This is a genomic window from Curtobacterium sp. UNCCL17 (assembly GCF_000686685.1).
In the GTDB taxonomy this organism is placed as follows: Bacteria; Actinomycetota; Actinomycetes; order Actinomycetales; family Microbacteriaceae; genus Curtobacterium; species Curtobacterium flaccumfaciens.
Map to the genome: position 1 here is coordinate 134597 of NZ_KK366003.1, position 57671 is coordinate 192267.

Genomic DNA, 57671 nt, shown 5'->3' on the forward strand with positions numbered 1-57671 from the left:
CCGCTTCGTCGGTGAAGTTCCGGAACGCATCGATCAGCGCGGGCATGGCTGCGCCCTTTGCCGATGGGTTCGTCAGCGTACGAGCGACTGCCCGATGCATCATCGGCGTCCGCGCCTTCCGCAACCACTCGAGCAGCGTCGGCACCGCGTCCTTGTACCGGATACCCGACTGAGCGAAGGCGGACAGGCTCGAGAAGTCGTACCCCAGCGCACGGAGGTCGGCCAGGATCGCCGACTGCTCGGCGGCTTCTTCTGGAGTGAACGGCATCGGGTCCTCGGGAGGGTGGGGCGGCGAGTTCGCTTGACGACGGTCATCGGATCGACAGATCGATCGCGACGACACCGAGCACGAAGATCAGGACGATGACCACGAGGCCGATCGTGGGTATCAGCACCTGTCGCCGCACCGTGGGAGCGCCGGACGCCCCGATGACCCAGGTCGTGATCGCGACGACGAGTGCGAGGAACGGCACGAGGAACTCCGCGACATCGCCGACCGCGTACGAACACCGCATCGTCTCGTCGGAGCCACACGGCGTGTACAGCAGCTGCGCGGCGAGCATCCCCGGCAGCGAGCCGATCGCCACGAACACCTCGAGGAACACGAGGAAACAGAACGCGAGTCCGAGCAGCCACCAACCACGTGGACGGCGCTGGACTTCGTCGATGGATGACCGCTTCATGTGAGCCCGACCGTACCGCAGGGGTGACACGGAGCACGGACTCGTAGGGTCGAGTCGTACCGACCGCACACCCGGGTGGGTCCGTGCCCCACAGCGGACCTGACGACGGGAACAGATCGTCCCTGTTGCCGGTTGCACCACACGGTGTCGCAGCCAGTGACACGAGAGCCCAGGAGGCCACCATGACCACCACCGAGACCGCCATCCTCGCCGGCGGATGCTTCTGGGGAGCGCAGCAGCTCCTCCGTCGTCGTCCCGGCATCGTCAGCACCCGCGTCGGCTACTCCGGCGGCGACGTGCCCAACGCGACGTACCGCAACCACGGCGACCACGCCGAGTCGGTCGAGATCGTCTTCGACCCGTCCCAGATCTCGTACCGGGACCTGCTGGAGTTCTTCTTCCAGATCCACGACCCGTCGACGAAGGACCGCCAGGGCAACGACATCGGTCGCAGCTACCGTTCGGCGATCTTCTTCACGACCGACGAGCAGAAGCAGGTCGCGCTCGACACCATCGCGGACGTCGACGCGTCGGGCATCTGGCCCGGCAAGGTCGTCACCGAGGTCACCGCGGCCGGCCCGTTCTGGGAGGCCGAGGACGAGCACCAGGACTACCTCGAGAAGAACCCGCACGGCTACACCTGCCACTTCGTGCGTCCGGGCTGGAAGCTCCCGCACCGTGACGAGGCGACCGCGGCCGTCTGACCTGACGACCGCGGCGGATCAGCGCGATCCGCCGAGCAGTTCCAACCAGTCCCCGGGAAGGCGATCCGCCGGCCCGGGGACTGCCTGCGTCACGGGGTGGCTGGTGGGTGCCGCGAGCTCGAGCCCCTCGGAACGGGAGTCGTCGCGGTAGTCCCACGCCCAGGTCTCGCCGGGCTCGTAGCTCTGGATGACCGCGTGCCCGGTCTCCTCCCAGTGCCGCGTCGCGTGCGTGTTGAACGAGTCGTCGCAGCAGCCGACGTGGCCGCACGCCGCGCAGCGGCGCAGGTGCACCCACCACGAGCCGGTCGCGTCGCACTCGACGCACCCGTCTCCGCTCGGTGCGATCTCGGGGTGGATCATCTCGGACTGGTCCGTCATGGCCCCATCATGCCTGTGAAGGGCCACATGCGGTCGGGAGGCACGGGGCGGGCCCGCACCGCGCCTCCAGGCCGTCATCGGGTCGCGTCCAGGGCGAGGCGTGGGGCGGTCGTGCGGGTGGCCGGGCCAGGATGGCCCTGGGGCCGACAGCCGATCGGCTCGCAGAGGGAGGACACCGTGGACACAGCGCCGTACTCGCAGCCGTTGCGGGAGTACATCGAACAGCTGCGGACCGAGGGGTACAGCGTCGCGGACGGTCAGACGGCCGACCCGGAGCTGATCGACCCGCACGGCAACCCGGTGCTCACCTGGCAGGACGACTACCCGTACTCGGAGCGCCTGCCGCGGGACGAGTACGAGTACCAGAAGTACCTGCTGCAGATCGAGCTGCTGAAGTGCCAGTACTGGCTCGAGGACACCGGCCAGAAGGTCGTCGTGCTCTTCGAGGGGCGTGACGCCGCGGGCAAGGGCGGCACGATCAAGCGGTTCACGGAGCACCTCAACCCCCGGACCTCGCGGGTCGTCGCGCTGAGCAAGCCGACCGAGCGCGAGCGTGGTGAGTGGTACTTCCAGCGGTACGTGCAGCACCTGCCTGCCGCCGGTGAGATGGTCCTGTTCGACCGCTCCTGGTACAACCGTGCCGGCGTCGAACGGGTGATGGGGTTCTGCAGCGACGACGAGTACGAGTCGTTCATGACCCAGGTGCCGCAGTTCGAGCGGATGCTGGTCGACTCCGGCATCCACCTGACGAAGTTCTGGTTCTCGGTGACCCGGCGCGAGCAGCGGACCCGGTTCGCGATGCGCCAGCTCGACCCGGTGCGGCGGTGGAAGCTGTCCGACATCGACCTGCTGTCGCTCGACCGGTGGGAGGACTACACCGAGGCGAAGACGGCGATGTTCACCCGGACGAGCAAGCGCTACGCGCCGTGGACGATCGTGCGGTCGAACGACAAGAAGCGCGCGCGGCTCAACGCCATGCGGTACTTCCTGACGCAGTTCGACTACCCGGACAAGGCCGCCGACGTCATCGGCAAGCCGGACCCGCTCATCGTCCGCCGCGGCAAGCGGGACGTGGACGTCGAGTGATCCCCCACTGGTGATCCCCCACCGGTGATCCCCCGCCGCTGATCTGCCCGCCGACTCGGAACGTTTACACGCCGGGGCCTGCCGTCACGCACTCGAAACAGACGGGCAACGGCGCCGACACAGGGCCGCAAGACACTTGTCGCACTACCTGTCACCCGACAGGTACTCCGCGAAAGGTCTGCAGTCATGCGTTCTCCGCAAGCACCGCTCCACGCACCGCGCGCCACGTCCGACGTCGACACCCAGGGGCTCGCCCGCCTCGGCTACGAGCAGGAACTCCACCGCGGGGTCGGCTCGTTCTCCTCCTTCGCGGCGGGCTTCTCCTTCGTCTCGATCCTCACCACGGTCTTCCAGCTGTTCGGACTCGGCTTCGGGCTGGGCGGTGCTGCGTTCTTCTGGGCGTGGCCGCTCGTCTTCGGCGGCCAGCTGCTCGTCGCGCTGAACTTCGCGCAGCTCGCGGCCCGCTGGCCCATCTCCGGCGCGATCTTCCAGTGGTCGAGTCGCCTGGCCGGAGCCCGGTTCGGGTGGTTCACCGGCTGGACGATGATCATCGGCCAGATCCTCACCGTCGCGGTGGCGGCCATCGCCGTGCAGGCCGTGCTCCCCGCGATCTGGGACGGGTTCCAGGTCGTCGGCGGTCCGGGTGCCGACCCGTCCGTCGCGTCGCCGACCGGTGCCGCGAACGCGGTGGTCCTCGGGCTGGTGATGCTCGCCGTGACGACGATCGTGAACATCACGAGCGTCCGGCTGATGGCCCGCGTGACGAGCTTCGGCGTGCTCATCGAGATCATCGGCGTCGTCGTGCTCATCGGCGCCCTGTTCCTGCTGCCGCACCGCAGCGCCTCCGTGGTGTTCACGACCACCGGGTCGACGAGCACCGAGCCGTACGTGTGGGCGTTCCTGGCGTCCTCGCTGATGGCCGCGTACGTGATGGTCGGCTTCGACTCGGCCGGTGAGCTCGCGGAAGAGACCCACAACCCGCGCCGGACCACCCCGAAGACGATCGTCCGGGCGCTCACGGTCTCCGGCCTCGGCGGCGGGCTGCTCATCATCGGCGCCCTCGTCGCCGCCCCGAGCCTGACCGACGGCAAGCTCGCCACGCAGGGTCTCGCCTGGGTGATCACCTCGACCCTCGGCGACGTCTTCGGCCGGCTCCTGCTCTGCACCGTCGCCGTCGCGGTCTTCGCGTGCACCCTCGCCGTGCAGACCGCCGGAGCCCGGATGGTCTACTCGATGGCCCGCGAGAAGGCGCTGCCCTTCCACCGCACCCTCGCCCGGGTCTCGCCCCGCACCGGCACCCCGATCGCGGCGTCGATCGTCGTCGGGGTCGGCGCCGGGCTGGCCCTCGCCGTCAACATCGGGCAGTCCGCGATCTTCACCGCCCTGTCGAGCCTGTGCATCGCGATGCTCTACCTGGCCTACCTCGGGGTCACCGGGCCGCTGCTGGTCCAGCGGATCAAGCTCCGTCGTACCGGGCTGCCGACCGGGGTGGACGAGGACGGCAAGCCGCTGTTCACCCTCGGTCGCTGGGGCATCCCGCTGAACGCCCTGGCCGTCGCGTTCCAGATCGGCATGGCGATCAACCTCATCTGGCCCCGGCCGGAGATCTACGACCTGACCGGCACCTCGTGGTGGCTGCAGTACAGCGCCCTGCTGTTCATCGGCGGCGTGCTGCTCGTCGGCTGGGCGTGGTCGAGCTGGCGGCACCGTACGCACGGGCCGATCACCCTGGCCGAGGTGCCCACCACCGCGGCGGTGCCCGTCCCCGCAGCCGCGACTGCGGCGAGCCCGACCGCCGCCCCCGTCGAAGCCTGATCCGGAAGGAACCCCATGCGCGACCTCCACCAGACCGACAGCGTGCTCGCCTCCCGATCCGACGCACGCGCCCAGGCCGGCTCGCAGTCCGAGTACATGCCGTACCTGCCGGCGTCGTCGTCGCCGTTCGCCCCCGAGGGCGTCGACCCCGCACAGCTCGTCTGGGCCGAGACGGTGGCGCCGGGCGGGTACACGCACAAGGTGCTGGCCCGCGGGTCACGGCTGCGGTTCGACGACCCGACTGGTCAGGCCTGCGCCAACGTCCTGGTGTCCAACGCGCTCGAACCGTGGGAGCGGCTCAACGTCGCCGACACCCAGAAGATCCCGTGGCAGGCGTACCTGGGCCAGGGTTCCCCCCTGCTGAGCGGGGACGGCCGAGCGCTCGCGACCGTGCTCGAGGACACCTCGGGGCGCCACGACGCGTTCTGCGGCACCTCGACCGACGCCTGGAACGAGCGGAAGTACGGCGACGCGGCACCCGAGGGGCGCACCCCGAGCGGTCGGTCGCTGTTCGCGAAGGCCGCCGCCAAGCACGGGCTCACCAAACGGGACCTGCCGCCGAGCATCTCGTTCTTCCAGGGCGTGCGGATCGACGCCGAGGGGGCGATGACCTTCACCGGTTCGGCCGGCGCGGGCACCCACGTCACGCTCGTCGCCGAGCTGCCGCTGCTCGTGCTGGTCGCGAACGTCGCGCACCCGATCGACCCGCGCCCGGACTACCTGGTCGGACCACTGCGGGTGCACGCCTGGCGCGGGGCCCCGACGACCGCGGCCGACGAGCGGTTCACCGCGACGCCGGAGCTCACCCGCGCCTACCTGAACTCGATCGACCACGCGGAAGCCCGAGGCCTGTGATGACCGACACGACGACCCACACCCACACACCCACCCCCACCCCCACCTCGACCGTCCCGGTCGGAGCCGTCCACGACCCGGACGTCGCCCTCGACTGGAGCGAGTCCCTGGTGCCGGGCACCGTGGTGCGCGACGACCGGGTCGCCCCGCTGGCGCCGTGGTCCGCCGTGGTCCGCGCCGGTCAGGTGCTCACCATCGTCGACGTCGGCGGCAACCAGAGCGCCGACTGCCTGCTCTACGACGCCCACGACCCCGACGAGCGGTACAGCGTGCCGGACACCCTCGCCGCGCAGGGCAACGCGTACGTCCGGACCGGCACCGTCCTGATGTCGAACGAGGGCCGCCCGCTGATGACCGTCGTCGCGAACGAGATCGACCGGCAGGACACCATCGGCGGCGCGTGCTCGAAGGAGTCGAACACCCTGCGGTACGGGCACCACACCCGGTACCAGCACGGCTGCCGCGAGAACTTCCTGGCCGAGGCCGGCCGCCACGGACTCGGTGCCCGCGACATCGTGTCGAACCTCAACTGGTTCATGAACGTGCCGGTCGAGGCCGACGGCGCCCTCGGGATCGTCGACGGCATGAGTGCCCCCGGCAAGCGGGTCGCGATCCGGGCCGAGCGGGACGTGCTCGTCGTCGTCTCGAACTGCCCGCAGATGAACAACCCCTGCAACGACTTCTCCTGCACACCGCTGCGCATGATCGTGGTCCAGCCGTGACCGCCGCGCCCGACCCCACCGGGACCGCCACCGTGAACCAGACACCCCTCAGCACCGACACCGTCCTCGTCGCGAACCGCGGTGAGATCGCCCGCCGCATCATCCGGTCCGCCAAAGCGCTCGGCATGCGCACCGTCGCCGTCTACTCGGACGCCGACCGCGCGGCACCCCACGTCCGCGAGGCCGACACCGCGGTCCGGCTCGGACCCGCCCCCGCCCGCGACTCGTACCTGCGCATCGACGCGGTGGTGCAGGCCGCGAAGGACACCGGCGCCGGACTCGTGCACCCCGGCTACGGGTTCCTGTCCGAGAACACCGACTTCGCCCGGGCCTGCGAGGACGCCGGCATCCGGTTCGTCGGGCCGACCGCCGACCAGATCGTCCGGTTCGGCGCGAAGCACACCGCCCGCGAGCTGGCCGCCGCCGCCGGGGTCCCGATGCTCGCCGGCACCGGGCTGCTCGCCAGTGTCGACGACGCCGTGGCCGAGGCCGAGCGCATCGGGCTGCCCGTCATGCTCAAGGCCACCGGGGGCGGCGGCGGGATCGGCATGCAGGCCTGCTCGACCCTCGACGAGGTCCGCGAGGCGTACACGAGCGTCGTCCGCCTGGCGACCGCGAACTTCGGGTCGGCCGGCATCTTCCTCGAGCGGCTCGTGCGGCCCGCCCGGCACGTCGAGGTCCAGCTCTTCGGCGACGGCGAGGGCCGCGTCGCGGTGATCGGCGACCGCGACTGCTCCCTGCAGCGCCGCAACCAGAAGGTCATCGAGGAGGCCCCGGCACCGGCGCTCCCCGAGCACGTCCGCGCCGAGCTGCACGCGTCCGCCCGCCGCCTGGCCGAGAGCGTCGGGTACCGCAGCGCCGGCACCGTCGAGTTCGCCTACGACCCGGTGCGCGAAGAGGCGTCGTTCCTCGAGGTGAACACCCGCCTGCAGGTCGAGCACCCGGTCACCGAGGAAGTCTTCGGCGTCGACCTCGTCGAGCTCATGCTCCGCCTGGCCCGCGACGGTGCCGCCGGCATCGACCCCGACGTGTTCGACCGCACCTGGGCCCCGAACGGCCACGCCGTCGAGGCCCGCGTCTACGCCGAGGACCCGGCGAAGGGCTCGCTGCCCTCCAGCGGCCTCGTCACCCAGGCCGTGTTCCCGAGCGCGACCACGGCATCCGGCGAGCGCACCGGCATCCGCGTCGACGGCTGGGTCGAGACCGGCTCCGAGGTGTCCGCGTTCTACGACCCGATGCTCGCCAAGGTGATCGCCACCGGGGAGACCCGCGACGACGCGCTCGACCTGCTGCGCGACGGGCTCGCGGCCACCCGCATCGACGGCATCGTCACGAACGCCGGGCTCCTCCGTGCGCTGACCGACGACCTCGAGCTCCGCACCGCCACGCACTCCACCTCGACGCTCGACGCGACCGAGGACCCGGACCCGCGCATCGACGTCGTCGCCCCGGGCACCATGACGATGATCCAGGACCTGCCCGGCCGGGTCGGGTACTGGCAGGTGGGCGTCCCGCCGAGCGGCCCGTTCGACGCGGCGTCCTTCGCCGAGGCGAACCGCGCCGTGGGCAACCCGGACGGTGCTCCCGCGCTCGAGGTCACCGCCACCGGCCCGACACTCCGGTTCTCGGCCGCCGCGGTGGTCGCGCTCACGGGTGCGCCGGCACCGGTCACCCTCGACGGCGAGCCCGTGGCGCTGTGGGAGCCGGTCGAGGTCGGCGCCGGCCAGACCCTGGCGATCGGCACGGCACCCGGTCCGGGCCTCCGCACCTACCTGGCGGTCCGGGGCGGCTTCGACGTGCCGACCTACCTCGGCTCGACCGCGACCTTCACGCTCGGTGGCTTCGGCGGTCACGCCGGTCGGGCCCTGCTCGCCGGCGACGTCCTGCGCCCGGGCTCCCCGGACTCGGACGCCCCGCACCCGGCGTTCCCGTCCGGAACCCGTCTGGGCCTGGTGGGCGGCCCGACCCCGGCCGACCGCCGCACCGCGCTGACCGACGCGTGGGAGATCGCCGTCACCGAGGGGCCGCACGCGGCGCCGGACTTCTTCACCCGTGCCGACCTCGACGTCTTCTACGCCACCGACTACGCCGTGCACCACAACTCGGCGCGCACGGGCATCCGGCTCATCGGCCCGCGACCGGAGTGGGCACGGACGGACGGTGGCGAGGCCGGTCTGCACCCGTCGAACATCCACGACACCCCGTACGCGGTCGGTGCGATCGACTTCACCGGGGACACCCCGATCATCCTCGGACCGGACGGGCCGTCGCTCGGCGGCTTCGTCTGCCCCGCCGTGGTCGCCAGCGGCGACCTGTGGAAGCTGGGCCAGCTCCGACCGGGTGACACGGTCCGGTTCTTCCCCGTCCGCGAAGCCGACGCCGCCGCGCTCGACGCACGCCGGGCCTCCAGGACGGTGCCGCGCACCGGGGGTGACGGCGACGACGGCGTGATCGCCCGCCTGGACGCGACCGACGCGCGGCCGAGTGTCGCGTACCGACGCGACGGCGACGACAACGTGCTCGTCGAGTACGGCGACATGACCCTCGACATCGCGCTGCGGATGCGCGTGCACGTGCTCATGACGAAGCTGCAGGAGCACACGCCGAAGGGGATCCTCGACATCACGCCGGGCATCCGCTCGCTGCAGGTGCACACCGACGCGTCCGTGCTCAAGGCGCGCGACGTGGCGGGGCTGCTCCGCGAGCTCGAGGACGAGATCCCGCCGACCGACCAGCTCGTCGTGCCGTCGCGCACCGTGAAGCTGCCGCTGTCGTGGGACGACCCGGCCACCCGGCTGGCGATCGAGCGGTACATGAACGGCGTGCGGAACGACGCCCCGTGGACGCCGTGGAACATCGAGTTCATCCGTCGCATCAACGGGCTCGACAGCGTCGACGACGTCTTCCGCACCGTGTTCGACGCGAGCTACCTGGTGCTCGGACTCGGCGATGTGTACCTCGGCGCCCCGGTCGCGACCCCGCTCGACCCCCGGCACCGCCTGGTCACGACGAAGTACAACCCGGCCCGCACCTGGACCGCCGAGAACTCCGTCGGCATCGGCGGCGCGTACCTGTGCATCTACGGCATGGAGGGTCCGGGCGGCTACCAGTTCGTCGGCCGCACCGTGCAGATCTGGAACCGGTTCCGCCGGGGCGGGCTGTTCCAGGAGAACCCGTGGGCGCTGCGGTTCTTCGACCGGATCGAGTGGTACCCGGTCGGTGCCGACGAGCTGCTCGAGCTGCGCGCCGAGACGGACGCCGGACGGGGCTCGTTCGAGACCGTCGAGGGCGAGTTCTCGATCGCGTCGTACAACCGGTTCCTGGCCGACAACGCCGGGTCCATCGCGGACTTCCGGGCGCAGCAGGCGCAGGCGTTCGGCGAGGAGAAGGAGCGGTGGCGGGCATCGGGCGAGTTCGACGTCCGTGACGAACCGGCCGCCGTGGTGGCCGACGCCGTGACCGTGCCCGAGGGGTCGACCGCCGTGTACGCCCCCTTCACCTCGACCGTGTGGCAGGTGGACGTCCGCCCGGGTGACCGCGTGGACGAGGGGCAGAAGCTGCTGGCCGTGGAGGCGATGAAGATGGAGTCGATGGTGCACGCACCGGTGCCGGGCCACGTGCTCGAGGTGTACATCAAGCCGGGCGACCAGGTCGCGCCGGGCCAGGTCCTCGCCGCGATCGGAGCGGCAGCGTGAGCGGCAGCGTGAGCGTGAGCGGCAGCGTGAGCGGGACGAGCGCCCCCGCTGGCGGGACCGCCGCCACCGCGGCGAGCGCCCGCGTCCGTGACGCCTTCGCCCGCATCGACGCCGTCGACCGGCCCGAGGTCTGGATCACGCTGCGCGACCGCGCCGACGTGCTGGCCGAGGCCGAAGCGGTCGACCCGTCGCTGCCCCTGGCCGGCCTGCTGTTCGCCGTCAAGGACAACATCGACGTCGCCGGCCTGCCCACCACCGCAGCCGCCCGCTCCTACGCCCACGACCCCGCAGCCGACGCCACCGCCGTCGCCCGGCTCCGCGCCGCCGGCGCCGTCGTCGTCGGCAAGACGAACCTCGACCAGTTCGCCACCGGCCTGGTCGGCACCCGCTCGCCCTTCGGTGCGGTCCGGAACGCCTGGGACCCGACGCGGATCTCCGGCGGCTCGTCGAGCGGTTCCGCCACGGCGGTCGCCCTGGGCATCGTCGACTTCGCGCTCGGCACCGACACCGCCGGGTCCGGCCGGGTGCCCGCCGCGCTCGGCAACCTGGTCGGGGTGAAGCCGACGAAGGGGCTCGTGCCGAACACCGGGGTCGTCCCCGCCTGCCGCTCGCAGGACTGCGTCACGGTGTTCGCCCGGTCGCTCGACCTGGCGCGCACGGCGGCCGAGCTGATGGCCGGTCCGGACGGCGTCGACCCGCTCGCGCGGCCCGACCTCGCCCTCGCCGACCTGCCCGCCGTCCCGCGCATCGCGGTGCCACTGCCGTCGCAGCTCGAGGGACTCGCACCCGGCTGGGCCGAGGCGTTCGCCGCGGCCGTCGACCGGTTCCGTGCGCTCGGACACCAGGTAGTCGAGGTCGACATCGCACCCCTGCTCGACGCCGCGTCGCTGCTCTACGACGGCGCGTTCGTCGCGGAGCGGTACGCGGCCGTCGGCGCCCACATCGAGGCCCACCGCGACGAGGTCGGTGCCGACCTCGACCCGTCGGTCACCGCGATCGTGCTCGGTGGCGCACGACCGACCGCCGCGGAGCTCTTCGCCGACCAGGAACGGCTCGACGCGTTCGGGGCAGCGGGTCGCGCCGCACTCGAGGGCACCACGGCACTGCTCACCCCGACGACGACGTGGCACCCGACGCTCGAGCAGGTCGCGGCCGACCCGATCGGCGCGAACAGCCGGATGGGTCGGTACACGAACTTCGCGAACCTGCTCGACATGGCCTCGCTCGCCGTGCCAGCGGGCTTCGTCGACGGCCTGCCGTTCGGCGTCATGCTCACCGGCCCGGCGTTCAGCGATCGACGCCTGGCGGCGTTGGCCGCCGCGTTCGCCGCCCCGACCGTCGACCTGCTGGTCGTCGGGGCGCACCTGCGCGGTCAGCCGCTGAACGGACAGCTGGTCGCGTCCGGTGGATCGTTCGTCCGGGAGGCCCGCACCGCGTCCGACTACCGGCTGTACGCCCTCGACACGGTGCCACCCAAGCCCGGGCTGGTCCGCGTGGGTCCGGTCGCGTCCGGCGCTGGTTCGCCGGGCTCGGGCATCGTGGGGGAGGTCTGGCGCCTGCCCGCCGCCGGCTTCGGCACCTTCGTCGCAGCCCTGCCGGCACCGATGGCGATCGGCACCGTGGCGCTCGACGACCGCACCGAGGTCACCGGGTTCCTGGTCGAGCCGTTCGCGGTCCAGGGGGCCGAGGACATCACCCACCACGGCGGCTGGCGCGCGTACCGGGAGCAGTCGTGACGGACACCGGCTGTCAGGATGGGGGCATGTCCCCCGACGACCGGCCCGTGCGCCCCGGGCGACCGCGGGTCGTGCCGAACGCCGACTCCGCGCTGAGCCCGCGCGACCAGATCCTCGACGCCGCCGCCGCGCTGTTCGTCGAGAACGGCATCAGCGCGACCTCGACCCGGGCGATCGCCGAACGGGTCGGGATCCGGCAGGCCTCGCTGTACTACCACTTCGCCGGCAAGGACGACATGCTCGTCGAGCTGCTCACGACCTCGGTGCGCCCGAGCCTCGAGCTGGTCCGCGGCCTCGAGCAGCTCGTGCCGGAGTCGGCCTCGGCCGCCGGTGCCCTCGCCGCGCTGGTCGTCGCCGACGTGGACACCCTCGCCCGCACGCCGCACAACATCGGCACGCTGTACCTGCTGCCCGAGGTGCAGGGCGAGCGCTACGACGGGTTCCGGGCCGAGCGGGTCGAACTGCAGGAGGCCTACGGGCGCCTCGGCTCGCGCGCTGCGACCCCGGACGTCGCCGCCGGTGTCTCGCCGTCACGTCTCGGTGCCGTGCTCATCCAGATCACCGAGACCGTCATCCAACTCCGCCGGTCCGGCCCCGTGCAGGACGCCGACCGCGACGCCCTCGTCGCGACCTGCCTGCGCGCCTGCGGCCTCGACACCGCCGCCGTGGAGGGGGCCCGGCGCGACGCCGAGTCCCTGCTGGCCGCCGTCGCGGTCTGACCCCTTCTCCCGCAGCTCCTTCTCCCCCAGCTCCGTCTCCCCAGCTCCTTCTCCCCAGCGAGGAACCCCATGACCACGATCACCCCCTACGCACACCGTCCGCTCGCCGACGCCCTGCTCCCCCGCACCGCCGTCGTCAGCACCGCCCTGGTCCTCGGCGGCGCGCTGCTGACCGCCGGTGCCGCGCAGGTGTCCGTGCCGATCTGGCCCGTCCCGATCACCGGGCAGACCCTGGCCGTGCTGCTCGTCGGCAGTGCCCTCGGCGCCCGTCGCGGTGCCCTGTCGATGCTCGTCTACGCACTGCTCGGTGTCGTCGGGCTGCCGGTCTTCGCGGACGGTTCGGCCGGGGTCGGCGTGCTCGTCGGCCCCTCGGGCGGGTACATCGTCGGCTTCGTCGCTGCCGCGGCCCTGGTCGGCTGGGTCGCCGAACGCTTCGGCGACCGCCCGCTGCGGAACGCGCTGCTGTCCTTCGCCCTCGGCACCGTCGTCACCTTCGTCGCCGGGATGGCCTGGCTCGCGGTGGCACTCGGCCTCGACCTGCAGCAGACCCTGCAGTACGGGCTCTACCCGTTCGTCCTCGGTGGCGTGGTGAAGACCCTGATCGGGGCGGGTGTGATCTCCCTCGGGTGGACCGCAGCCCTGCGCTCGGCCACCCGCCGGTGAGCGCTCCGTCAGGACTCCGGCGCCGGCCGTAGGGGTTCCGTCAGGAGGCCTTCCGCGCTGTTCGAGCCCGCGAGAGCGTGTGGTCGTGACACTGACTGCGATCATGCCGACGCTCCGCGCGTCGCTCCCCGATCCGATGGACCCGTTCCTCTGGCCGGCCCACACCGTCGCGACCACCGACGACCTGCTGGTCTCGGCGATCTCGATGGTCCGGCTCGCCGACCTCACCGGCACCCCGACCGTGCACACCGCCGAACAGTCCCCGCCCCCGTACCGCCCGCGCGGCTGGGCACCTCGCGACGTGAGCGTCGCCGTGGCGTCGGTCACCCGTGTGCGGCGACCGCGCACCGGGGTCGTGCTCCTGGAACTCGACGCGGTCCTGCCGACCTGCGCCGTGCTCGACCAGGTGCGCCTGATCGGACGCCGGAGCACCGCTCCCCTCTCCCCGATGTACGTCGTCACCCGCTGTGACGGTCAGGCCGACGGTCCGTTCCACCGCCTCCCGGCTCCGTTGCCCGCCGACGTCCGCGAAGGCGACCTGGTCTGCTTCCCGTGCCTGGCGACCGTCCGGCACCGCGACGTCGTCGAGCCGGTCCGGGCGGAACTCGCGCCGGTCCGGGCGGAACTCGCGCCGGTGCGCACCGAACTCGTGCCGGCGGATCGATGACCGTCGCGCTGCCGGTCCGCACCCGGCTGCTCGACGGCACCCACCTGTGGGGCCGGTACACGATCCGACCCGTCGGGCGGACGCTGTGGAGCTCGCGGGCCCTCGTCGTGTTCCCGCCCGGCACGACCATCGGCGAGCGCCTGCTGCTGCGTGCCTGGCACGTCTGGCCGGCCGTCGGGGCGGTCGTCGCCCTCGCCGCCCTGGTGCTCGCCGTCTCGGTTCCCGCCGTCGGCACGACCACCGCGCTGCTCCTCTACGGCGGCGGCTTCGCGGTCCTCGCCCGCGCCACCCGCGCGCTGCGACCGCGGGTGCGGTCCGTCACCGTGACGACGTTCCTCGGCGACGGCCGCCGCGAGGTCCACGGCGACGAGCGGCTGCTCACCGGCTCCCTGGACGCGCTGTCGATCCTGGAGCAGGCGCTCCGGGCCGACCGCATCCGCCCCGTCGACTTCGAGCTCATCTGGGGCGACGTGTGGAACGCCCTGGAGTCGCCGGACCCGGACCACCGCGTGCAGCGGTCATCCTGAAGCCGGTTCCCGCGCCGCGCGTTTGTATGGGTCCGGGAAGGAGTACGCGATGAAGCACATCCACTACGACGCCACCACGATCCTGGTCGGTGACGACGTCGCCGACGCCGTGATCGAGTACGCCGCGGCCCTCGCCGGAGGCGACCGGGCCGACACCGTCGACGTCCCCGCCGTGGCCGACGACGGGACGATGACCACCACGAAGATCCTCATCGGGCCCTCGAGCGAGATCGTCATCGAGGACGCGGAAGAGGACGAACTCGAGATGGACAACGGGGAGTTCGTCGGGCGGCTGCGCGCCGCCGCGAAGACCTTCGGGCACAGCGAGCCGATCCACGCGAACACGCGGACAGACCTGGCGGACGCGGCGGAGGCTGCCGAGGAGTCCTGACGCCTGGGCGTCGCGCTTCCGCGACGAAACGGAGAGGGTCTCCTGTACTGTGGTGGTTCCGGAGAGCTTCTCCGGTATTCAACGCCACAGCCTGGAGGCCCGCCATGCCCGAGCAGACCGCTCCCGCCGGGCGCACACCGCGCCCACTGCGCTCCCCGCGTCCGCCGCGTGCCGCGCGTGCTGACGCGCTGCGGAACCGGGACCACATCCTGCGGGTCGCGGAGCGCGCGTTCACCGAGCACGGCGTGACCGGCTCGCTCGACGCGATCGCCAAGCAGGCCGGCGTCGGCGCCGGCACCCTGTACCGGCACTTCCCCACGCGCGAAGCCCTGCTCGCCGAGCTCCTCGCTGCCCGCGACGAACACCTGGTGGCCCGTCGCGAAGCACTGCGCGACGGCTCCGTGGACACCGGCGACGCCCTGCACGGCTGGCTCGACGCGGTCACCGAGTGGGCCGGCACGTTCGACGGACTGCCCGAACCGCTCCGTGCCACCGCCTCGTCCGACTCGTCACCGCTCGCCCTGACGTGCCAGGGATTCATCACCACCACGGACGAGTTCCTCCGCGCCGCGCAGCGTTCCGGTCGTGCGCGTGCGGACGTCCGCGCGCGGGACCTGTTCCTCGCCGCGTTGGCGACCAGCTGGGTCCGGGGTGCCGCGATGGCCGACGACTCGTCCTCCGCCGCGCTCTCCGCCCTGTCGCGGCGCGGTTGGGAAGCCCCTGCTCTCCCCTGACCTCCACCACTGTTGAAAGGGCACCACATGAACCGCATCGGCATCATCGGCAGCGGAGCCATCGGCACCGCGATCGCACGTCTGGCCGTCGCCGCCGACCTCGACGTCCTCATCGCGAACTCGCGCGGCCCCGAGTCGCTGCAGGACCTCGTCGCCGAGCTCGGCCCGCGCGCCCAGGCCGGCACCGTGCGACAGACCGTCGAGTTCGGCGACGTGCCCGTCCTCGCGATCCCGCTCACCGCCTACCCGGCGCTCGCCCCCGACCTCGACGCCTTCGCCGGGCGGACCGTGCTCTCGACGGGCAACTACTACCCTGGTCGCGACGGCCGGATCGAGGCGCTCGACACCCTCGCGACGACCACGGCGGAGTACGAGCAGACGCTCCTGCCCGGCACCCGGATCGTCAAGGCGTTCAACAACATCGTCGCGCACCACATCCCGAACCTCGCCGGCTCCGCGCCTCGCACCGCGCTGCCGATCGCGGGCGAAGACGAGCAGGCCAAGGCCGTGGTCGCCGAACTCGTGCAGCTGCTCGGGTTCGACACCGTGGACGCCGGGACCCTGGCCGAGTCGTGGCGCTTCGAGCCGGAGTCCGGGGCGTACACGGGGATCTACGCGGCGAGTGCCGAGGGGTTCGCGGCGGACTACCTGGCGGATCAGGGAGCACCGTTGCCCGCGGAGCGGCTGCGGGACATACTGGCGGTGTCGCACCGGGCGGATGTGGCGAACCGGCAGTTCTGACGATCGCAACTCTTTGGGGGACCCTTGCGACGACGAGACCATCAGCCCTGCGATCTCGGCGGCCCCCGTGTAGCCCCTGTTGAGCAGTATGACGATCTGGCGGTTTCACCCATCGGGGAAGCAACACTCCTGGGCTGCAGTCCTCGAAGGCGGTCGGCTCGTCGCTGCTGCTCGACGGCGGGAAGATCGCCAACTCCCGGCATCACGGCAGGTAGGAGAGGAAGCGCTGCGAAGGCGAGACGAAGAGCAGGCCCGACGGTGACTCCACAGCAGATTGACGTCGCCATGCTCGCGGGTGACGTGAGTCACTCGTCTCATCGGTGTTGACCGGGGCTGACTCGCCCTGGTCGGAATCGGTCAGCCTTGCCGTCGCGCCTGACGTCCGCAGTCGTCATGTTCAGGTGTGTGGCGCCGTCACCCCCGACGATCTGCGATGGCTCGGTTCGCGAGCGCCAGCGCGCCGGGGAGGTTGAAACCGCTCAAGGTGGTCGACCGATCGGTCGCGCGAGGAGTCTCGATGCGTGGGGCGAAGGACACATTCGTCCGCTTGAGCAGGACCGCGCGCCAGTGTTCGATGACCTCGTTCTCAGCGGGGAAGACGTCGGCGAGGACGATGGGCAGATCAGTGATCTGCAGCATCATGTGGGCTGGAGAATCAGCGCGTCCTTGAGCCAGGCGCATCACGGTGTCGAGCGTCGCCGGGAACACCACGAAGCACTCCGAGGCACCGCTTCGTCCGTCTCGCCACGAGTGCGGGACCGACGGCTCGTCCCATTCATCGAGCCAGACCTGGCCGTTGGCGAGGGCTCGGAGCGCGTCGACCGACACGAACGCCGTCGCGCGGGACGAGACCGACAGGTTCACGACGACGTCCGGGGTGGTGAAGCGCAGCCAGTTGACCCACCAGGGGACGAGCGAGGCCGAGATCGAGCCCGACACGTGCAGGTGCAGCTCCTGGCCGGCAAAGGGCGTGAGCGTCGGCTGCACGGTCAATCGCACCCCCCGGGCCGGACGTGTTCCCACTCGGAGACCAGGATCGGCTGTACCCGCTGGTCACCGACCGCGGAAGGGAAGAAATTGACGAGCAGGAACTGGAAGCGCTCGTCCGTGCGCATCGGGAGTAGAGCGCGCGCGGCATCGGTGACGAGCTCGTACGGCGTGCTCGACACGATCCAGTCGAACCGTGAGTAGTTGGCCTTCATCACGGAAAGCTGTTGCATGGCGTCGAAGAGCGCCTTCGGCCCGCGGCTCCGCGGGTGGAAGACGACGTTCGTGATGTGGTGACCGATCGTCGGCGTGATGTCCTGCCACTCGGACGGCGTCCCCGTCGTGTCACCGTCCCCGGTCCGGACGAGGAGGTGGACGTTCTGCACACCGGGGTTCGGAGCGAAGAACCGCCAGCCGGGCAGCGTCCATCCACCGACGTACCGCCGGAGGTCGAGGTTGAACGAGTCCGGAGTGTTGAACAACGTCGTCGCGATGAGATGTGCCGTGAGCGCGCCGGCGGCCACCGCACCGATCGCTCCGCGAACCTTATCCAGCGGCATCGACGGCCTCCTCGACGACCGCTGCCACCTGTTTGGCGTTTTGACGGTACCCGATGACCGATCGGTGCGACGAGTCCGCGACGAGTCGGTGTCCCGCGCCGAGCTTTCGTGCGAGTTCCGCCTGCTGCATCGCGTTCTCCTGTGACGCGACGAGGTACCGGTTCGGAATGGCCCGGAGGACGTCGAGTGCCCGATCCGTGTCGAACTCGAAGTACTCGCGGGTCGCGCGGTAGATGTTGCGCGGACCGAACACGAACTGCACCGTGCCCATTTGTTGGTCCGGTTCGTACCGGGACTGGCGGTCCACGGCGTGCGGGGCGAAGTTGTAGATTCCCGTGAGCGCAGCGAACATGCTGCGCAGCTGCGACTGCAGGAACGATCCGACCCGCTTGCGGTCTCGTCGGTCGGTCGCGAAGAGGTCGGGATCGGTCCCGTCGATCACGACCGCTGATGTGATCCTCCGGCCGGCCACCTCACGGTCGGCGTAGCCGGCGAGCGCCAGCACGCCAATCGAGTGGGAAACCGCGACGAGCGGACCGGACGACCCGGTGTGCCGAACGAGCGCATCGACGGCCGTGTGCGGATCCGCCGACGAGGTCGTCTGACCGTACCCTCGACGGTGGTACGCGACCAGGTGGAAGTCGGACCGGGTCATCGCGGACACCCAGGCCCAGGCGTCAAGCGGGTTGCCGAGGCCGGCTTCGAGTATCACGACGGGTGCCGTCGTTGGGTCGGTGCCGGCCGCCGTCGGCGGGGTGTGCAGGTACTCGACGTCGCCGTCACCGACCTGGAGCAGCGCCGTCCCCTTCAGACCACGCCGCCGCTCGACGTCGATCGCTCGTTGTCCGGCCGCGTACGTCGCCGTCGTCGCGGTGATCGCGACCGCAGCCGTCAGGACGAGACGCTCGAGCTTGGAAGAAGGCAGCGCATGCCGACCGACCACGTACTCGACGGCACCGTGCGAACCAGTGAAGCCCCAGATGAAACGCGGAAGCTCCATGACCGCGGCGACGGCGACGTGAAAGCCCTTGACGCCAACGAGCAGGACGTTGCCCCACCGCTCGGGGACGGCGTACACGACCGGGAACGCGATCTCCCAGATCGGCGTCGCCCAGGTCAGCGCCCGGGTCAGCAGGGGTCGTGACTTGAGGAACTTCGCTGCGGGACCGCTGCCGTACGCCTGGGTCTGCACGACCTCGCCGAGCGCATCGCCTTGCACCCAGCTGGACCCGAACAACTTCGCGAACCCGGAGACGAAGTAGCTCAACCCGGCCTGCAGGTTCACTGCACGAAGGAACAGGTCGTCCGAGCGCTCGGCGTCCGGGATGAGCGCGGAGACGGTCCGGTACTGCGTGATGACGGCGGTCATCTGGTCAGCGCCGTCCCGGCCGTACGGAGTGCGCACCTCGTTCAAGCGGTTGCATGCACCGATCGCCGCCGAGGCGGCGATCTGCACAGGGCGACGGTTCCGGCCGAGCAGGAGCACGACGGACGCCGCCAAGTTGACTGCCGCCAGCACCTTCGGGGTGGCAGGGGCGTCGAGGGCGGTCGCCAGCCGGTGCCGCAGCGTCCCGGGAACCGTGCCCCGCGCGGACACTCCTCGGAGGAGCCCATCACGCCGGTAGAGGTGTCCGATCGTGAGCGCCTCGACCGAGCTGAGGATCTGGCCGACGGCGATCGGTGCCATGGTGGCTTTGATCGCGTGTTGCCGTGGGTCGTCGCCGGATCGGCGGGGTGAACGGATGCGGTGCAGCAGCAAGACAGTGGCCTCCGGAGGGTGCGGACGAGGAGCGGAACTCCCCGCTCGTCGCCGAGCGGGGAGCCGCGAGTCCTAGCAGATGAGGCAGATGGTGCTGCCCGCGACCACGAACTCGGCCGCGGCGACGATCGTCGGGGTCGTCATGGCCGGGATGGAGGCATCAGCGCGTGCGCCTGCTTCTGCGGACGACAGCGCCGCGTTCGCGAACGCCTGGACTTCGAGGACTTCACTGTTCATCGGATTCCCTTTCTCGTGTGCCGGAACGGCCGTCCCGGCATGGTGCACCTCGTGAGGAGGTGGCAGTGGCGAAGCGCCTCGCAGTCGGAGCACGTTGCGTGCATCGACCGGCATCCGGGCGCGCGGCAGGCAGCGACGCGGATGGTGCGGGTGCGACGGAACGTCAGGCGTTGCAGTTCAACGCTCGACGTGACGGGGTGCGAGACGACGAGCACGCGCGGCTCCGATGAGAGCGGCGCCAGCTGAGACCGCTCGGTACTGAACAACATTCGAAGCCCCCCTCGATCGACATGTTCCAGGCTTCGGGCCCTGGACCGCCATGGTCCAAAAGCCTCGCGCCTTCGGCACCACTCCCCCCTCGAAAGGGTGCCGTCACGGGGACGCTAACAGACGAAGAACGACCTGTCCACCTCGTGGAAGGGTCAACCTCGGCGTGCCCACCGGACGAGCAGGAAGAGAGCGATGACCACGGCGACCGCCGTGAGCGCCGGCAGGGATCCCGCCCCCGTCGACGAGCCCGCCAGGACCGCGAGGAGCGGGGCATCGAGCGCCCAGAGGATCCGGAGCAACGGCATCGGATCGCCGACCGCGGAAGGTGCCGGTGTCATCAAGAAGACCGGCGAGGGGCCCCGGAGGGCGTTGCTGACCCGCGCCGCGACCACGACCGTCGGGAGCACGAGCGCCCCCCAGATCGGCGCAGCAACGGGACTGGCAGCGACGACGGTGCCGACGACGACCGTGGACGCAAGTGTGATGACGACGCTCAACGCGACGGGGAAGATGCTGTGCAGGAGGAGCAATGAACCGTCGCTGAAGCCGTACAACGGCTGGTCGCGTGAGACCTGTGCGACGTGCTGGATACCCCGGGTCAACGCGCCAGCCCCGACGTACACCAGGGCGGCGGCGACCGCTCCGAGGAGGGGCGCTGCCGTCGCGCTCTGCGCCGCGAGGACGAGAGCCAGACCGGCAGCGGTGATCGTGAGCACACCGCCGACGAGTCGAGCCGGGGTTCGTACCGCGCCGACGGCGTCGCGGACCAACACCATCACCACGGGCAGCGCGCCGTCGCGGACCGCGCGCAAGCGACGTCCCGCCGTCGGGACCGCTTGGTACGACCCGGAAGCGGCAGCGAAGTCGAGGCTGACCGCGTGGGCGATCGCGACGTCCCACTGCGCCGACTGCGCGGTGATGGTCGCCCCGCGGACTCTGTCGAGCAGCCACGGCATCACCACGACACCGACGACCGCCACCGCTCCAAGGACGACGATCCCCGGGACGTCCACCTTCGGGGTGGCCCATGCCCAGGCGCTCGGTGCAGCGTTTGTGCCGAGGAACGCGAGCACGGCAGCCCCGACCACGAGAACTGCGGCGAGGACCGCTGCCGCACGCGGGGTTGCCTGTCCGAGGAGCCAGCACAGTCCGGTCAGCACGCCGATGAGCAAACCACGCACCGCGAAGCCGATCGCGCTCCCAACGGGCACCAGGCCGACGAACACCAAGGCTGTCCCGAGGAACGTCGCCGCGCCGCCACCCACGGCCGCCAGAGTTGCGACCCCGACCAGGGTCTGGCGGCCGAATGTGGTCCGCCCGGGGAGGTCACTCGACGTCAGCACGTGGGCGAGGAACGGCGCTGCGACCGCGGGGCCGCGATTCCTGCCCACCATCAGGGCAGTCGCCCAGACCGCGAGCACGACCACCGCTGCGGTGACCGCGGCGATCGGTTCGGTCATCGCGACCGCGGTGGTCCGCGCAGTGACCGCCAACCAGGCGGCTCGCAGCACCGGTGCGCCGACGATGAGGGCGAACAGGACGAGCGAGTACGCAATGAAAGCCCGGTCACCGGCCGCTCGTTGCTGTCGCCCGCGCCAGATCGCCGTCGCCGCTCGCAGACGCGGGTTCACGATGCTCGGTCCAGCTCGAGCACGCGGTCGGCGAGGCGCTCCATCAGGGCCGAGCTGTGCGTCGCGACGACGATCGCAGCGCCACCCGACCGCCGGCGGGCGAGCACGTCGCCGACCACCCCGACGCGCTCGTCGTCGAGTCGCTGCTCCGGTTCGTCGAGGACGAGGACGTCGAACGGTCGCGCGAGCACGAGCGCAAGTGCGAAGAGCTGCTGCTGCCCCGACGAGAGCTCATGCGGGAACCGACGGAGGAGCCCGTTCAACCCCAGTTCTGTCAGCACACCGAGAGCAGTCTCCTCGGCGACGTCCCGCTCGCGGAACCACGTCGCCGCGACGAGACGCACGTGGTCCTCGACGGTCAGGTCCGGCGCGGTCGGTGGCAGCCCGAGGAGTGACGCGACCCGCCGGCGGAAGGTCCGGTCCCGGCGGTTCACCGGTTCTCCGCCGATCGCCACCGATCCTCCCGTGGGCATGCGGACTCCAGCGAGCACCTTGAGCAGCGTCGACTTTCCCGCCCCGTTTTGCCCTCGCACCACCAGCACTTCCCCCGCACGGACGGACGCACTGGTCGGCGGCAGCAGGACCATGTCGTCCACGGCGACCGCGACTCGGTCGATGTCAATCATCGGCTCTCCCGGAATGCGCTGCGGATCGGTCACGACGGCGATCCCGCCAGGATGAACAGCCCCGAGATGCGCCCGTCGTCCCAGAAGCTGATCCGGGCGGTGCACTCGTCCTGCTCGAACCGAAGCGGCGTGGTCGTGATCGTGAACCCGGAAGCGCGCGACACCTGAGTTTCACCACGGTGGTCGAACGCACCGATAGCGGCCACGACCTGCGACCACGCCGCAGAAAGGCCGTCCACCGAGAGGCGGGCGCGCATCGCGTCGTCGAACCGATCGACGACGGCCTGCCAGGAACCGTGGGCCAGTTCGTCGACGACGGCGGTCGCACGCTCGACCGCCGCTCCTTCGGCAGCGGCCGGCGGCTCCGCTTCGTGTCCCGACACCGGCTCGGGCCGACCGAACCGTTGGAACGCCGCCTGTCGGCTGACTCCCAAGACCTCTCCGACCTGCTGCCAGGTGACTCCGGACTGCCGCGCGGCCACGACCGCGGCGGACAACATAGCCGTGGTCTGGTCGCCGAGCGCCCGAACCGCGGCGATCCGGTCGAGCGGCTGATCGGCTTCCTGCAGCACGGGAGATGCGATGATCCCGCCGACATCCCGGTACAGCTTGGTGGCGAGTTCGTATAGGTCGTCGGACACATGTGAAGCCTACCTTCACACATCACCAGGTCGTCAAGGACGAATGGACGGCAGCCTCGGAAGCGACGCCTGCGCTTCAGCTGCCTCCGGCGAGGCCGTGAGGCAACAACGTCGCTGCATTGCAGCACGATGCACTCGACCCGCGGATGCGCGCCCAGAACGGAACGTTCCCTGCTTGCGGTCTGTACCGGCCCTACCCCGGACTGGTGTTCCACACCGATGAGGTCCAGTTCCGGCGGACACGCCCTCAGGCGTCTCGAATCTCGCGTTGAACCTTCTGCTGCAACACCCCGAGAAGACCGGTCACGAGTGGGGTGGAGCAGGGTGGGTGATCAGGGTCCCCGCGGAATGGAAGCGTGGGCTACTGCAGCGGCTGCACAGCGAGCCCAAGATCGCCGAAGACACGATCTACCCGGCAATCACTGAAACCGCGCGACTCGCCAAGCACATCGTCAAGCAGGCGGTCACTCAGCAATGATCGTCTCACCGCGGCCGGGTTCGTCGGCAAGGGAGACGGGAAAGATCCCGGTGTCGCGTGCCACGAACGTCTGTACCTCTCGTACGGCGGGAAGATCTCGCCCGTGGACGATGAAGAATGACCGATCCGGTCGCAGACATGCTGACCAGATTGCGGAACGCGAACTCCCGCTCGCGGGACCCCGCCGAATATATCCCGTTCGCCGCGCCGCCGACATTCAGGGGAAGAGTAGAATGATGTGTTCACTAGAACTCCGTGCGGCTTCGTCGCACTGTCGGGACTCTACTCAAGTCCTCGGGGGCTCTTCGCCCCCTTCTCGCGCCCGCTTTGTCAATGCGGTCGCCTCTTTCCCAAGCCGACGATCATCAACCAGCGAAGCGCCGAAATCACGGCCTTCGCCTCCGCCGAGCCGCATGATCCTCTTGAGAAAGTAAATCGGATCTTCATCGAACTCGCCGCGCTCGCGGGTCAAAGCGACGAGGTCGCCGATATGCTGTTTTGTTACGCAGGCAGCCAACGCGACCGCCGCTCCCTCGTGTGCCCCTCATCGGTCGCATTTCGGTAGGAAGCCACCAACCGGTCCCAGTGTTTCACGGCCGGCTTCACCGCGAGGGCTCGACCGATTCCTTCCATCACCCACGAGGGGTATTCACCCTGCTCTAGGTGCGTCATCAGCACAGGAAGGGCCGTCGGATACGGGTCACTGATGTTGACCAAGTCCCAGATGGACTTCACCTTCCGTCCCACCGACGCCAACTCTTTCAGCAGCGGTTCCGATGCCTCCCTTTCAGCAGCAAAGCGCGCCTGCCTCTCACGCTCGCGAGCTTCGCGAACGGCCACGAAGTCTGGGTCTGCGTCGAGCATGGCATTGACTTCGACCGCAGTGAGGTCTGCCTTACGAAGCGCCGCCCCTCCTCTGAACGAAAGTGGAACTGGCCTTCAGCCGCTGCGGGAAAACTTGATACTTGACGTCCCTCACCCGCCCTCCGCAGGATCCAGCTTCAGTTGTCGAGAAGTGCCGCGAGAAGTGCAACGGACGCTTTACGCACGCGGCTGCTCGAACCGCTGCGCCTGAACAGCAATCCGCTTGCCCACCGCAGATCCAGCCTTAATCAGCAGGGCAGTCCACAGCCCCCGGAAACTCCAACGCGGCTCGTCTCAGGAGTTCCCGTATATGAGACACCGGCACGGAGGCTCCATTCGGCATCGAGAATATGCACGCGCCGGTTTCGTCGTCCTCGAAGACCTCTGCAACTACCTCGTTAGCGTCGTCGTGCAGCTCCACTGCCATACCGTCTCGCTCGCCAACGAAACTTGCGAGGACGAATGAGTAGTCAGTCAATTTCCCTAATCCTTTGGCTCGAGGAAGCCCATGAAGGTTCCGTCGTTGCTCATTCTGAATCCGCTTCCCGTCCCCGAAAAGTACTCGGTCACGTTCTTGTTTTGCTTCACGGTGAGTCCCGGATCTTTCAGGATCTTATCCAAAGCGGCCGAACCCTGCGCGTTTCGTTGTGCCGTGTTGCCGGTTGACTGTCCGCGGAAGACACTCCCCGACCTGTCGGAGTGCTTTTGCAATGCACGACCAACTCGAGTCAATCCGCCCTTGTCACGGGCGAGCGACGCCGCATCGATCTCTGACCTCGTGAATGCGCCAGTGAGGCCTTCCGCCTCCGCTGCGGCCGCTTGCTTCGCGCTCTCCGCAGCAATCGTGCTTCCGATGGCGTCGGCGTCTGCGGCAACCGCTCCTGCCTCGGCTTCAACCCCGAAGGCGACAGCGCAGACGCCGGCGGTGGCGAGTGAGCAGGCGATTATGCCGATGCCGAGGGCGACTACCGCAGCGGTGAGCAAGATGACTGGTGCCAACTTGCGGAGGACCTTGCCGGTCTGCGCTTGCTTCTTGGCGCTGGGGTAGTTGGCGTACTTGCTGCCACCGTGCCCATAGGGCTGCACGGGAGTGGCGTGATGGGCGTGTGTTGACGGGGCGGTGGTTGCACCCTTCCACGGGAAGGGCACTGGCCCAGGCATGGGCCTCGGGTGGCTTCCGCCTCCGCCGACACCACCGCCGCCTCCTCCGCACGCATAGCCGGCGCAGAGGCCGCTCGGATCTGGGTTCGCGATCGGGTTGTTGCCGCTGTAGACGTACCCGTTGTTCTGCTGAGGGAGGTCCGGGTTCAGGACGGGGTCCACGGACAGGAAGCGACCAAGCGTCGCGTCATATGCGCGCGCACCGAGTTGGCTCAGTCCGCTGAACGAAGACGTCGCCTTGTCGAGGAAGCCGTGCGCGGAAATCCAGTTCGACGCTCCTCCTCGCTGGTTGCCGAACGGGTCGAACCAGCGTCGCGTCACGGCTCCGGTGAGCACGTCGGTTGCGAGATCGGCGTTGCCGTCGATGTCCGTGTCGATAGCGGAGACGGTGCTCGTACCGGTCGAGGTGTTTCGTTCTGCGACTGTGACGCCCGCAAGTGCGTAGGTCCGGGTCGCCGTGGTCGTGGATGCACCTGCATCGACGTGGAGTTCGGTGTCGCCGAGGTAGAGCGTCGCGCCGTTCTTCGGGTCGGTTTGCAGGAGGAGGTTGCCGTCGGCGTCGTAGACGTTGCTCTGTCGCTGTGGCCCGACCGTGGCTGACAGGATCCTGCCGTGCTCGTCGTAAGCGAGGGCCGTGTCTCCGGACTGGGTCGTGTTTCCGTCGTCGTCGTACGTGAACGCGTTGGACGAGTCCTCGTCGCCGGTACTCGTCGACGTGCTCTGCACCGCGTGCGGGTGAAGGGCACCGGCGCCCGGGTACGTGTACGAGGTCACCTGGTCGGTGCCACCAGCTGTCGCATGCTGCGTGGCGGTTTTCCGGTTCCCGGTTGCGGTGTCGTAGGTGTAGCTCGACCAGTACGCAGCCGGCCCGCCAAGGGATGTGCTTGGTGCACTGCTGCAGGCTCCCGACGCGGGGGTCCACGCCTCGGTGAGCTCCTGCAACGCGTCGTAGGTGTAGCACTGCGTCTCGCTACCGGCAGCCCCGGTTGTCGTCGCCGATGTGATCACGCCGGCGTCGTTTCGGTTGTAGGTCCGTTTCGCTTGCACCACGGAGCTCGAGCCGGTACCGGTTCGGTCTTCGATCCCGGAGATGTTTCCGGTGACTGCATCTCGCGTGTATGCCGAGACGTTTGCGACGGTGCCGTCACGGTTCACCTGCGCGACGCGGTTGAGCCCGTCGTAGACGACGCCGGCGTAGCTCTTCGTGCCGGAGAGGCTGCTCGGCAAGCCGAGCGCGTCGTACGTCGTCGTCACGCGTTCCGCTGCGAGACCGCCGACTGCCGGCATCGTCGTCGCTGAGGGCGAACCGTCCTGGTTGTAGGTCTGTTTGGTGCTGTAGGTGGTGCCGCCGAAGGCCGAAGCGGTCGCAGGGATCGTGGTGGTCTGCTCTGTGGGCCGTCCGGCGGTGTCGTAGCTGGTCACTGCGGTTGTGTAGGCGGCTCCGGGAGCGCCGGGCGCCGAGCCGACGTAGCTGCTCGAGGCGGTGAGCGCCCCGGTGAGAACAGTGTCGTACGTCCACGAGCTGAGGAGGGCGCCGTCCGTCCCGCCGGAGTATTCGGCGGTCTTCCGGTCGAGTACGTCGTAGACGTCACTGATGACGACCCCACGTGCGTCCTTGGAAGAGAGCACATTCCCTGCGTTGTCGTAGGTGTACGTCGTCGTCCCGGTGTCCGGATCGGTTGCGGAAGTCTTGTTGCCGACCGGATCGAACGTCCATGTCCAGCGGTTCCCGGCGGGGTCCGTCATCGACGCCATGTCGCCCCGGCCGTCGTACGTGTACCGCGTGTCCTGATGGGTTCCGGTCGGTGACGCCGCGAGGTACTGCCTCAGCAGGGTCTTCTGCCCGAGGGAGTTCGTGAACGTCGTGTTGGGTGTTCCCCCCTGTGGCGGCGTGGTGTCGACCTCGTCGGCCCCGACGTACCGGTTCGTCGTCCGGTACTGCTCCTTGCCGTACGAGTGCGCCACGGTCGCTGTCGTTCGCCCGACGGCGTCGTATTCGAACTCCGTGCTCGACTGGATCTGCTGCTGGCTGACCGGGACGAACAACGAGGCCGATGGTTTCGTCCCGCTGGCCCAGTAGGAGTTGTTCTTCAAGCTCGTCCGGCCCTGCTCGTCGTACGCGGTGTCAGTGATGACGCTTCCGCTGTTCGATGAGGGGTCCTGCGTCTGCACGACGCGACCGAGACCGTCGTAGAGGTCGTACCTCGTGATGGTGCCGCCCCAGTTGAGGGTCGTCGTGGCAACGGCGAGCGGGCCGGTCTGCGACTCGGTGTACGCATAGGCGGTGTCGGGCGCTGACGGGTAGTCGGCTTTTGCTCGACCGGGCATCCAGACTGCAGTCCGTCGCCCGAGCGGGTCGTACGTCGCACTGGTGACTCCGCCGTCGACGGCCGTTTCGGACAGGACGACACCACGGGCGGGGTCGAGTGTCTGACTTGCCTTCCAGCCCTTCGGGTTCGTCGTCGTCACCCCGGTGACGGGTCCACCGGTCGCCGGCGTGTACGCAGTCTTGGTGGTGTGGCCCAGTTCGTCTGTGCTCGAGGTCTCCCGCCCGACAGTGTCGAACGCGCTCGTCGCGGTCGTCGTCCAAACCGGGTTCGACCCGGAGTACGAGGTGACCGTCTCAACCTTGGTGGTGTCTCCCTTCGTCGGCGTTGCGCCGACCGCAGCGGAGTCGTAGGAGGTGCGAACGTCAGAGATGGCATCACGCGGCAGAGTCGGCTCGCTGCCGCAGCCCACGTTCACGACTCGCTGCTCAGCCGGGAGGCCGATCAGCCATGCGGTGCGGTTCGCCGACGCGTACGTCGTCGTCGTGCACGTATCGGCTGCGTCTGACGCGGAGCGGGAAACCGTACTCGGGAGCCCGTCGGAGTTGTACGTCGTGTTCGTCTCCGAGGTCCGGTCAGTTCCCGCTGCCGTCGGCTCTGTCATCCGCGTGGATCCGTCGCCGACACGCCGAGCGGCGTTCACACCGTCGTTCGCCTCCACGCCGGAAGCCCACGGCGTGCTGACCGTGTCCGAGACGACCGGTCCGCCGACGCCTGCCCGGACGACTGACTCTCGGATCTGCCCGGCTAGCCAACTGCCATCGGTCACGCTCGACGTCCCCGACACGTTGACGGACTTCACTCCACCATTCGTGCCGGCGCGGTCGCCATTCAAGCCGCGGTAGAACGTGTAGGCCGTCGTCTTCACCGACTTCGGATCCGACGCGTCACCGTCCCGCACCTCGACGGTGTCGTACCCGGCGAAGACCGACCAGGTGCGCCGCTTGTCGGGCATGAACGTCGCAGTGTTGTACTTCCACGCCGGCGTGCCGGTGTAGACGTACGACGTCTGCTGGGGGCGATCAGTGGCCCCTCCGGTTTTCGGGTCGTCGAGAACGCTCGTCACCACGTACTTGTGGAAGAGGTCCAGCTTCGGCTCTTGCGCCGGCGTGATCGACGGTGTCCACCATTGCGGGTAGCAGCGGCGGGAGTTCGTGGCCGCCGCAGCCTCGATCGCGGAGGCTTCGGCGGCGGTGCAGTCCTGCACCGAGTAGTTGATGGATGTCACCGCGCCCGTTTCGGCGGTGATCGATGCGATGCGGAGCTTGTCGAGCGGAGCGAGTCCGTCGACGGCCCAGACGCGGTTCTGCATGCGGACGCCGCTGAACTTCACCGCCGGCTCATTGACGCCGGTGCTGCCCGTGTAGCCGGTGTGCTGGACCTGCGTCAGCCAGAGGGCGGCGGTGGTTCCGTCGCCGGGGCTCGGGAAGGAGTGCGACAGCGTCCACTTGTCGACCGTCGCGTATGCGGTTCCGGACTTCACGGCGGTGGTGACGGTGTCGAGCATGCCGTCTGTCCAGAAGGAGGGGACCGCGTTCGCCGTGCACGCAGTCGTGCAGAACTGATCCCAGGGCACGTCCGGGTAGGAGGCTGGCTTGGCCGGTTTCGTCGCCGCGGCGCTGATGGTCTCCTTCGTGCAATTCGCGTGGGTCGTGTCGCTGCAACGGCCGTATGCGTCGTAGCCGAAGGTGACTCGACCGGTTGCAGCGTTGGCGGCGTACACCGAAGCGCTGGTCAGCCCGTAGTCGACGTGGTCGAGCTGCCCACCGCGGACGTAGGCGGTGGCGCCGCTACCGTTCTTGCCGTAGCTGTTCGTCTCGGCTGTGTAGTAGAACGCTTCCGCGTTGGCGTGGACGTCGACGACGTAGTCGAGGTTCCACCGCCACGCTTGGACACAGGACGACGCTGCGAATGTCGACGCATGGCACGGCTCGCCGGTGTCGTTGCCGAACACCGGAACGGTCCACGCTGAGTTCGTCGTCCCTTTCCCCGTGGACCATCCGGGGAGTTGGTTCTTGCCGAAGTAGTACTGCGTGCCGTCCGTCGTGGTGACGCGCCAGCAGTCGGTGTCGTAGGTGCCGTTCGGTGAACACCCTGCGGCGGTGCCGACCAGGTGCTCGATCCGTGATCCGTCGTCGGATTGCATCTTCCAGTCGCCGGTCGCTGAGTCGCGCACGAGCGCCGAGCTGTGACCGCCGAGGGAGAGCGTCGCGTTGTCCGTCTTCCAACACTGGTCACCGGACGTCTTGACCGCGCCGGAGGCCCCGTCGTCTTGCGAACACGAAACGTACTGACGTTCGATGAACCCGCCACCGTTCAGGTCCCAGCCGTCACCGATCGCCGACGGCTGGTTGTTCGTCGACCCGGTCTCGCCGTCGATCGACTGCGAATCGTACGACAGTCCGATCGAGGGCACTGGGCCCGCAGCCGCCGGCGGGACCGTCATCGGGTACTGCCATGAGAAGTCCCCGGTCTGCGCCGACACATCCCACGAACCGGCTTCTTTCAGCGTCGATGCGGAGAACGAACCAGTCCCCGACGTTGACACCGGAGAACTGGTCGCCGCGAGGGTCACCATGCGGTTACTGACCATCGGCGTCATCACGAGATTGTCGGCAGTCGAGGTCGTCGCGACAGGAGTCGCGGCGGCCGCCGAGTACTTGCGTGCCCCGTCGAGTTGCACCCATCGGACGCGAGCGGCGTAGTCAGCTCCGAACTGTTGACGGAGGAGCGAAGTCGGCACTCGGACCGCCACAGGGGCTTTCCCGGTTCGTCCGTCATCGCGGGCAAGGGTGAGCACGACACCGCTCAGCCCCTGCTTGGACGCTGCGACTTGCGAGCGAACCCCGACGGTGAGGCCCTGCACAGAGGCCGAGGTCACTCGACCCGCTGAATCCACCGGGGCCACACCAATCGGTGTGTTCCCGACGGCCGTCCACTTCCCAGCGACGGTCGAAGCGCTTCCGACCGTTGCTGCACTGTCCGCTCGTCCGTTGCTCTGCCCGAGACTGCTACGAGCGGCAAGATCGACGTGCCAATTGCCCTTCTTCAGGTGCGCCGTCGGCGTGTGCACTGACTTCGATGATGCCGGTCGGACAGCACTCGACACGCTCGATGCCGCGGTGCCGGATACTGAACGACCGAGGTCGGCGACGACGGCGATGTCGCGCGATTGAACGAACACCAACGATCCGACCGCGACGGCCGCGATCGTCGCAGCGGCGATCACCATCTGTGTCCGTCGAGCAGTTGACGGACGAAGGTGCTTGCGATGCCGGCTCATTCGCCACTCCCAGCAGCAGTCGTGACGTGTGACGTGCGAGCGCGCACTGGTCCCCCTGGAGTTTTGACCATGTCAAGCGTCCGAACGGACTTTCACGGCTTCGGGATCGTACCGAGAGCGAATGCATAAGAATGGACCCCCCATTCGGGGCTCATTGCAGCGAATTGCCCGGAAAATCGCGCTTCTGATGTCGAATGCTGAATGGACGCTCACCGTATGGCTTCCGCGATCGTCGCTAACGTGACGGCGGCGCGGGAGCGCTTCAGCAATGACTTAGGGGGTCTTATGCCGGTCGGGAGATCAGCGCTCATCTCAATTCTCACGTCCGTGCTCGTCCTGGGATCCGTCACCAGCATCAGCGCTGGCGCGGTAGCGGACGGTGAGGACGCAGCTGCCAAGCCGGCGTCGGTAGCCGACGTTCAGGCCGTTGACGATGCGAGCGCTGCTGAGGAGGTGGCGGCGACGTACGACCATGACGTCATCGTCTCCTCCTCGCTGACCCCGACGGTGTCGGTGGTGGCGAAGCCAGACGGCACGCTCGAGCGCACCGAGGACACAGTCCCAGTGCGGACCCAGCAGGATGGCACTTGGGTGCCCGTCGACACCTCCCTCGCGACAGACGGAACGTGGCTGACTCCTTCCGCCACCGACACGCACGTCCGGTTCTCCCGAGGTGGTTCGGACACGCTCGCGCAGGTGCAGACGGAGACGGGTGCATGGGTGTCGGAATCCTGGCCGGACGGCGGCTCCTTGCCGCCTCCGGACGTCGACGGCTCCACCGCTGTCTACCCGGACGTGGCTCCGAACGTCGACCTGCAGCTGACGGCGACTCCGTCCGGGATGTCAGAGGTACTCGTCGTGAAGACCGCGGAAGCCGCGGCAAGTCCGGAGCTCCGAGAAGTCGAACTCCAGCTCGACGGCGCGAAGGTCACGGCCACCCAGACCGGGTCGACGGCGACAACGGCGGACGGCTCCTCCCTGTCGGCTGCTTCGCCCACCTGGTGGGACTCGTCCCATGGCGGCGATTCGGACGGACCTGGCGGCGACGGCAGTCCCCGCCCGGTGACACACACCACCACCAGCGACGGCGTCACCCTCGATGTCGCAGAGATCACCGCTCATGCACCGAAGTACCCGCTCTACGTCGACCCCGACTGGTCTGCGGGTGACAGCGCCTTCTGGTTCGACGACGCGGCGTATCCAACACAGTCCTACCTGAACGGGCAGTACTCAGCTGGCTACCAGAGCGTCGGCTACGCGCAGCAAGACGGCTACACCTACGTCTCTCGGGCCTTTTGGCAGTTCGACACGGCCGGTCTCGCCGGCAAGCACATCGTGGACGCGCACTTCAACGCGGTCGCCACGTACAGCTGCGGCAACGCGACGGTGCAGGCATGGCGCTACGGCGTCGTCGGAGCAGGACAGAACTGGAACTGGGACCAGGGCAATCAGGGCCAGTGGCGTGACCACGTCTCGGATGCATCCATTCCAGCAGTCAGCGGCTGCGCGATGGCGGGCAAGGCAGTCGGTTGGGACGTCGCGCGAGCGGTGGACGCCGTGAACGGCGGCACCCTGCAGATCGGCTTGCGTTCCGCGACCGAAGGCAGCATCAGCCGCAAGCACTTCAACCAGCACGCTTCCCTGACCGTGTCGTACAACACGCCACCGAGCGCCCCCAGCGGTGCCGCGATCGCGTCACCGCAGCGATCCTGCGGAACATCGACGTCCAACGCGGCAGGCGTCAACAACAAAGCCCAAGACCTCGTCCTCTCTTCCAAGACGAGCGACGCCGACAACGACACGACCCACATCACCTACCAGGTCATGCGTACGACGGACGCGGACACCGCGGTCTTCTCGAAGGCCAGTTCGGACGCGCATGGAGGCGTACAAACAGCTGAGGTTCCTGCTGGCACGCTGTCGGACGGGAACTACATGTTCCGCGCCAAGACGTGGGATCGGACAGAGTGGAGTGGATGGAGCAGCTGGTGCTACTTCGCGTCCGACTCGCACGCACCGACCTCACCATCCGTCGCCGTTCCGAGCGGCTCGCACACCGTCGGGACGAACATGACCGTCACAGTGACGGCGTCCGACTCCGACGTGCGCGGCTTCTCGTACTGGGTCGCTCCGAGCGGCAGCGGGATTCTGACGCAGCCGCTCTCCGACGCGGTGGACACCTCAACCGGCTACGCCAGTTGCGCGTTCAGTGACGGCCGCGTCACCTACGTATGCGCGAACTCGTCGCACGCCGCAACGCTGACTTTCGCTCCGGTCGACACCGCGAACACGCTCTGGGTGTGGGCGATTGACCGCTCTGGCAACGTGTCCGCGCCCGGGAAGGTCGGCGGCTCCGCCAACACGGATGGAGGCGCTGCGATCATCGCCGACGCGGATCCGCGGGTTGGATCCACTTCCGGCACCACCGGCCACGTCTGGACCGGGATCAGCGACGGGTCCGTCACGGGTGCTGGTACCTCCGCCTCACCAACCGTCATAGCCGACGACCGCGCATCCGGCAGCACCGGATCGTCCGCGCCGCTGCCGTTGACGGTCGACCCGAGCGTCAACACGGCGGAACCGGACTCGTACCCGGACAAACTGAAGTACCCGTCGACGATCATGCATCTCGGCGACCTTGTGCGCATCAACCGGTTCAACGGCCCGGACGGACACCGCGCATCCATCGCCGGCGGTGCCCCGTCTGGGGCCCATTTCGAGGTCACTCTCGGTGAACTCGTCAGTTCTGAGGCCGACCAACCGGCCGGGACCAACAGAATCTGGTCCTGTCGTGGCGATTGGGGGGACCGCACCCTCATCGGCTCCTCTTGTCCGACCGGCACCGACACCAGCCAGCTGCTCGGATACGGGTGGGCGTCCGCCGATGATGTTCCCGCCGGCACGACTGCGCGACACATTTGGTCGTGCTGGACCGGGTCGGAGTACTTCGACTCGACCCAGTCAGCGTGCGAAGGCAAGACCGTGAAGAACGACCTCGGCTACTTCGCCCTCGTCGGCGCCACGCGGACGAGCGCTGCACCGATCGACACGACGAAGAGCTACACCGTGTCCGCCTTCATGCACCTCACAAATGGAGCCTCCAGCCACTACAACACAGCGGTTTCCATCGACGGGGAAACAACGTCAGCGTTCTACCTCCAGTACGGCGATGGGAACTTCCGATTCTGCGTCAAGCAGCAAATAGACGCTCCGAAGACTGACTGTGCCTCTCCCACTGGGACGGTTTACACGACTGCGCCCACCGACGGTGCTTGGTACTTCGTCACAGGCGTCTGGGATGCGGCGAACCAGGAAGTCCGCATCTACATCAACGCCTCTCCCGGCGGGTCACACAGCGTTGCACACAGCCTCGGCACCGGCGAAGCTGCGGTCTCGGGGGGCCTGCGTGTCGGCGGCGCTCTCTCCAGTGGTGGACCTTCAGACGTGTTCGATGGTGACATCGCTGACGTCAGCATCACGCAGGGCATCGCGACCACGGGTCAGCTTCGCCTCTTGATGAACCAAGGTACTTACGCATACGCCGACGGTGAACGAGATCAGCCAACGGGCGGATGAGGGTTGCGGTGAGAGCGATTCCTTTACCGGAAGCGAGTGTGCGACATCAGAAGTTGACGCTGTCACCGCGGCGTTGAGGTCGGCACGTTCGTTCTTGCATCCGACACGACGATCCGTTCGAGCAGTGGTGTGACGCACAGCGGGGTGCCCCCCCGGCATGGAGACCAGCGCGAAACAGCTGCCGGACACGAGAAGAGCCCCCGGTCGAAACCGGGGGCTCTTCGTCGTGTTGTTGGCGGTACCGGTGGGATTTGAACCCATAGGCCGAGCGGCGGAAGTTGGGGCGAAGCGGTGCGATCCGCGTTTTGATGCGGAGAATGGACGCGGTTGCTCCCACCATTGACCGCCTTGATACCAGTGATCCGTTACTGCTCGGTTACCGCGACGCCTGCGGCGAGGCCAGCGGCTGGGCGACACGATCGTTCGAGAGTTGAGCGCTTGATCGGGCCACCCGGGTCACCGACACGAGAACAGCGTGCGCGCGAGTGCACACGCCCGGCGTAGAGCGACGCGAGCGTATCGCTACTGCCTCCGCGGACGCCCCCCCCTTGCATGCAGCGGACGCTACTTAAGCTCGCTGCCCGACTCTCGGCCGCTACTCGCGGTCGATGAGTATGACCGCTGAATCGACGGACAGCTCCGTTGTGGAGATGCCACGAACTTCATCGCCGGCGGCCCTGGACAGGCAGCTCAGCACCATCTCACCCCTTGCGAGGAGGAGGCTCTGATCGAAGCCGCGTTGGATTCGCGGGAACGATGCGAACAGGCGAAGGCTGCTGTCGTTCGCGGAAAGCTCGGCGCAATCGAACGTCGCTCCTTGCATCGCAGCCTGAGCGCCACACTCACCTGGGAGGAAGCCGCCGACTGCTTGGGCGCAGGAACAGGACGGATCCTCACCGACCGCGCGCTCGGCAACCTTTTCGCGTTCGTGTGCGACGGCGAACTTCTGTTCCCGGCACGGCAGTTCAACGTTGACCCGGACAACCCGGTGCTGAACTACCTGTCGAAGCTGGCAAAGCCTTCGATGACGATAAGGCTGACGAGCCCTCAAACTCTGCAGCAGTTATAAGGGGTTGAGGTCCGTCGACGTCTAGGTCGTCAATCACCCGTAAACGGCCGCCGGTCATTGCAATGCGGTAGCGCTTCGCTCCATGGCTACCGCAACCCAAACAACTACCGAATACTCCTCGCCGCAGGCGGCCTCACCCGATCACGGCTACTAGATGCCCGAAGGACCTCCGACGGGGCGCTCAAAAGCTCGTTGAAATACATCATCTGGAGTAGGAGCTGTGTCTGCGCTGCATGCTCTGGAGCTTCCGTTCACTGATGTAACGGTTGTCTGAGACGCGACGGTGCCAAGTCTTATCGAGCGTGTCCGAGAATGTCAGGACGAATTTGCTGGCGTCGAACTCAGTCGGAGCACTGCCTCCCACTCTATAAGTAAGGGCAGGTGCAATCGCTGACGGGTGAGGGTCGTCCGCTTCGTTGAACCATTGCTGTTCCCATTTTGAACCCCAGGGCCCCCCAGCGATTACGTATGCGATCGGCGCATCACTGCCATTGAACACGCAAATCTCAATGCCGAACGGCTCTGCCTCTGACGTGTCGCGGGCGGACTTGATCCACCAGCTTGTCAGTTTATCTGCCACCGCCCGCCGCTTCTCCTTACGGTCAGCGCGCAGAATCCAGACCGCTAGGAAGAGCGACCCGGATGTGAGAACTGCGCCAACCCAAGCGGGCGCGTTGCCCCAGTCAATCGTGGGCCACCACGTGCACCAGAACCAGTTCCACCCGGGCGCGGCCCAATGCCATACAAACCCCATCCGCTGAGGCTAGCCGACAAGGGGGGTGGCGCTCGATCGTTGTCAGTGGCTTGTGCCAGAGTCGACCCAATCCGGTCGCCTTAGGAGTGATCATGCCACTTGAATCCGGAGCAGCCCCTGGGTCTGACCATCTGGTGGTCGCACGACATCGACGACATGATGGTAGATGGATTGAAACCATCCCTCCGGCCAAGCAGCGATCCGCAAGGCGCGCGCTCCGATGTCGGCAGCCCGTGCTACCGGCAACGCCACGGACCTTCGGCCGACTGTGCTGACCTGTCAGCCAACTCCTGCGCAAGCTCCTGCAGAAAGTTACGCGCTTTGATCATCGCGAGCAGCTCTTACTCAGGCAGAGTTGCCGCGCTGCTTTTGCGCGTCGCGAACGCCGTCGGAGCCATGTTCTTCGGGCTCACTGTGGTCGGGCTGCTCGACGCCGCGCTCCCGACGCACCGCGACCCCCTCGAGCGGGACACCTTCGACGAACTCACCGGGGCCAGTAATCGCACGTTCCTGCCCCACGACCTCGCGCGGGGTTCCGTCTACTCTGTAGTCACCGGTATCACCCTCCTCGCCGCCGTCATCCGCGACCTCAGCTACAGCGGTACCGCCGTCGTCGCTACCGCCGTCACCCACGGCGTCGCCAACAGCTACTGCGGCGCCGACATAACCAGCACCGCCCTCAGTTCCCGTGTTGTCTCTCAGCGAACCTGAGTCCTTCGGCGCACTCGAGCTCCAGGTAATAGGCCTCCACCGCCATACAGACTTGATTTGCCCAATCGCGTCAAGGATCAGAGCAAGCACCGTCAGCACTAGTGTGACCACCGCGATCCCAGCGCTCGCCTGCGTGTACGGGATAACCGCGGGAGGTTTCAGGCCGGCGGAACTAAGCGACAGGGCAACACCGATGATCGGGATAACACCCGCTGCTACATTGAGGATTAGGCCGGACAGGCTATTCCATCGACGGAGGAGCGTGAACGCGAATCGCAACGAGGCGGCGCCGAAAGCGATTCCCGTCACTGACAGCGGTTCCAGCGTGTTCCACTCGAGGACTGCGCCGTAAACGACCCAGCCCAGGAGCCAGAGAGTGAGGAGGGTAATCGCGATCGCACCCACCCATACGATCACGCCATGTGCTGCGTACGATTCCTGCTTGGCCATCGTTAAAACCTAGTGCACTCTGCAACCCGCCCAACAGCGTCGACGCCAACAGTTCCGTCTCCCGTACTCGACGGCAGATGGGACACCCACACTCACCACACCCCAACCCACCGCTCCACCGGCCCATGCGAACGCGTCGCGCTAGTCCCCAGGCCTCGGGCTCGGGCTCGGGCTCGGGCTCGGGCTCGGGCTCGGGCTCGGGCTCGGGCGACGGACCGTCGCGGCCCCAGCCGCGCAGCCGGCGACAAGTTGTGTGTGAAGGAGACAAGTTGTGTGAGCGACGGCTCACGGCTCACGGCTCACGCCTGAGAGTTCTTCTCAGAGGAGAGACTCGAGAGTGCCGCCGCCGTTCCCGTGCGTGGATTCCTTCATCAAGCGGGCCTCTCGGGCAGCGTCCAATGCATCAGCCACGGAGTCCAAATCGTCCTCGAACAGATCCGCGTATCGATCGAGCGTCATGGCTGCCGACGAGTGACCAAGCATCCGCTGCACGGCCTTCACGTTCGCGCCGGCGCTAATCGCAAGCGACGCAGCCGTATGCCGGAGGTCGTGCGGAGTCACGACCGGCATGACCGAAGGCACCTCCTCGCCACGGTCGCGCGCTGCGGCCGCAGCTTCTTGGTCTGCAGCACGAACGCGGCCGACAGCGCCGACGAACCAGCCTTTCCGAGAGTCACCAGGCCGCAGGTGCTCAAGCCCGGTGCCCCAGAGGAGGTCATCAGCGGACTTCCTGCCGCACGCAGCCTCGAGCGCGCCGTCAAGGAACACCGGGTAGACGACCGAGCGGCGCTCGTGGGTCTTCGGAGTTCCGACGATCACCGTCCCGTTGACGTTGACTGCGTTCTCCTCGACGCTGACTCGCCGCGCCACCCGGTCGACGTGCCGAACGCGGAGCCCGGTCGCCTCGCCCCACCTAAGTCCCGTGTAGGCGAGGAAACGCACGAGGTCGGGGTACTTGGACGCGACGGCGAGACGCTCTACCTGCTCGTGAGTGAGGTAGGCACGCCGGCCCTTCGTCTTGCGAGGAAGCTTGATGTCGCGCGCCGGGTTCGAGGTCAGCCGCTTGTCCTTCACCGCCCCGTCGATGATCGCAGCGAGCACGCCATGAGCACGAGCGACAGTGGTCGCGCTTCGCGTCTCGGCGATCTCGCTAATCCACGCTTGGACCTCGGTGTGCCGGATTGACCCGAGGGCACGAGCACCCCACTTCGGCTCGACGTGTACTCGCCAAGCAGACTCGTCCGAGTGAAAAGTCGAGGGCTTAACCCACGCCCGATGCGAAGCGATCCAGTCGGCACCGAGGACGCCCACGGTGAGGCGACTGTCGCTGGGGGCGACGTACGAACCGTCGAGTTTGGCGGCCTCCACCGTTGTCAGGTAGTTCTCCGCATCGCGCTTCAGCCTGAACCCGCCCTTCCGAGCGGGCTTGCCGTCCGGTCGGCGGTAGCGAGCTTCGAAGCGCGATCCCTGCTTTGTGTCGTACTTATAGACGCTGCCCATCAGTCCCTTGTCGTTTGTGAAGCTCTGCATCGAGGATCTTGGCGGATTCCGAATGTGCCCGCAAGAACGTGCACGAATGTGTATACTTGAGGCCGCGAATGACGAACGCGGCGAAGCAAGCACCGTTACCGATGTAAGTGACAGTCGGGAAAGTGAGCGCCGCAGGGAGAACGATCTCCCACCGACAGATCACCGTCGGACCACCCTCCTCGGGGATAGGGCTAGCGCGATCCGAGGGTCCTCTAGGACTCTCCATGCCCGTCACCTCTGCAGTTAGCACCCCCCTTCTCGACGCCCTGATCACCCCGGCGACCCTGTCCGAGCGTCTTGGCTTGTCGCAGCGCACTCTGAGCGAGAAGCGCATTACCGGCACCGGACCAGCCTTTATCCGCCTCGGGAAGTCCGTTCGCTATCGCCCCGAGGCGGTGGACGCTTGGCTTCTGTCCCAGGAGTTCGGCAGCACCTCCGAGGAGGGGCGCCGATGAGCTCTGGCGAGACTCCCACGAGTCCTTCCACGATGGGTCGAGGCGGCGGAAAGCGCACTCGCCGCTTCAGGGTCGTATCGCAGACGCTGGCGCGAGATGCCGTCGCCCACGCGCTTGATCGGCCGAACGTCGAGCGCTACGCGGGCATCGTGCACGATAAGGACCGGGGTGTCCGCAAGCACGTTCACGTCATATTCGCGCTCAGGGATGCCCGCAGCTACGAGACCGTGGCCAACATGCTGCAGGTCCCAGTCGAGCTTGTCCGACCGGTGGTTGGCCAGCGCGGGGATCCTCATTCCTTCGCTCGCGCTGTCCGCTACCTGACGCACGAGTCTCCGACCGAGCAGGCAAAGGGCAAGCACCTCTACGCCGACAGCGAGGTGTTCGCCTCCCCGAGTTACGACTGGCGAGCCGAAGTCGACGCCCTACGGGCCCATGAGGGCCACATCCCCCCGCTTCTCGATCGGCTCCGAGAGGCGGTGCTGAAAGGCGAACGGAGCGCGCGCAGCGTCTTCGACGAGTACCCGCAGATTTTCGTTCGCCACCTCATGGAGTTCGAGCGACTCGACGAATCGGCCCTGCGGGAGTACGCGACACCCGAGCTGCGCGCCGCTCGTCTGGCAGAACGGAAGCAGCGGGCGCGAGGCATGCTGTGACGGGCGCCATCGAGCCGCGCGATGTCGCGGCGTCGTCGGAAAATGATTGCAGAATTGAATTCCGAAATGATTCGCTGGCTCGCGGAACTGGGCGCCCTACCCTCGAGGCAGACCGCCGCTCTGCCGAGCGAGTCGCGACTCTCGATTGCGGGTGCGACCCTACGGCGTCCGACGAGGCCTCTCCGTGCGTCTGGGGCGCCGGGCAAAAGCCGCCGGCGGTTGCGGAACTGCGCTGGAGGGCGAGCCCGCTCGCGTGGAGTCCCCCGCCCCTCGACCTCGACACGACGCTCATTGATGGCGTCGACGCCGCGCGCGGGGTGCGCCGCACCGGATGTGTACGCAGAGAAAGCGACTCCGACACCGTTGCCGCGCGATCACCTCGCGAGGTGCCAGGGTGCGCTGTCAGCGCTTGCGCTCTCCCGGCGAAGGCTGTGCCTTCGCGTGGCCGTCGAACAGCCGCGAAACGTGCGACGGCCACGTGCCCGAGGAGCGACCAGCGAGTCGGGTCCGTGGCGCAGCCTCAGGGCTGCTCTCGACGCGCTCTGCGCGTCGGCGTCCCGCAGGGCCCCAAGGACTTTGGCGAGCGGAGCGACGCGAAAGTGTATGGGGCTACACCTTCTTCTGCCGCGATGGAGACCGCCACCCTCCCTAAAGCACACTGGGGTGGTGGTCGGAGTCGCGGCAGAAGAAGCCCCTCGGGAGAGTCGCCGAAGGCATCGAGGGGTGCGACGACGAAGTCGGTGCATCCCTCGATCAACGTCGAGGGTGGCGAAGCATGAGCTACACGATGACGTTCGACGCGTCCCACAAGGTGGGGCGCGGAGGGCACGCGCAGCGGTTCTTCCGTCACATCGCTCGGGAGGCAGACCAGCAGGCGGGCTTCCACTTTCCGCAAGCGAACAAGAACATCGTGCTGGAGCGGACGCGGAACAACCGCACGCTCATCAACGACGGGGCTGGAGGATTCCGCCAACTCGTGTCGATCGACGGTAGGCCGCCGTCTCACGAGTTCCACACCTACCTCGGGAGCCGTCTCGCAACCGTCAAGCGCCCGCTCCGAAAGGACGCCGTCCTCGTCCGCGGCCTTATCCTGCAGCTCGACCCGAGGTGGTTCGACGAGTTCAACCCGACGTGGCGCACGCATGGCCCCAACAAGGCGGCCGTCGACTACATGAGTGCCTCGTTTGACTGGGCAATCGACGAGTTCGGGCTGGAGAACGTGCTGGGGTTCTCGCTGCACCTAGACGAGTACAGCCCGCAGCTGCAGGTACTCATCACGCCCGTCACGCCTGACGGGCGCCTGTCCCAAAAGGACTACTTCAAGGGCCCGAGCGACCTCCGCCGCCAGCACAAGGGCCTCCGCGAGCACATGGCGGCGGCCGGCTACGACGTGGAGGCGCGCGTCACCGAGCGGTCGCGCGAACACCTCAGTAGCAGCGAGTTCCAGGCAAAAGCCGACCGGTTGCGCGACGCGGCCGCAGACGCCGAAGCAGAGAAGGCCGCCTACGAGACGATGCTCGTCGGGCTCAAGAACCGATCGAAGAACCTGGATCAGCGAGAAGCGAGCATCGGCACCCGTGAGACGGAACTCGCCGCTGCCCTTCAGCAGGCTCATGCCATGCGCGACAGTACTGAAGCGGCCCGCCGCGCCGCTGCAGCGGTCCAGATGGCAGCACAGCTTGCGCGAGAGGAAGCAGAACAGGAGCGCGAGCAACTGCGCGCCACCAACGAGCGGCTGCTCCACGTACCTCCGGAGTTCGAGACCTGGCTTGACAGGAGAACGAGCAATGGTGAGCCGCTGCGCGTCTTGTACCAGGCAGATATGGCTCGGAGGCGCGCCTCTCGCGCGGAGGTGCAGCGACTGATGGACGGCGATCACGGGCAGCCGCGCGCCGAGCGTCCAGAGGCCAGCCTCTGACCAATGCCGGTCACATTGTGGCCACTTGCAGGTCGCTGGTGCGCATTCCAGACGGGGCGGGCAACAGGAGGTCACTCGCTGCCCACCTTTGACCAGATGAGGGGCTTATATTGGCCGTCGACTGGCCACTAAACCGCCCACGCTTCTGCGGCGTGATTGTGGGCAGCAGCCGGTCAATAGACGGTCCATGATGGCCGTTCTATGACCAACGTACGGTCACATACGAGGTCGGCCTCGCTTCCCCTATTGGAAGGTCGACGGCTCTTTGTCGATCGGATCTCCGCAAGCAGCGGCGTCACACGCGAGTCGTCCTTTCGGAGGTATCGGCGAGTTCGGGGCCGGGGCCGCCTGCTGGACACCAACATCGTGGGCGATGAGGGGCGATCATCGGTCAGCTTGGCGACCCACCGGGCCGCCACGGGCGTTTGCAGGCAGCGACACGGCTTCCTCGGGCACCCAGCGGCCACGCCGGCGCACGCCCATCAGCGGCGCCCCTGCGGCTTCAGAGCACGCTTCTTGATCCGCTCGAGGGACAACCACACGTGCCGCAGAAGCTCATGTGCACCAGCTGCACGTAGACGACGTCGCCGTCCGCCTGCTCCACGAACCCAGGGCAGGCCTGCGGGCCCGATCGGGTGAACTCGACCCGTACCCACACCGCCGGGTAGCCGGAGACCTTCTCGGGAGCCGGCGGGGCGTCGACGCCGAGCGGCTGATCCTCGGGCGGATCGGGGTGGATGGGCGGCGCCCACCGGTTTTCGGGCATGCCACCGATGATGACCACGGCCGCCGACACCGCTGTGTCGGATCCCGCTGCGAGGATGGATCCATGACCACCGTCCGCGGCACGATCCGCTCCACGAACACCATCACCGCCGACGGCCACGCAGACGACCAGAGCACCGCCCGCGCCAACGCGCTCGCCGGCCTGGATCTCACCGGGTACGACGTCGTGCAGACGAACACGCTGAGCTCGACCGCGGCCGGGAACATCACCGTCCGCGCCGTCGCCGGGTCGACCGAGATCCAGACGCACGACGCGTCCGGGCCGAACTACGCCGCCGCCCTGAAGGCCTACCTGCAGTCGGTCCCCGACGGGTGGATCAGCCTCGGCATCACGGTCGACGCCTGACGCCGACGAGAGACGAGACGGCATGGCAATCCACCCAGCGATCGTGCTCACCTGCGATGGCTACCAGTGCAGCGCACGACTCGCCCTGATCGGCCCCAACGCGGTCAGCTACCACGGTGCGCGCGGCCACGCGGAATCGTACGGGTGGGACTGCTCAACGGACGACGTCGACTGGTGCCCCGCCTGTCGCGCAGCGCAGGCAGCGCTAGGCTCCTAGCCCCCCCCCCCCGATCAGCGGTGCCGTCGCTCGTCCTGCACCAACCCGATCAGCGCGAGCGTGCGCTGCAGCGCAGCCTCGGCCTCCCAGAACCCGGCCGCGGAGTGGTCGAGGAGGTTCAGCTGCTTGATCGCACGCCGGCGCACCGCTGCGAGCTCGTCGACGGTGAGCCATTGCATCGCCTTGAGCTCATCGTCCACGAGGCGTGAGTCTAGGCACCCGGCTGATGAGCAGTCCCACTCGCACCCAAGCCCCAGTGAGATGGACACCGACGTCGAGGCCGCCCCACGAACGCTCCGATGGCCTGCACGCAGCGAAGCGCAGGCAGGGCGCCCCCTACGGAACAGACAGGCCACGGCCCACGCAGATATGGCATCCATGCTCTCAACTTCGGACGCTGACATCTACTGAAACTCAGACACGCAGGGCACTTACTTTTTCATGGTCGGAAAGGTACGGTTCTTGGCATGAGAGATCAGGGGATTCCGTTCGGCTCGCACAACTACCTCTGGCCGGGCGCCACGCTCACGGCGCAGGAGAGCGCCCGCCTGCTCGGCATCTCGCTCTCCCGGTTCCGCCAGCTCGCCGGCACCAGAGCTGCACCCGATCCGATCTTGGGAGCGCCGGAGAAGGAACACGGTGTCCGCGGGGCCGCATGGCACCTCGAGGCGGTACTCCGCACGGCCTTGGTACGCGGGTACGGGAGCGCTGAGAGCATCCCGCCACTACTGCCCCACCCGAGCGAGGTCCGCTACCAGCCTGCCTTCGAGCAGGGCGCGCGGCGCATCGTCACGATCGCCAGGGGGCAGCGTTCGCATCAGGTGTGGGCGGAGCTGTACCGCCCGCGAGGGCACGGGGCAGCGTACGACCTCCTCGTCGTAACGGCACTCGACGATGACTGGTTCGTCACGCCGGAGGACGACGCCGCGATCGCGCAGGAGTTCTTCGGCGCGCTGCCTGGCAGTCAGAGCACTCGCCATCTCGCTGTGGTCCATATCCCCGTTGCCGGCAAGCTGTACTACGTGCCGAACCTGGTGCGCGTCGCGGTTCTGCATCGAGATCTGTTCACGTCGGATGGGCGGAACGCTCCGATGCCTCGCTGGTACAACGTGCCGGCACAGGACGTCGCCGCCTGCCTCGGATGGGACGCCATTCCGGTATGGCCTGCGAGCTGCATCACGGCCGCGAACGTATCGATGTGGGCACCCGGGCACCCGGTCCCCGTCGTAGTGCCGGCCGCAACGCAAGCCCTGTGGAACGCTGCACTGATGGTGCCGACGTATCGCGACGCCGCCCCGACCGAGCTACTCCGAGAGAGCTACCGCACCCTCGAGAAGGAGCTCTACAACGCCGTCGACCAGCAACGGGACGACGTCCGCGGTGAGCTCCCTGACGGCACTGCCCTCGCGATCACACTGGAGCCCTTGCCCGTGCCTGACGACCTGCGATACGGCGAGAAGACCTCGTTCTTCGCCGCCGTGTCGCACATCACGTCGACGCCGGGAGTGCCGGCACTCGTCGCTGACGCGATCCTCACGTACTTCGGCGACTGGGGGTACTCCTTCCCGAAGACCCTGCACCTGCAGCATCTGCCCGATCGCTGGCAAGCAGGGTTTGCCACTCTCCGCCGAGACGCGATCGCCCTCACCGACGAAGAAGTCAGCACTGCCAGGGCACGGCGGCTGCAGGCCCATGCACTGCCCGCCGTTCCGGCGCACCCGCCGATGCTGGCACGGGTGGGACGACAGTACGTCGCTTTCAACCCCGACTACGTCACCGTGTTGGCGTGGAACGGGTACGACGACACCACCGACGACGGCGCCCTCGCCGACGCCTGGCCGGCAATGGTCAGCGAGCTCTTGATCGCCCGTGACCCGGGCACGTCATCCCTCGTCGCGTGGGCGCTTACCGCCGACGGTGCTGTACACCCGCTCCCTACTTCCCAGGCCCTCCGAGACTTCCCGAGCCTCGCCCGCGAAGCCCTCACCGGAGAGACGAGTTCCAAGCCACGAAACCCGCGCCTCGAAGCGCTACTCAGCAGCATCACCCCAGAAACCTCACGCACCCTCAACTACGCCGAAGCCGTCTCACTTCTCACCGATCAGAGTTAGCCGAAAGGGTTCTGACAAGTACCTGGTAAGCAGCACCCTCGCTTCCACAGCAGTGTCAGCGTGAACCATGGCAACATCAGATCGCACTGCCGTGGACGCCGTACTCATCCTGGAAAGCCTCGCCCGGGTACTGCGAGCCTCGCCCAACGGATCCCCGGGACATGACAACGAGGTCCAGGCGTCGTACGTCGACGACACCATTGGCGCGCTCATTCGTGACGCCAAGATCCCCGAACAAACCATTAACAACGCTCGCGACTACGGCGGTGGCGAATGGGACACAGCCCTGCTCTACGCACTGTTTCCCGGCGACGACCTGCTCGACATCAATGCTCGGATGCGGAAGTAGTCAGCTGATCGACCACACGCCCGTCCAGGAGGACGACGCTGAGAGCGACCAGCCTGCGCGACGGATCGTTGTCCCTGAATCCGGGGGCAATGCGGATGCGGGTGGCGTCGTCGACAGGCTCGGTCTGCTGAAGTTCGGCGCCAGCATGTTCGCGAACTTCACCTCGCTGTACACGCCGTCGATCGACGTCTCACGTTTCGCCGATTGGGGACATTCCCAAGCGCTTGCAGACCTCAGCCGGGGGATCGCCGAGCAGACGATGGCGAACGCCCCGCTCTACTCCCCCGCCTGGTTCGAGCCAATCGTCGACGCGCTGCGCGAGAGCACCAAAGGGTGGAACTTCCCAGACCTCGCGGATCTCGTCCGCCCTGCTCTGCCCGCGAACATCATGGAAGCGGACATCGCGTACGAGCCCGACGAGTGGATGACTTGGATTTCTGAAGGCCTCGTGATCGCGTGGGTTCCCGACGCAGGGACGCTCGAGCTCATCGCCGCAGCCGACACACCCGCGGGGCGCCGCTCGGCGGTGTCGACACGTGCCGACGAGGTCCTCGAGTCGTGCGAACACCTCCTCGACCAGATCACCGCCGCCGACTACGTCCCGTTCGTCGAGCCCGTGCGGCGCGCAATCGCGGGGATCCGCACGGACTTCTCGGACCTCGCGCAGGCATACGCGGCAAGCACGCTAGAAACGATCGTGGCGATGAAGTACGGCCCCAGGCGGTTCTATCCCAAGATCGTGAGCGAGCACGAACAGGCGCGGCTCTTCCGAAGCGAGTTGCACCTGGCCCAGCTCATCGCCGTCTTTCATAGCTTCACCGGAGACGACGTCCCGACCACCTTCAACCGGCATGCGACAGTGCACACCGTCGCACGCGGGAAGCAGTACTCCCGGCTGAACGCTGTGCTCGCCGTTGGCCACCTGGTCAGCGTGCTGTGGAAGTACGAGCTCGACGCCCGCGACGCGCACCGCTAACCGGATACGGCCCGAAATGGCGCCGATGGCCGATCCGCAGCTGAAGCGCAGCCCTCGGGCCTACCTCGGCGCCCGAGGGCCGTCGTCGTGGAAGACGACTGTCTTCCCGGTGCGTTCGTACGCGGCCGCGGCCTCGATGATCTCGTCTGCTCGATCACCGAGGAACCGTCGATCGAGCGCAGCGCTGAGAGCTTCATTCTCCGGGTTGACCAGGTAGCCGGTGGCCGTGTTCGCCCACCGGTTGATCTTCGACTTGCTCGCCCCGATGACTTTCGCCAGCTCACGCTGGGTTAGCCCGCCCGCGTGCAGGGCGTTCTTCACGAGCAGCCCCTGCAGATGGTCCGTGTAATCGCGAGTGAACTCCGCAATGCCTCGTGCCTCTGCCGCCCATCGAGGGGCAAGCTTCGCTGCTTCTTCGTGTCCCACAGTCAGTACCGTAGCACTTGGGTACCAATCATGGGACATGGGCAGGCCTCGCCGCCTGGTCTGCAGGCACCCTCAATCACGTCTCACTAGCCGATCCCTGGCCGCACAGGGTGCAGGGCCCCACGCACGGTGCGGCCCTGCACCCTGATTCTGTGATCAGTCGAGCAAGTAAGACAGCTGCTGGTCGTACTTGAAGAGCATCTCGTCGGCGCTGTCTGCGGCGACCTGTCCGCGGACGACGATGGCGTCGCTGTCGTCGTGCTGGCTGAACAGGGCGGGGAAGGTGTCACGGTTAGCGACGCTAGCGCCGATGAACTGCATGAAGTGCTCCAGTCCAGCGGTGGCCGTCTCCCCGAGGACAACGCGCCGCCCGGTCTTCTTTTCCAGGAGCCGGTATCCCACCGGCCGCGTCGTGCCTTCGTACTGCTCGACGTAGCAGCGGACACTGATGACTTCGGACATTGTGTTCTCCTTGATCCGAGACGCTTGTGCGTCTTCCACGTCGTCTACTATCGGCATTCGACGCGGCCAGTGATCCCGCCGCCTCTGGCCTACTGCAGCTGGTAGGTGACGGTGCCAAGGTCGTCACCGAAGAGGTCGTCCTTGGCGGAGAGCTCCACCGCGGTGGTGGTGTCGTCGAGTTCGTACGCGATCGCGTTCTCAACGGTGCCACCTTCCTTGATCTGCTGCGTCTGTGAGTCGAGGTACTGCTGGTCAGGCAAGGCGCCCACGTCGAGGGTGTTGACCGCGTTCGGGTCGTTGTCCTGCGTCGCGGTGAAGGAACCAATCCACGCGGTGATCGGGTCGGTCGCCGTGCTCGTGAGGTTGGTGGTCTTGTAGACGATCGCGATGACGGGCTTTGTGCCGTACTCGTTGCCGGGCTGCCCCACAGCGATCACCCGGTGACTGGTGATCTCGATCTTGTACTTCGGCGTCGTCAACACACCGTCCTTGAACGACGCTGCGGCGCCGTCGGCTTCAGCAGAAGCCGACGTGGAAGGCCCACCAGCCGTAGGCACGGTGTCTTCCTCGAGCGCTTTCGCAGCGCCAGCGAAAGCCGCCGTGTACACGACCGCGAGGATGATCGAGAGCAGCAAGCCCACACCCGACAAGATCAGGCCAGCGATCGCAGCCTTCCGCGGACGGAACTTGATCACGAGACCGATGATCCCGAACACGACACCCACAGCACCGGTGACGATGGCCAGGTAGTTCACGAACGGGATCGCGAACCCGACCATCGTGACGATGCCCAAGATCAGGGCAGTAACGCCGTAACCGTTGCTCTGGGAACGCGGCGGCGGCGTCGCCGGCTGAGACGGGGCGGCGGGCATGGTGTCAGACACTGGAACTCCTGTATTCGGGTTACATCCAGCCAGAGATGGCAGGGCTCACAGGAACAGTAGGGCAATGCCGAGCAGGTGTCGCATACCCAAACCGAGGGCCGATACCTATACCTCGCGACGGCGAGCCACGCCGGGGTCGAGCGAGAACCCCTCGCAGCTCGAACCACACCGGGCGACTTCGGCTCCGCAGCGCCTCGTCGAGCGTGAGATGTTCCGGCAGCCTCGCGTCCATCCCAAGGCCCCGAGCACCCCGTCTCATAGCCGATCCCGCGGCGCACGGCCTGCATCAGCCCGGCGTAGGGACGGACCGGAGGATCGTCATCTCAACTCCGGCCCGCGCAGGAGGCTGGTGAGACCCCCGCGCCCGACCGTAGCCTGCGCACCCGACACCGACTCAGGAACGCCAGCGGCACGAGCAATCGCGCCCCGGTCCGAGCGCTAGGGCAACGCTCCAGGACCGGAGCGTCGATGCTCACCAACGAGCCTCGGTCAGGGACCAATCGGGTGTGGCTCGCACACAGAACCTATCCGTCCGTTTTGGAGGACAACCAGGCATCGCGCTTGCCGGCCACACGCTGCCAGGCGGGCACCCATGTTGGGCGAGGACCTTGACTGCAGGTGCCGGACCGATCGGGGCGGAACGGTGCCTGGATGGGGACAGCGCACTCTTCTGGCCCCGGCGGATCGAGCCGGGACTAGGGAGAAACACCTCCCGGCTCGACCCGCACCCGCGCTCCGCCGGCGTCTCGACCCTTCTATAGGTGAAGTCAAGGAGTCATCGCTGCTCCGAGGTCCCAGGACTAAGGTCGCCGAGGTGAGCAACAGCCTCGTGATCGCGCGCTTTTCTCCAGGACCCTGGTGGGGCTTCAATGGAGTAGACGTCCTGGAGCTCGACGACGTGTCACTGGTCCGGCGGCGCTTCAAGCTGCTGCGCGGCCGCGTGCCAACTGCGGTCCCGCTGACCTCCGTCTCTCTTGTGTCGGTGGAAGTCCGGCCGAAGAAGCGCGGCAGGGATCCTCAGTGGGTTCGCATGGTCCTGCTTTTCGGGGGCGCTCGGAAGGTGTTCACCGGACGAGTAAGAGATGGGCAGCCTTTCGCTCAAGCGCTTACTCGTCGACTGACGCGGCCTACGGCCTGAGCCCGACTGGCGGTCGGATGCTGGAACGCAAGCCTTATCGGTGCCGTCAGGCGGTCATGGTGGCGGTGAGGTGTCGATAGATCTGTCGGGCGATATAGCGCTTGAGCATGCGCTTGACCTCTCTCGTGGTCTTCCCTTCCGCAAGGCGGCGTTGTTTGTAGGCGCGGGTGTCGGGGTCGTAGGAGAGTCGGACGCGGGCGACGGTCTCGAGCGCGGAGTTCAGCCGTCGGTCGCCGTGCCGGTTCAGTCGGTGTCGGCTGGTGTTGCCGCTGGAGGCGGGGATCGGTGCGGCGCCGGCGAGGGACGCGAACGCGGCTTCGCTGCGGACTCGGCCCACGTGCGAGTACGCGGTCAGGAACACGGCCGCTGACACCGGCCCGACTCCGCCGATGTCCAGCACCGACGGCGCGAGAGCAGACACGTGCAGTCGGAGCGCGTCGTGGTTGGCTTCGAGCTTGCCGGTCAGGTCGATGACGTCGCGGGCGAGGCGGACCGCTTCGCCGCGAGCGATGAGCCTGTCGATGTCGTCGCTGGGGTGGTGCCGCCACACTGCAATCGAGGCGATCTGCTTGTCCGTCAGCGGGCGCCGAGCGTCGACGCCGAGGTCGATGGTGCGCAGCAGCGCGATGAGTGCGTTGCGGCTCGCGGTCCATTGACCGTCCATCGATCTCCGGGCAGACAACAGGAGGCGAAGCGCCGAACGGATCTTGCCGGTCCTGGGCCAAGAGAGCAGTGCGGTGTCGGTGCGCAGCACGGCTCGAGCTGCGGCTTCGGCATCGATGGGGTCGGACTTCCCGCGAGCTCCGCGGTCTGCTCGTCGTGGTGGTCGCGCTTCGACCGCGGGGATACCGGCCTGCTGCAGGGCTTCGGTCAGGGATGCTCCGTAGGAGCTGGTCCCCTCGATGGCTGCGAGCCGTCCAGCGGATGTTCGACGATCGATCCAGGCCAGAGCGCGAGCGAGACCTGCCGGGTTCGTCGGGAACATCGCAGTATCGATGATGCCGCCGGTACGGGTATCGAGGACGACGTAGGTGTGGGTTCTGGCGTGCGTGTCGACGCCAATGACTTGCGTGTACTCGTCTGCGACGATGGGCATCGCGGGACTCATTCCAAGACGGGGACCGTGTTGGTACTCGGCCCGGGAGAGTCGTTGCGGGGCGGATCTCTAACGAGTCACAACCAGCTGGCTGGTCGGACGACCTTCTATCAAGCCATCGCAGCGGACGGGCCGGCACCAGCCCCGCCACCCGCGGCGGACGAGTCGAGACAATGCCACGCCATGATGACGGGCAGATAGCCGAAGAGTCACACCACGAGCCGGGACCAGTGCCAGCCTGCCAGCCAGCCCCAGGCCAGCCAAGAACAATTAGAGATAGCCGATCCTCTAACGAGACGCTAGGAGAAGCGCTCGCGTATGCGTCAAGCTAGGAGCACGACGGGTGGCGATGACGTCACTTTCACGATCTCCAGAAGGACACCGGCATGATCTCGCTGACCGCCGCCTGCGGCATGGCGCTCGTCGCCCTGGGTATGGTGCTCACCCCGGGCCCGAACATGATGTACCTCGTCTCGCGGAGCATCAGCCAGGGACGCCGCGCGGGTTTGGTCTCACTCGCCGGCACCGGCGTCGGGTTCCTCGTCTACATGACCATGGCCAACGTAGGCCTCGCCGCAGTGTTCATCGTTGTGCCCTGGCTCTACACGGCGTTCAAGGTCGCCGGCGCCGCCTATCTGCTCTGGCTTGCGTACAAAACCCTCCGACCCGGGGGTGCATACGTTTTCGACACCCGTGACCTGCCCCGCGATTCCACGGCGAAGCTGTTCCGCATGGGGCTCCTGACAAACCTGCTGAACCCGAAGGCGGCGATCATGTACCTCGCGCTCATCCCCCAGTTCGTCGACCAGAATGCCGGCGGGGTTGTCAGCCAGGGCTTCCAGCTCGGCGCCGTACAGATCGCCGTGAGCCTGGCCGTCAACGCCGTCATCATCCTGGCGGCCGGGTCGATCGCGGTCTTCCTCCGCCACAAGCCGAGCTGGATGCGCTGGCAGCGGTGTGTCACCGGCACGCTCCTCGGAGCCGTGGGCGTCAAACTCGCCCTCGACGCACCTACCCCAGCCACAACCGGATAGCGAGAGGCTGCAAGGTGCAGCGGTATGGGGTCTGTATTCGCGTACGTGCGGGACCAAGCTCCCCGGCGCAGTTCTACAGGCCATGACGCCGACGGATCAGTACCGCTCGAAACGTGTGCGGTAGCCGATGGCCTCCCGAGACAACTGCCGGCGTCCGCAGAGAGCCTGAATGAGCCTCGGTCGGCTGCTCAAACTTCTCGGGGTTCCCGCCCTGCAACGTTCGTCTCCCAGTGCGCGAAGACGATTGAATCGCCCAGGCTCAATTCCCGAGCGACCGCCGCGGCCAGGCGCTCACCCTTGAGTCGCTGATCCTGGCCGGTCCGTGCATCCGGCCAGCCAGTCTCGTAGGAGTACAGCGACTCGAATGTCGCAGCCCACTTGCGGATGTCAGCCTGCAGCCACGCCGGTAGCTGGGGGTCCCCATCCGGCGCTCCACCGTCATCCCGCCAGATCGGCCAATCCGCGCTGTAGTCGTTCATGAGCCGGTACCGCATGTCCACAGGATCGCACAGGCGCCAGCGCCGTGGCCCGGAAGAGGATCGCTCACCGCACGGTCTGCACAAGCCCACTGGGGTGTGTGAACGGACCGGAGGAGCGTGATCTCGACTCCGGTCCGTCCAGGAGCTGGTGAGACCCCTGCGCGCGACCGTGGCCCTGGGGACCCGACGGCGCCGGAAACAGTCCGCGATACGTCGCGCCCGGCCTCGGCGCCGGCGGCGGCGACGGCGGTCAGATCTTCGCGAGGGTGCCGGCCGTCGCGGCCGTCGCGTCCCAGTCGATGTTCGCGTCCGGGGCGGGGGCGTGGAACTTCACACGGCCACGCACCGCGGCCTCTGTCGCCGCGTAGAGCGGGTTGTCGAACCCGGCAATGAGCGCCGCGACCGCGTCCTGCAGCCCCCTGTACGCGTCGACGTCGTGCGCGTCGACGCCAGCGGTGACCTTGCTCGCAGCAGCGGCCGCGCTCTTCCGCGCATCGGAGGCCGCTTCGCCGGCGTGGTCGATCGCCCACGCGTGCAGCGCAGCCAGGAGCATGGCCGCCTGGTCGTGCGCCGGGCCAGAGAGGGATGCGACGCGGGTGTACCGGTTCGCAGCCATCTCCACGAGACCTTCGGACTCGAGCCGCGCGATCGCTTCCCGCACCGGGGTACGCGAAACACCGAGCCAGCTCGTGAGCTCCTCATCGTTCAAGCGCTCCCCCGCCACGAGCGTGCCGTTCTCGATCGCCTCGAGCATCTGCTCGTAGACGACGTCACGGAGAAGACGGCGAGGACCCTGGCTGGTCGGAGACTTCGGAACAGGCATACCGGGACCATATCCCGGATATCAGTTGCCGGGTGCAGTGCCACGCTAAATCAGGCGATGATGCCCCGTTTTGCCAGTCAGTTGTAGTCGTCGACGACGACGAGCGCCGCGCTGTCGCTGTCTTCGGGGAACTCGCCCGCATCGCATGCGAAGTCCCAGGAGTCGGTGGTGTCGACCAGAGACGGAACCCTTCGGAGGTCATCGGCCTCGCACGTCAGCTCAGTGCCGTCGTCAAATGTGATGGTCGAGATCGGGCTGAACTTGATGCCGTTGCTGTTGAGGATCGTGAAGCCGAGGGTCAACTCGGTGCCGAGCGAGGTTGTGTTCAGCACCGCAGAGTCCACCGTGTAGAAGCCGGTGTCGGTGTTGTCCGTGATGTCGGTGATCGTCGTGCTGTTGGTGACCTCGAGTGGGTCAACCTTCTCTTGCGCACAACCGGACAGGGAGACACCGAGAACGATCACCACGGCGAGTGCGACGCCCCCACGCAGTCGGATCGCACGAGGAATATTCATACCAAGAGCATCGTAGACAAGGACGGCACCGCGCGCAGGACGCGCCCCTCCCTCGAAGCGCCGTCCACACCCAGAGTCGAAGCGGCTACCCGACGAGGAGTCTGTCAGCGATGTCCGATAGCCGATCGGCTGCCGGACTCGTCGTTCAGCTCAGGCGATCACGTCATCGCCAGTCCTCGCAACGCTTCGATGCCTCGCCACGGCCGCTGCCAGAGGCCCCACGCAGGATCGATTCCGCCTTCGGGGTACGCCCTTGTGGGCAATCATGTGGACTTGTCCAAACTTCGGAAGAACGAAAGAGTCTCCTGTATTACTACACAGGAGGGGGGTCCTGATGAAACACAGGCCTCTTGCAATGACCATCGCCGCTGGGGCCTTGGCCGCCTCGATGGTCGTACTCGCCCCAATGTCAGCGCAAGCGCGCACTTGGGGAATGTATTACTTCAACACCAAGGCAGCGCCGGACACCTGGCACACCTCGAGCGCGTCACGCCAGCCCTTCAATGCTGCGCGGACTACCGCTAATGCCTTGATCGCGGTCGTGAAGGTACCGAATGTCGGGACCACGTCCGGCGAGTCGGTGGTTACTTCAACGTTCTCAGCGCGAATCGTCAAGGCGAGCTGCAAATACGAAGCTTTTGGCTGGTCCACCAAAGGCACCCTTAAGTGCGAGAACGGAAGCTGACATGAACATCAACCTGAAGACCATCAGCGCTGGTTTTGCTGGGGCCGCAGTTCTCGGGCTCGCCGCGTTCGGGGTCGTGCAGCTCAGCCCGGTGGGCGCTGCGCAAGCGGACGACGCCGCCGGCACGCTTTCGCCAGCAAACGCAAGTGCGATCTCGCCGATTTACGGCTCGGCGCAGACATCGGGCGACAAGCTTCCCGCTTTCCTCCTAGACGGCCCGCAGGCCATCGACGGAATCGTGCCGGAAAGCACTCACCTGCTCGGCATTGATGCGGGCACGAAAGCGTGGGCGGCGTTGGACACGGATGGGCAGGCTTGCCTGATTTCACTGCTTCCTGGCTCGGAGCAGTGGGCTAGCGCTACCTGCGCAACGCCGGAGAAGTTCGCTGAGCAGGGTATTGGTCTGCAGGCGGCAACTGAGACTGAGGCGTCGCGCCTGTACTTCGTGCCTGCCGGCTACGGTACCGCGGACGGACTCGAGCCAGTTGGGGCACAGCTACTCACTGCGAACCCCCATGTCACCGATGCTGAGGCACCAGAGCTGCAGAAGGTGGCATCGACGAAGTCCCGCACGCTGAGCGCCGCCTCCGGCCCATCGACCGTCAAGCTCCTGCCGTTCATCGCGGTCGAGGACCTGCGCGAATGAGCGGGGCGAAAACGACCCGAAAGCGTGGCACCCGAGGCACCCTGATCGCCATGTCTGCCAGCGTTCTGGCATTGTTCATGGCCTTGTCGGCACCGCTCAGCGCGTCAGCCGCGTCTTTGGTCATGTGGGACGGGAACTCGCAGAAAGGCAGCTGGGTTGGCGCTGGCACGCCCAAAAGCAACAAGGTCAACGCCTACGGGAAGACGATGTTCGTCACCCGCGTCGGCGTCCGGGTGAATGGCAACGTGAGCAACGGTGGCGGGTCCGTCATTGTTACTTATGCAACAAAGAATAATGCAGATATCTTCTGCCGATGGGACAGGGGTTCGGGGCAGGTCCGTAGCATTAAGTGCGTGAACTACTGGTAAAAGATAAGGCCCCGACCGCTGGTCGGGGCCTTATCTTTTACGGTCGGTAATCGTTGCGCTGCTTATACAGCGATGTTGCATTGTCTTGGCCGAAAGTCTGCGCTCCACTCATCCCGCCGAGCGCCTTTGCGGCGGCCGTCAATACGAAGCCAAGTGCTTTTCCAAGCCATCGAAGTGTCTTCATGTCACACCTCCTACACTTCGAGTGTAGCAGAATTATCACTTCGTGGTTCGGTTGAGTGCGGATTGAGCGAAAACTACCCAGGTGCTCTTCAGCTCTTCAGCTCTTCAGCTCTTCAGTTTCTGGAATCGAGGGCGCGTTGTTTCCGAAACCCTGCAACCATGACAATCCCCCTGACAGTCGCCAGCGACTGCGAACATTTGATCGGACGGTACGGTCGGGGCATGCCTCTTGCTCTCGTCACCGGAGCCGCGCGTTCGAACAGCATCGCTGCGGGCATCGTCCCTCGGCTCGAAGCCGACGGGTGGGAGGTCGTCACCAGCGACCTCGACACGGGTGAGTACCCCTGCGACCTCTCCAGCCCGACCGCCCCAACCGCTCTCATCGAGCAGATCACGAGCGAGCGCGGAACGATCGGCGGACTCGTTCTCAGCCATGCGCACGGCGTCGAGTCCGGCATGCTGGACACCACCGCGGAGGCCTTTGACCAGCACGTCGCTGTCAACGCCCGCGCATCGCTCCTCCTGATCGCCGCTTTCGCCCGTCAAGTCGGCTCCGACGGTGGAGCTGTCGTCGCGTTCACGAGCGACCACACCACTGGCAACCTGGCCTACGGCGCCTCCAAAGGCGCTCTCGACCGCATCGTCATCTCTGCCGCCCGCGAGCTCGGCCCGAAGGGCATCTCCGCGAACGTCGTAAACCCAGGACCGATCGACACGGGCTGGATGGATGACGAAACACGCGACGCGATGACGGCGTACCACCCGTTGGGACGGCCAGGGACACCCCGCGATATCGCCGGCATCACCGCGTTCCTGCTGTCAGACGAAGGACGTTGGATCAGTGGGCAGCTACTGCGTACCGACGGCGGTTTCTCCGCGCAGTTCTGATTGGGGACCACACCCTAGGGGTGTCTCTTTAGCCGATCGGCCACCGGAGACGTGCGGCCGTTTCTGGAGCCCGCCAGGATCCAGGGATCTCGGTGTCTCAATAGACCCGCCCGGCGATGTGCCCGGTGATGGTTCCCTTAGTGAGACACGGGGGCTGCTGGTGGCACGCACCCCTGGTCAGGACTCGAGGGTGTTGGTCTCCGTCGCCAGTGCGGCTGCGAGGTCGGCTTCCGAGGGCAGGGCAGCGCGGACCGCGGGCGGGAGGAGGTCGTAGCTGGCGACACCGATCGGGGCCTGCTGTCCCGCGAGGGAGTATCGGACGACGGCGTCGTTCTTGTCGGCGACCAGCAGCAGGCCGACCGTGTCGGCGTGCTGGGGTCTGCGGAGCTTGTCGTCGACGAGTGCGACGTAGAAGCCGAGCTGGCCGAGGTACTCGGGCTTGAACTTCCCGGTCTTGAGCTCGATCACCACGTACCGGAGCTGCTCGACGTGGAAGAACAGCAGGTCGACGTAGAAGTCGTCCCCGTCGACGTCGAAGTGCACCTGCCGGCCGACGAATGCGAACCCTTCGCCGAGCTCGCGGAGGGTATCGATGATCCTGTCGACGAGTGCCTGCTCGAGGTGGCGTTCCTTCGCGTCACCGTCGAGGGCGAGGAAGTCCAGCACGTACGGGTCCTTCGTGATGTGCTGCGCCAGATCCGAGTCCCCCGGCGGGAGGATCTCGGCGAAGTGCGTCGGCGCCGCCTGGAGCCGGGTGTGTGCCTCGGACCGGATCTGGTGCTCGAGGACGTTCCGCGACCACCCGTGGGCGGCCGCTTGGCCGGCGTACCATTCGCGGAGCTCGTGGTCATCGAGCCGGTCGAGGAGGACAGCGATGTGGCCCCAGGGCAGTTGTGCAACAGCCTGTTGCAGAATCTGCTCGTCCGGCCAGGCCGCTGCGAACGCGCGCATGTACGCGAGATTCCGCGGGGAGAAGCCCTTCATCTCCGGGAATTCAGCACGCAGATCCGTCGCGAGCCGGCCGATGACGTTGCTCCCCCACCCTTCATCGCCCTGGCGTTGCAGGATCGTTGCGCCGATCCCCCAGTACAGACGGATGAGTTCTGTGTTCACGCGGCGCTGCGCCGTGAATCGGGCGGCGCGCACTTGCTGCTTCAGCTCGGCAAGAGCAGCGGCATACCCGGATACGGCTGGCGACGA

Annotated in this window: 52 protein-coding genes (1 of these 52 cut by a window edge); 27 read left to right on the plus strand and 25 right to left on the minus strand. The window is 67.4% G+C overall.

Annotation, left to right across the window (positions count from 1 at the left end; genetic code table 11):
* Both BR70_RS23675 and BR70_RS23680 read right to left on the minus strand, forming a co-directional pair.
* A partial coding sequence (locus BR70_RS23675) for a hypothetical protein (RefSeq protein WP_035809670.1) occupies positions 1-268 on the minus strand: 268 nt, incomplete at its 3' end.
* Between the two features lie 43 nt (positions 269-311).
* A complete protein-coding gene (locus tag BR70_RS23680) occupies positions 312-683 on the minus strand; it encodes a hypothetical protein (RefSeq protein WP_027467242.1) in 372 nt (123 codons plus the stop codon).
* Positions 684-865: 182 nt separating this feature from the next.
* Between BR70_RS23680 and msrA the strand changes: the two genes are divergently transcribed.
* Positions 866-1387 carry a peptide-methionine (S)-S-oxide reductase MsrA gene (gene msrA / locus BR70_RS0118445; protein WP_027467243.1) on the plus strand — a complete coding sequence of 174 codons (522 nt, stop codon included), beginning with the start codon at positions 866-868 and terminating at the stop codon, positions 1385-1387.
* 18 nt (positions 1388-1405) lie between these two features.
* On the opposite strand, the gene BR70_RS0118450 is transcribed toward msrA, so the two are convergent.
* Positions 1406-1765, minus strand: coding sequence for a UBP-type zinc finger domain-containing protein (locus BR70_RS0118450; RefSeq protein ID WP_027467244.1), 360 nt, complete (start codon positions 1763-1765; stop codon positions 1406-1408).
* A gap of 177 nt (positions 1766-1942) precedes the next feature.
* On the opposite strand from BR70_RS0118450, the gene ppk2 reads away from it, so the two are divergent.
* The 13 genes from ppk2 (at position 1943) to BR70_RS0118515 (ending at position 16116) form a co-directional block, all read left to right on the plus strand.
* Complete coding sequence (gene ppk2 / locus BR70_RS0118455; RefSeq protein WP_027467245.1) at positions 1943-2851, plus strand: polyphosphate kinase 2; 909 nt, start codon at positions 1943-1945, stop codon at positions 2849-2851.
* 186 nt (positions 2852-3037) lie between these two features.
* A complete protein-coding gene (locus BR70_RS0118460) occupies positions 3038-4666 on the plus strand; it encodes an APC family permease (protein WP_027467246.1) in 1629 nt (542 codons plus the stop codon).
* Positions 4667-4681: 15 nt separating this feature from the next.
* On the plus strand, positions 4682-5521 hold the full coding sequence (locus tag BR70_RS0118465) for an urea amidolyase associated protein UAAP1 (RefSeq protein ID WP_027467247.1): 840 nt from the start codon (positions 4682-4684) through the stop codon (positions 5519-5521).
* Positions 5521-6243, plus strand: a complete 723-nt coding sequence (locus BR70_RS0118470) for an urea amidolyase associated protein UAAP2 (protein WP_027467248.1) — start codon at positions 5521-5523, stop codon at positions 6241-6243. The genes BR70_RS0118465 and BR70_RS0118470 overlap by 1 nt, the downstream gene beginning before the upstream one ends.
* The gene (uca, locus tag BR70_RS0118475) at positions 6240-9938 is read left to right on the plus strand and encodes an urea carboxylase (RefSeq protein ID WP_197019678.1); all 3699 of its coding nucleotides are present in this window, start codon (positions 6240-6242) and stop codon (positions 9936-9938) included. Before BR70_RS0118470 ends, uca begins: the two co-directional genes overlap by 4 nt.
* Complete coding sequence (atzF, locus tag BR70_RS0118480) at positions 9935-11674, plus strand: allophanate hydrolase (protein WP_231495741.1); 1740 nt, start codon at positions 9935-9937, stop codon at positions 11672-11674. The genes uca and atzF overlap by 4 nt, the downstream gene beginning before the upstream one ends.
* 26 nt (positions 11675-11700) lie before the next feature.
* Entirely contained in the window at positions 11701-12393 is a 693-nt protein-coding gene (locus BR70_RS0118485; RefSeq protein ID WP_027467251.1) for a TetR/AcrR family transcriptional regulator, read from the plus strand.
* A 69-nt stretch (positions 12394-12462) separates the two neighbouring features.
* Positions 12463-13056, plus strand: coding sequence for a biotin transporter BioY (locus BR70_RS0118490; protein ID WP_027467252.1), 594 nt, complete (start codon positions 12463-12465; stop codon positions 13054-13056).
* A gap of 85 nt (positions 13057-13141) precedes the next feature.
* On the plus strand, positions 13142-13723 hold the full coding sequence (locus tag BR70_RS22665) for a hypothetical protein (RefSeq protein ID WP_155896961.1): 582 nt from the start codon (positions 13142-13144) through the stop codon (positions 13721-13723).
* Positions 13720-14250 carry a DUF6611 family protein gene (locus tag BR70_RS22670; RefSeq protein ID WP_051597131.1) on the plus strand — a complete coding sequence of 177 codons (531 nt, stop codon included), beginning with the start codon at positions 13720-13722 and terminating at the stop codon, positions 14248-14250. Before BR70_RS22665 ends, BR70_RS22670 begins: the two co-directional genes overlap by 4 nt.
* 49 nt (positions 14251-14299) lie before the next feature.
* Positions 14300-14641, plus strand: coding sequence for a hypothetical protein (locus tag BR70_RS21870; protein ID WP_051597132.1), 342 nt, complete (start codon positions 14300-14302; stop codon positions 14639-14641).
* A 104-nt stretch (positions 14642-14745) separates the two neighbouring features.
* On the plus strand, positions 14746-15375 hold the full coding sequence (locus BR70_RS0118510; protein WP_027467253.1) for a TetR/AcrR family transcriptional regulator: 630 nt from the start codon (positions 14746-14748) through the stop codon (positions 15373-15375).
* 27 nt (positions 15376-15402) lie between these two features.
* Entirely contained in the window at positions 15403-16116 is a 714-nt protein-coding gene (locus BR70_RS0118515; RefSeq protein ID WP_027467254.1) for an NADPH-dependent F420 reductase, read from the plus strand.
* 414 nt (positions 16117-16530) lie between these two features.
* Here the strand turns inward: BR70_RS0118515 and BR70_RS0118520 are convergent, their stop codons facing one another.
* From BR70_RS0118520 to BR70_RS0118550, 7 genes are all read right to left on the minus strand, one after another.
* The gene (locus BR70_RS0118520; protein WP_035809673.1) at positions 16531-17103 is read right to left on the minus strand and encodes a CypD family RiPP peptide-cysteine decarboxylase; all 573 of its coding nucleotides are present in this window, start codon (positions 17101-17103) and stop codon (positions 16531-16533) included.
* A 2-nt stretch (positions 17104-17105) separates the two neighbouring features.
* Positions 17106-17663, minus strand: a complete 558-nt coding sequence (locus BR70_RS0118525) for a DUF5819 family protein (RefSeq protein ID WP_027467256.1) — start codon at positions 17661-17663, stop codon at positions 17106-17108.
* Positions 17650-19350 carry an alpha/beta fold hydrolase gene (locus tag BR70_RS21875; RefSeq protein ID WP_197019679.1) on the minus strand — a complete coding sequence of 567 codons (1701 nt, stop codon included), beginning with the start codon at positions 19348-19350 and terminating at the stop codon, positions 17650-17652. The genes BR70_RS0118525 and BR70_RS21875 overlap by 14 nt, the downstream gene beginning before the upstream one ends.
* A 144-nt stretch (positions 19351-19494) precedes the next feature.
* Complete coding sequence (locus BR70_RS23685; RefSeq protein WP_181440173.1) at positions 19495-19659, minus strand: cypemycin family RiPP; 165 nt, start codon at positions 19657-19659, stop codon at positions 19495-19497.
* A gap of 422 nt (positions 19660-20081) precedes the next feature.
* Positions 20082-21560 (minus strand): hypothetical protein, encoded by a 1479-nt coding sequence (locus tag BR70_RS0118540; protein ID WP_027467257.1) that lies wholly within the window; start codon positions 21558-21560, stop codon positions 20082-20084.
* The gene (locus BR70_RS0118545) at positions 21557-22186 is read right to left on the minus strand and encodes an ABC transporter ATP-binding protein (RefSeq protein WP_027467258.1); all 630 of its coding nucleotides are present in this window, start codon (positions 22184-22186) and stop codon (positions 21557-21559) included. Before BR70_RS0118545 ends, BR70_RS0118540 begins: the two co-directional genes overlap by 4 nt.
* Positions 22187-22215: 29 nt before the next feature.
* Positions 22216-22827, minus strand: a complete 612-nt coding sequence (locus BR70_RS0118550; RefSeq protein ID WP_051597133.1) for a DUF3887 domain-containing protein — start codon at positions 22825-22827, stop codon at positions 22216-22218.
* Positions 22828-23095: 268 nt separating this feature from the next.
* Here BR70_RS0118550 and BR70_RS23485 point away from each other — a divergent pair, with 268 nt between their 5' ends.
* Complete coding sequence (locus BR70_RS23485; RefSeq protein WP_155896962.1) at positions 23096-23305, plus strand: hypothetical protein; 210 nt, start codon at positions 23096-23098, stop codon at positions 23303-23305.
* A gap of 501 nt (positions 23306-23806) precedes the next feature.
* On the opposite strand, the gene BR70_RS21880 is transcribed toward BR70_RS23485, so the two are convergent.
* Together BR70_RS21880 and BR70_RS21885 are read right to left on the minus strand one after the other, a co-directional pair.
* Positions 23807-24169 (minus strand): hypothetical protein, encoded by a 363-nt coding sequence (locus tag BR70_RS21880; RefSeq protein WP_051597134.1) that lies wholly within the window; start codon positions 24167-24169, stop codon positions 23807-23809.
* Between the two features lie 483 nt (positions 24170-24652).
* On the minus strand, positions 24653-30889 hold the full coding sequence (locus tag BR70_RS21885; RefSeq protein WP_197019680.1) for an RHS repeat domain-containing protein: 6237 nt from the start codon (positions 30887-30889) through the stop codon (positions 24653-24655).
* Positions 30890-31156: 267 nt separating this feature from the next.
* Here BR70_RS21885 and BR70_RS0118570 point away from each other — a divergent pair, with 267 nt between their 5' ends.
* A complete protein-coding gene (locus BR70_RS0118570; protein WP_027467260.1) occupies positions 31157-34516 on the plus strand; it encodes a LamG domain-containing protein in 3360 nt (1119 codons plus the stop codon).
* Positions 34517-35255: 739 nt separating this feature from the next.
* Positions 35256-35585, plus strand: a complete 330-nt coding sequence (locus BR70_RS0118580; RefSeq protein ID WP_155896963.1) for a hypothetical protein — start codon at positions 35256-35258, stop codon at positions 35583-35585.
* A gap of 1099 nt (positions 35586-36684) precedes the next feature.
* Here BR70_RS0118580 and BR70_RS23490 read toward each other — a convergent pair.
* Both BR70_RS23490 and BR70_RS21895 read right to left on the minus strand, forming a co-directional pair.
* Positions 36685-37500 carry a hypothetical protein gene (locus BR70_RS23490; RefSeq protein WP_155896964.1) on the minus strand — a complete coding sequence of 272 codons (816 nt, stop codon included), beginning with the start codon at positions 37498-37500 and terminating at the stop codon, positions 36685-36687.
* Positions 37501-37818: 318 nt separating this feature from the next.
* Positions 37819-39030 (minus strand): tyrosine-type recombinase/integrase, encoded by a 1212-nt coding sequence (locus BR70_RS21895; protein ID WP_231495742.1) that lies wholly within the window; start codon positions 39028-39030, stop codon positions 37819-37821.
* Positions 39031-39254: 224 nt separating this feature from the next.
* On the opposite strand from BR70_RS21895, the gene BR70_RS0118595 reads away from it, so the two are divergent.
* The 3 genes from BR70_RS0118595 (at position 39255) to BR70_RS0118605 (ending at position 42059) form a co-directional block, all read left to right on the plus strand.
* Positions 39255-39485, plus strand: coding sequence for a helix-turn-helix transcriptional regulator (locus BR70_RS0118595; protein ID WP_051597137.1), 231 nt, complete (start codon positions 39255-39257; stop codon positions 39483-39485).
* The gene (locus BR70_RS0118600; protein ID WP_081827480.1) at positions 39482-40141 is read left to right on the plus strand and encodes a Rep family protein; all 660 of its coding nucleotides are present in this window, start codon (positions 39482-39484) and stop codon (positions 40139-40141) included. Before BR70_RS0118595 ends, BR70_RS0118600 begins: the two co-directional genes overlap by 4 nt.
* A gap of 775 nt (positions 40142-40916) precedes the next feature.
* Positions 40917-42059 carry a plasmid recombination protein gene (locus tag BR70_RS0118605; protein WP_027467266.1) on the plus strand — a complete coding sequence of 381 codons (1143 nt, stop codon included), beginning with the start codon at positions 40917-40919 and terminating at the stop codon, positions 42057-42059.
* A gap of 502 nt (positions 42060-42561) precedes the next feature.
* Here BR70_RS0118605 and BR70_RS0118610 read toward each other — a convergent pair.
* Positions 42562-42825, minus strand: coding sequence for a hypothetical protein (locus BR70_RS0118610; RefSeq protein ID WP_155896965.1), 264 nt, complete (start codon positions 42823-42825; stop codon positions 42562-42564).
* 63 nt (positions 42826-42888) lie between these two features.
* On the opposite strand from BR70_RS0118610, the gene BR70_RS0118615 reads away from it, so the two are divergent.
* A complete protein-coding gene (locus BR70_RS0118615) occupies positions 42889-43191 on the plus strand; it encodes a hypothetical protein (RefSeq protein WP_027467268.1) in 303 nt (100 codons plus the stop codon).
* A 231-nt stretch (positions 43192-43422) separates the two neighbouring features.
* On the opposite strand, the gene BR70_RS0118620 is transcribed toward BR70_RS0118615, so the two are convergent.
* A complete protein-coding gene (locus tag BR70_RS0118620; RefSeq protein ID WP_027467269.1) occupies positions 43423-43608 on the minus strand; it encodes a hypothetical protein in 186 nt (61 codons plus the stop codon).
* Positions 43609-43875: 267 nt separating this feature from the next.
* On the opposite strand from BR70_RS0118620, the gene BR70_RS0118625 reads away from it, so the two are divergent.
* The 3 genes from BR70_RS0118625 (at position 43876) to BR70_RS0118635 (ending at position 46844) form a co-directional block, all read left to right on the plus strand.
* Positions 43876-45519: a hypothetical protein gene (locus BR70_RS0118625; RefSeq protein ID WP_027467270.1), complete on the plus strand. Its 1644-nt coding sequence runs from the start codon at positions 43876-43878 to the stop codon at positions 45517-45519.
* A 91-nt stretch (positions 45520-45610) separates the two neighbouring features.
* Positions 45611-45868 carry a hypothetical protein gene (locus BR70_RS0118630; RefSeq protein WP_027467271.1) on the plus strand — a complete coding sequence of 86 codons (258 nt, stop codon included), beginning with the start codon at positions 45611-45613 and terminating at the stop codon, positions 45866-45868.
* Entirely contained in the window at positions 45849-46844 is a 996-nt protein-coding gene (locus BR70_RS0118635) for a hypothetical protein (protein ID WP_027467272.1), read from the plus strand. The genes BR70_RS0118630 and BR70_RS0118635 overlap by 20 nt, the downstream gene beginning before the upstream one ends.
* A gap of 60 nt (positions 46845-46904) precedes the next feature.
* On the opposite strand, the gene BR70_RS0118640 is transcribed toward BR70_RS0118635, so the two are convergent.
* The 4 genes from BR70_RS0118640 to BR70_RS0118655 form a co-directional block, all read right to left on the minus strand.
* Positions 46905-47270, minus strand: coding sequence for a helix-turn-helix domain-containing protein (locus tag BR70_RS0118640; protein WP_155896967.1), 366 nt, complete (start codon positions 47268-47270; stop codon positions 46905-46907).
* A gap of 156 nt (positions 47271-47426) precedes the next feature.
* Positions 47427-47732, minus strand: a complete 306-nt coding sequence (locus BR70_RS0118645) for a hypothetical protein (protein ID WP_027467274.1) — start codon at positions 47730-47732, stop codon at positions 47427-47429.
* Between the two features lie 89 nt (positions 47733-47821).
* On the minus strand, positions 47822-48604 hold the full coding sequence (locus BR70_RS21900; protein ID WP_197019681.1) for a DUF5067 domain-containing protein: 783 nt from the start codon (positions 48602-48604) through the stop codon (positions 47822-47824).
* Positions 48605-49800: 1196 nt separating this feature from the next.
* Positions 49801-50850 (minus strand): IS110 family RNA-guided transposase, encoded by a 1050-nt coding sequence (locus tag BR70_RS0118655; RefSeq protein WP_027467275.1) that lies wholly within the window; start codon positions 50848-50850, stop codon positions 49801-49803.
* A 386-nt stretch (positions 50851-51236) separates the two neighbouring features.
* On the opposite strand from BR70_RS0118655, the gene BR70_RS0118660 reads away from it, so the two are divergent.
* Positions 51237-51884, plus strand: coding sequence for a LysE family translocator (locus BR70_RS0118660; protein ID WP_027467276.1), 648 nt, complete (start codon positions 51237-51239; stop codon positions 51882-51884).
* 188 nt (positions 51885-52072) lie between these two features.
* Here the strand turns inward: BR70_RS0118660 and BR70_RS21905 are convergent, their stop codons facing one another.
* From BR70_RS21905 to BR70_RS0118680, 4 genes are all read right to left on the minus strand, one after another.
* Positions 52073-52363: a hypothetical protein gene (locus BR70_RS21905; RefSeq protein ID WP_155896968.1), complete on the minus strand. Its 291-nt coding sequence runs from the start codon at positions 52361-52363 to the stop codon at positions 52073-52075.
* Between the two features lie 250 nt (positions 52364-52613).
* Positions 52614-53186 carry a GntR family transcriptional regulator gene (locus BR70_RS23495; protein WP_155896969.1) on the minus strand — a complete coding sequence of 191 codons (573 nt, stop codon included), beginning with the start codon at positions 53184-53186 and terminating at the stop codon, positions 52614-52616.
* 77 nt (positions 53187-53263) lie between these two features.
* A complete protein-coding gene (locus BR70_RS0118675) occupies positions 53264-53653 on the minus strand; it encodes a hypothetical protein (protein WP_027467277.1) in 390 nt (129 codons plus the stop codon).
* Between the two features lie 486 nt (positions 53654-54139).
* The gene (locus BR70_RS0118680) at positions 54140-54352 is read right to left on the minus strand and encodes a hypothetical protein (protein ID WP_035809682.1); all 213 of its coding nucleotides are present in this window, start codon (positions 54350-54352) and stop codon (positions 54140-54142) included.
* 35 nt (positions 54353-54387) lie between these two features.
* On the opposite strand from BR70_RS0118680, the gene BR70_RS0118685 reads away from it, so the two are divergent.
* Both BR70_RS0118685 and BR70_RS0118690 read left to right on the plus strand, forming a co-directional pair.
* Entirely contained in the window at positions 54388-55032 is a 645-nt protein-coding gene (locus BR70_RS0118685; protein ID WP_027467279.1) for a hypothetical protein, read from the plus strand.
* Between the two features lie 773 nt (positions 55033-55805).
* Complete coding sequence (locus BR70_RS0118690) at positions 55806-56471, plus strand: SDR family oxidoreductase (protein ID WP_027467280.1); 666 nt, start codon at positions 55806-55808, stop codon at positions 56469-56471.
* Positions 56472-56648: 177 nt separating this feature from the next.
* Here BR70_RS0118690 and BR70_RS0118695 read toward each other — a convergent pair whose 3' ends face one another.
* A protein-coding gene (locus tag BR70_RS0118695; RefSeq protein WP_027467281.1) for a PDDEXK nuclease domain-containing protein crosses the window boundary here: on the minus strand, positions 56649-57671 show its 3' portion. 9 nt of this gene lie beyond the right edge of the window; only the last 1023 of its 1032 coding nucleotides appear in the window; the start codon falls outside the window, past its right edge — the gene reads right to left on this strand; its stop codon occupies positions 56649-56651.

Excerpts from the sequence above, each read along its gene's own strand:
- BR70_RS0118595 (WP_051597137.1), top strand. The coding sequence starts at position 39,255 with ATGCCCGTCACCTCTGCAGTTAGCACCCCCCTTCTCGACGCCCTGATC.
- BR70_RS0118490 (WP_027467252.1), top strand. The coding sequence starts at position 12,463 with ATGACCACGATCACCCCCTACGCACACCGTCCGCTCGCCGACGCCCTG.
- BR70_RS0118450 (WP_027467244.1), bottom strand. The coding sequence starts at position 1,765 with ATGACGGACCAGTCCGAGATGATCCACCCCGAGATCGCACCGAGCGGA.
- BR70_RS0118625 (WP_027467270.1), top strand. The coding sequence starts at position 43,876 with ATGAGAGATCAGGGGATTCCGTTCGGCTCGCACAACTACCTCTGGCCG.
- BR70_RS21880 (WP_051597134.1), bottom strand. The coding sequence starts at position 24,169 with ATGCTCGACGCAGACCCAGACTTCGTGGCCGTTCGCGAAGCTCGCGAG.
- BR70_RS0118645 (WP_027467274.1), bottom strand. The coding sequence starts at position 47,732 with ATGTCCGAAGTCATCAGTGTCCGCTGCTACGTCGAGCAGTACGAAGGC.
- BR70_RS23490 (WP_155896964.1), bottom strand. The coding sequence starts at position 37,500 with ATGGCCAAGCAGGAATCGTACGCAGCACATGGCGTGATCGTATGGGTG.
- BR70_RS0118600 (WP_081827480.1), top strand. The coding sequence starts at position 39,482 with ATGAGCTCTGGCGAGACTCCCACGAGTCCTTCCACGATGGGTCGAGGC.
- BR70_RS0118470 (WP_027467248.1), top strand. The coding sequence starts at position 5,521 with ATGACCGACACGACGACCCACACCCACACACCCACCCCCACCCCCACC.
- BR70_RS22670 (WP_051597131.1), top strand. The coding sequence starts at position 13,720 with ATGACCGTCGCGCTGCCGGTCCGCACCCGGCTGCTCGACGGCACCCAC.
- BR70_RS21900 (WP_197019681.1), bottom strand. The coding sequence starts at position 48,604 with ATGCCCGCCGCCCCGTCTCAGCCGGCGACGCCGCCGCCGCGTTCCCAG.
- BR70_RS21885 (WP_197019680.1), bottom strand. The coding sequence starts at position 30,889 with ATGGTGATCGCCGCTGCGACGATCGCGGCCGTCGCGGTCGGATCGTTG.
- BR70_RS21870 (WP_051597132.1), top strand. The coding sequence starts at position 14,300 with ATGAAGCACATCCACTACGACGCCACCACGATCCTGGTCGGTGACGAC.
- BR70_RS23495 (WP_155896969.1), bottom strand. The coding sequence starts at position 53,186 with ATGCCTGTTCCGAAGTCTCCGACCAGCCAGGGTCCTCGCCGTCTTCTC.
- BR70_RS23680 (WP_027467242.1), bottom strand. The coding sequence starts at position 683 with ATGAAGCGGTCATCCATCGACGAAGTCCAGCGCCGTCCACGTGGTTGG.
- BR70_RS23685 (WP_181440173.1), bottom strand. The coding sequence starts at position 19,659 with ATGAACAGTGAAGTCCTCGAAGTCCAGGCGTTCGCGAACGCGGCGCTG.
- BR70_RS0118510 (WP_027467253.1), top strand. The coding sequence starts at position 14,746 with ATGCCCGAGCAGACCGCTCCCGCCGGGCGCACACCGCGCCCACTGCGC.
- BR70_RS0118465 (WP_027467247.1), top strand. The coding sequence starts at position 4,682 with ATGCGCGACCTCCACCAGACCGACAGCGTGCTCGCCTCCCGATCCGAC.
- BR70_RS0118485 (WP_027467251.1), top strand. The coding sequence starts at position 11,701 with ATGTCCCCCGACGACCGGCCCGTGCGCCCCGGGCGACCGCGGGTCGTG.
- BR70_RS0118460 (WP_027467246.1), top strand. The coding sequence starts at position 3,038 with ATGCGTTCTCCGCAAGCACCGCTCCACGCACCGCGCGCCACGTCCGAC.
- BR70_RS21895 (WP_231495742.1), bottom strand. The coding sequence starts at position 39,030 with ATGCAGAGCTTCACAAACGACAAGGGACTGATGGGCAGCGTCTATAAG.
- BR70_RS0118605 (WP_027467266.1), top strand. The coding sequence starts at position 40,917 with ATGAGCTACACGATGACGTTCGACGCGTCCCACAAGGTGGGGCGCGGA.
- BR70_RS0118570 (WP_027467260.1), top strand. The coding sequence starts at position 31,157 with ATGGCTTCCGCGATCGTCGCTAACGTGACGGCGGCGCGGGAGCGCTTC.
- BR70_RS0118610 (WP_155896965.1), bottom strand. The coding sequence starts at position 42,825 with ATGCCCGAAAACCGGTGGGCGCCGCCCATCCACCCCGATCCGCCCGAG.
- BR70_RS0118515 (WP_027467254.1), top strand. The coding sequence starts at position 15,403 with ATGAACCGCATCGGCATCATCGGCAGCGGAGCCATCGGCACCGCGATC.
- msrA (WP_027467243.1), top strand. The coding sequence starts at position 866 with ATGACCACCACCGAGACCGCCATCCTCGCCGGCGGATGCTTCTGGGGA.
- BR70_RS0118690 (WP_027467280.1), top strand. The coding sequence starts at position 55,806 with ATGCCTCTTGCTCTCGTCACCGGAGCCGCGCGTTCGAACAGCATCGCT.
- BR70_RS0118525 (WP_027467256.1), bottom strand. The coding sequence starts at position 17,663 with ATGCCGCTGGATAAGGTTCGCGGAGCGATCGGTGCGGTGGCCGCCGGC.
- BR70_RS21905 (WP_155896968.1), bottom strand. The coding sequence starts at position 52,363 with ATGAACGACTACAGCGCGGATTGGCCGATCTGGCGGGATGACGGTGGA.
- BR70_RS0118685 (WP_027467279.1), top strand. The coding sequence starts at position 54,388 with ATGAACATCAACCTGAAGACCATCAGCGCTGGTTTTGCTGGGGCCGCA.
- BR70_RS0118660 (WP_027467276.1), top strand. The coding sequence starts at position 51,237 with ATGATCTCGCTGACCGCCGCCTGCGGCATGGCGCTCGTCGCCCTGGGT.
- BR70_RS0118655 (WP_027467275.1), bottom strand. The coding sequence starts at position 50,850 with ATGCCCATCGTCGCAGACGAGTACACGCAAGTCATTGGCGTCGACACG.
- BR70_RS21875 (WP_197019679.1), bottom strand. The coding sequence starts at position 19,350 with ATGGCACCGATCGCCGTCGGCCAGATCCTCAGCTCGGTCGAGGCGCTC.
- BR70_RS0118545 (WP_027467258.1), bottom strand. The coding sequence starts at position 22,186 with ATGATTGACATCGACCGAGTCGCGGTCGCCGTGGACGACATGGTCCTG.
- BR70_RS0118635 (WP_027467272.1), top strand. The coding sequence starts at position 45,849 with ATGCTCGGATGCGGAAGTAGTCAGCTGATCGACCACACGCCCGTCCAG.
- BR70_RS0118615 (WP_027467268.1), top strand. The coding sequence starts at position 42,889 with ATGACCACCGTCCGCGGCACGATCCGCTCCACGAACACCATCACCGCC.